Raw genomic sequence first — 55,830 nt, 5'->3', positions numbered from 1 at the left:
CGGGCCTACTCCACCGCGGACCGCTGGCACCGCGGGCAGCGCCGCAAGAGCGGCGACCCCTACATCACCCATCCGCTCGCGGTCGCCACGATCCTCGCCGAGCTGGGGATGGACCCGCCCACGCTGATGGCCGGGCTGCTGCACGACACCGTCGAGGACACCGAGTACAGCCTCGACACGCTGCGCCGCGACTTCGGCGACACCGTTGCCCTGCTCGTCGACGGCGTCACCAAGCTCGACAAGGTGAAGTTCGGCGAGGCCGCCCAGGCCGAGACCGTCCGCAAGATGGTCATCGCGATGGCCAAGGACCCGCGGGTCCTGGTCATCAAGCTCGCCGACCGGCTCCACAACATGCGCACCATGCGCTACCTCAAGCGGGAGAAGCAGGAGCAGAAGGCCCGCGAGACGCTGGAGATCTACGCCCCGCTCGCCCACCGGCTGGGCATGAACACCATCAAGTGGGAGCTGGAGGACCTCGCCTTCGCGATCCTCTACCCCAAGATGTACGACGAGATCGTCCGGCTGGTCGCCGAGCGGGCGCCCAAGCGGGACGAGTACCTCGCCGTCGTCATCGACCAGGTCCAGCAGGACCTGAGGGCGGCGCGCATCAAGGCCACAGTCACCGGGCGGCCCAAGCACTACTACTCCGTCTACCAGAAGATGATCGTGCGGGGCCGGGACTTCGCCGAGATCTACGACCTGGTCGGCATCCGCGTCCTCGTCGACTCCGTCCGCGACTGCTACGCGGCGCTGGGCACCATCCACGCGCGATGGAACCCCGTGCCCGGGCGGTTCAAGGACTACATCGCGATGCCGAAGTTCAACATGTACCAGTCGCTGCACACCACGGTGATAGGGCCTCAGGGCAAGCCCGTGGAGCTGCAGCTGCGCACCTTCGACCAGCACCGGCGGGCCGAGTACGGCATCGCCGCGCACTGGAAGTACAAGCAGCAGGCCGTCGCCGGGGCCACCCGCGGCGCCAAGGACATCGACAAGTCGGCCCGCGCCCGCGCGGGCACGGCCCGCACCAGCGACGGCATCAACGACATGGCGTGGCTGCGGCAGCTGCTGGAGTGGCAGAAGGAGACGGAGGACCCCAGCGAGTTCCTGGAGTCGCTGCGCTTCGACCTCTCGCAGAACGAGGTCTTCGTCTTCACCCCCAAGGGCGACGTCATCGCGCTGCCGGCCGGCGCCACCCCGGTCGACTTCGCCTACGCCGTGCACACCGAGGTCGGCCACCGCACCATCGGCGCCCGGGTCAACGGGCGGCTGGTGCCGCTGGAGTCGACACTCGACAACGGCGACACGGTGGAGGTCTTCACCTCCAAGGCCGCCAACGCCGGGCCGAGCCGCGACTGGCTGGGCTTCGTCAAGTCGCCGCGGGCCCGCAACAAGATCCGCGCGTGGTTCTCCAAGGAGCGCCGCGAGGAGGCGATCGAGCAGGGCAAGGACGCCATCGCGCGGGCGATGCGCAAGCAGAACCTGCCGATCCAGCGGATCCTGACGGGAGATGCGCTGGTGACGCTCGCCCACGAGATGCGCTACCCCGACATCTCCGCGCTCTACGCGGCGATCGGAGAGGGGCATGTCTCGGCGCAGTCGATCGTCGGCAAGCTGGTGCAGGCGCTCGGCGGCGAGGAGGGCGCCAGCGAGGACCTGGCGGAGGCGGCCACCCCGCTGCCGCCCGAGCGCGGCCGGCGGCGGCGCTCGCGCACCGGCGACCCGGGCGTGGTCGTCAAGGGCATCGACGATGTGTGGGTCAAGCTCTCCCGCTGCTGCACCCCGGTGCCGGGCGACCCGATCATCGGCTTCGTGACGCGCGGCAACGGCGTCTCGGTGCACCGCACGGACTGCCCGAACATAGACTCCCTGATGCGGCAGCCGGAGCGGATGCTGGAGGTGTCCTGGGCGCCGACGCAGTCGTCGGTGTTCCTGGTGGCCATCCAGGTGGAGGCGCTGGACCGCTCGCGGCTGCTGTCGGACGTCACGCGGGTGCTGTCGGACCAGCACGTCAACATCCTGTCGGCGGCGGTGCAGACCTCGCGGGACCGGGTGGCCACCTCCCGGTTCACCTTCGAGATGGGCGACCCCAAGCACCTGGGCCACGTCCTGAAGGCCGTCCGCGGCGTCGAGGGCGTCTACGACGTCTACCGCGTCAACTCGGCCCGCCGCTCCTCGCACTGACACACCGGCGCCCCGGCACCCGCGGACGGCGAAGCCGTCCGGGCGGGTCGCCGGGGCGCCGGGCGGCGGCGCTACTCGGAGACGCAGGCCAGCGCGTCGATCTCCACCAGCATCGGCGCCTGCGGGAGGGTGACGAACACGGTCGTCCGCCCCGGGAACACCCCGCTCGGGCAGTGCTCCCGCACGAACTCCCCGTACACCTCGTTCATCGCGGCGAAGTCGCCGCGCTCGGTCAGGTAGACGCGGAACATCAGCACGTCCTCCACGCCCGCGCCGCCCGCCTCCAGCACGGCCCGGACGTTCTCCAGCGTCCGCCGCGTCTGCGCCTTCACGTCGCCCTCGTGGAGGTACTCGCCGGTCTTCGGGTCCTGCGGGCCCTGGCCGGAGACCTGGAGCATCGGGCCCTTCCGCACCCCCTGGGAGAAGATCGGGGCCGGGGTCGGCGCGCCGTCCGTGCGGATCTCGGTCTTCTTCGACATGAGCAACCCTCTCCTATCGGTAGCCGGCCGCGCGGGAGATCTCCCCGGCCGTCTCCAGCAGCTGCGGCAGCAGCGCCAGCACATCCTCGCGCCCCAGCACCACGTCCGGAACCGAGAGCGACACCGCCGCGGCCACCGCGCCGGTGGCGTCCCGCACGGGGGCGCCGATGCAGGTCATGAACGTCTCGTGCTCGCCGTCGTCGAGCCCCCAGCCGCGCCGGGCAGTGCGCTCCAACTCGGCGAGGAAGGCGGCCGGCCCGGTGACGGTGTGCTCGGTGAACCGCCGGTAGTCCAGCGCCTCGGCGGCGGCCCGCCGCTCCTTCTCCGGCAGGTCCGCAAGCAGCACCTTGCCGATCGCCGTGCAGTGCTGCGGCATCGGCCGCCCGATCCGCGAGTACATCCGGATCGGGGTGCGGGCGTCGTACTTGTCGAGGTAGACCACCTCGCCGCCCTCCCGCACGCCCAGGTGGACGGTCTGCCCGGTGGCCTCGCCCAGCCGGGCCAGGAACGGCGCCGCGGTGGCCCGGATCTCGCGCTGCTCCAGCGCCGCCCCGGCCAACTCGAAGGAGCGCGAGCCCAGGTGGTAGCGGTGCTGCTGGTCGCGGTAGACGAAGCGCTGCTCCTCCAGGGTGCGCAGCAGCCGCAGCACGGTGGTCTTGTGGACGTCCAGCCCGGCGGCGAGGCCGTCCAGGGTGCCGGGGCCCTCGCCGAGCCGGATCAGCAGCTCCAGCGCCCGCCCGACGCTCTGGCTCACGTCGCCGTCCTCTGAGTGGTCGGAGCCGGCCCGGCGGTGGTGACGGTGGTGGCGCGCCACACCTCGGGCGGGGCGGCGAGCAGCTCGGCGGTGGCGTCCGCGGGGAAGGGCGTGCCGGCGTCCTCCGGGACGACCAGGGTGGCCGCGGCGGTGAGGTGGCCCAGGCGCAGCCGCTCGGCCTGCGGCAGCCCGCGCAGGGTGCCGGCGAGGTAGCCGGCGGCGAAGGCGTCGCCGGCGCCGACCGGCTCCACCACCTCGACGCGCAGCGCCGGTTCGGTGGTGGCGGTGCCGTCCCGGTCGAGGGCGTGGGCGGCGTTGGACTCGTCCTTGACGACCACCGTGCGGGGGCCGGGCAGCAGGCGGCGCAGCTCGGCCGCGTCGCCGGTGCCGAAGACCGTCTCGGCCTCGTCGGCGCCGAGCAGCACCACGTCGGCGGCGTCCAGCAGGGGGCGCAGCGCCTCGGCGGCCGCGGACGGGCCGCCGCGCGAGCGCCACAGCGCGGGGCGCCAGTTGAGGTCGAAGCTGACGATCTGCCCGGCGGGGCGCGGACGTTCCAGCAGGTGGCGGACGAGGGCGTGGGCGCTGTCGGAGAGCGCGGCGGTGATGCCCGAGACATGGACGAGCCCGGCGCCGGCGAGCAGCGCGGCGGCGGCCGGGGTGTCGAGGTCGGCGGGGGAGAGGGCGGAGGCGGCGGAGCTGCTGCGGTAGTAGTGCATCCGGCTGGCGCCGCCGGCCGCGGTCTCCTTGATGTAGAGGCCGGTGGGGCGGGCCTCGTCGATCGCGACCGCGGAGGTGTCGACGCCGGCGGCGGCGAGCTCGGCGGTGATGTGCCGGCCGAAGCCGTCGTCGCCGACCCGGCTCAGCCAGGCGGCGGGCACGCCCAGCGCGGCGAGCCCGCGGGCCACGTTGGACTCGGCGCCGCCGAACATCCGGCGGAAGGAGGCGGAGTGCTCCAGCGGGCCCGGGGTCTCGGGGACCAGGACGGCCATCGTCTCGCCGACGCAGACCGCGCGGGGCGCGGTGGGGGCGGAGGTGTCGCTGCTCATCGTCGGGACCGTCCGTTCGTGCGTTGACCGTGCTGCGGCGGCGATGCTACAACCGCTGTAGCAGTTGCTGCAATGGTGGTTGCGCAGAATGCAACGAGGCAGGTCGGAGAGGGGTGGCTGGGCGGATGGATTCCGGCGGCATCGACGGGACCGCGGTGGCGGCGCTCCGGGAGGAGTGGCTGGACTTCCGGTTCAAGGCGATCCCCGCGTCCGCGCACGGGCGCACGGTGGAGGAGTTCCTGGCCGAGCGCCCCCGGCTGTCGTCCTTCGGCACTCCGCTGCTCACCCTCGACGAGGGCGCGCTGGCCCACAACCTCGACCTGATGGCCCGCTGGACGGCGGAGCGCGGGCTGCTGCTCGCCCCGCACGGCAAGACTACGATGGCGCCGCGGCTGTGGCAGCGTCAGCTGGACGCCGGCGCCTGGGGCATCACCGTCGCCAACCTGCCGCAGCTGCGGGTGGCGCGGGCCTTCCGCACCTCGCGGGTGATGCTCGCCAACACGCTGCTGGACCCGGCGGGGCTCGCCTGGCTCGCCGAGCAGCTGGACGGGGACCCGGAGTTCGCGTTCGCCTCCTGGGTGGACTCGGTCCGCTCGGTGGAGCTGATGGACGCCGCGCTGCGCGCGGCGGGCGCCCGGCGGCCGGTGGACGTGATCGTGGAGCTGGGCGGCGCGGGCGGCCGCACCGGCGCGCGGGACGGGGCGACGGCGCTCGCCGTCGCCGAGGCGGTGCGCGCGGCGGGGACGCTGCGGCTGGCCGGCGTCGGCGGCTACGAGGGCGCGCTGGCGCACGACGCGGGCGCGGCCGGGCTCGCGGCCGTGGACGGGTACCTGCGGGCGATCGCCGCCCTGCACGGGCGGCTGGAGGCGCGGTACGAGGTGGACGCCCCGATCGTCACCGCGGGCGGCAGCGCCTACTTCGACCAGGTCGCCGAGGTGCTCGGCCCGCTGGCACGGGCGGGCGCGCGGGTGGTCCTGCGCTCGGGCGCGTACCTGGTCCACGACGACGGCTTCTACCGGGGCATCTCCCCGCTGGTGAGGGGCGGCGGCGCCGCGGGGGAGCGGTTCCGCGCCGCGATGCACGGCTGGGCGCGGGTGGTGTCGCGGCCGGAGGACGCGCTCGCGCTGCTGGACGGCGGCAAGCGGGACTTCCCGTACGACGAGGGCCTGCCCGAGCCGCAGCTGGTGCGCGGCGGGGGGCGGTTGGACGGCGCGTCCGTCTCGGCCGTCAACGACCAGCACGCGTTCCTGCGCGACGCGCCCGGCGTCCGGGAGGGCGACCTCGTCCGCCTCGGCCTCTCCCACCCCTGCACGGCCTTCGACAAGTGGACGCTCATCCCGGTGGTGGATGACGCCGACGCCGACGACCCGACCGTGGTCGACCTGATCCGCACAGTGTTCTAAGCGTGCCGAGCGCACCGAACGAGCAAGGAGCAGCACCCCCGATGAGCACCGTCCTCGACGACCTCGCCCGCGACCGCGTCCTGGTGGTCGTCCGCGCGCCCCGCATCCCCGACGCCGCCAAGCTCGCCGAGGCGCTCGCCGCGGGCGGGATCCGCACCGTCGAACTCACCTACACCACGCCGGACCTGACGGACCACCTGCGCCGCGCGTCCGCCGTGGCCGGCGTCCACCTGGGCGCCGGCACCGTCCTGAACGCGGCCGACGCCGAGGCGGCGATCGAGGCCGGGGCGGAGTTCCTCGTCACTCCGGGCCTGCGCCCGGACGTCGCCGCGGTGGCGCGGGAGCGCGGCGTGCCGGTGGTGATGGGCGCGTTCACCCCCAGCGAGGTGCTGACCGCCCTGGACCTGGGCGCCGCCGCGGTGAAGATCTTCCCCGCGCACTCGCTCGGCCCCCGCTACCTCAAGGACCTGCGCGGGCCGCTGCCCGAGGTGAAGCTCGTCCCGAGCGGCGGCGTCAACGCCTCCAACGCGGCGGAGTTCCTGGGCAACGGCGCGCTGGCGGTCTCCGCGGGCACCGACGTGGTGCCCCCGCAGGCCGTCGCGGACGGCGACTGGCCGGAGATCACCCGCCGGGCCCGGGAGTTCTGCGCGGCGCTGGGCGCGTAGGCGCAGCGGGGCGCGGGTGGGCGCCGCGGGACGCGGGGTCCGTTTCCGGCCTGCGCGCCGTGGTGCTCGTTCGCGCAGTTCCCCGCGCCCCTGGCGGGGCCGCGGCCTGGTCGGCCAGGGCCTCGCTTGACGCGACCGCGTCGCCCGGCTTCGGGCGACGGGTTCGCTTTCCGCCTGCGCGCCGTGGTGCTCGTTCGCGCAGTTCCCCGCGCCCCTGGCGGGGCCGCTGTCCCCGTCAGTCGAGCGCTGCGGCCAGGTCGGCCAGGGCCTCGCTCATCGCGACCGGGTCGATGTCGCCCAGCTTCAGCGGGTGGGCGTCGCTTCGCCAGTAGTCGTCGGGGGAGGGGCTCAGCCAGATCCGCTCGACGTGCTGGTCGGGGATCGCCTCGGGCATCCCGATCGGGATGCCGTCGTCCGGCTCCAGCACCAGGTAGCGGTGGTCGGCGAGCTTCTTGGACGTCCAGCGGGCGACGCCGTTGTCGGACGGGTCGCCGCGCACCCAGCCGCGCCGGTCCAGCCTGATCAGGCGGACGGTCTGCACCGCGACGCCGTCGTAGCGGGGCAGCAGATGGCCGCCGCGCTCCTGCTCCGTCAGCCGGTGCACCGCCCGCCCCAGCTGCGGGAAGGGCTGCAGCAGCTCGTAGTCGGCGAACAGCTCCGACCAGGCGGCCAGCGTGCCCGCCTCCTCCAGGCGCAGGGGGTGCGGCAGCCGGACGACCGCGTCCGGCGGGAGCGCGACCGGCGCGTCCTGGACGTCGGCGAGGGTGCGGTCCTCGGCGACCCGGACCTCCGCGCCGTCCACCTGCCAGACCAACCGCCGGGCCAGATGGGCCATCAGCGGATGCTCCATCAGATGGGCGCGGAACTCCTGCGCCGTCCACGTCCGCCCGGAGACCATCGCCGCCTCCAGCCGGCGGATGCCGTCCCCGGCCAGCGTGCGGACGTCGGCGCGGAGCGCCTTGAAGCGGGCCCGGGCCGCCTCCGCCAGCTCGGCGTCGTCCTTCTTGGCGACGGCCGGCAGCGACGCCCGTGCCTTCCCCGCCTCGTCGCGCACCACCGGGCGCAGCTGCTCGTCGAAGCCGACGGTGAAGCGGCGCGGCCCGTAGTCGAGGACGAGGCCGCCGGAGGCGTCCAGCCCGAGGTCGGGGACGAGCCGGTCGGCGAGCTGCTCGGGGGAGAGCCCGCGCGCCTCGGCGACCGCGGAGATCTTCTGCGCGGCCCGCTCCTTCAGCGCCCGGAACTTCACCCGCTCGGCGATCGACTGAAGCTGGGTCAGCGCCGCGTCGCTGCCGATCGCGGCGAGCACGTCCAGGCCCTGGACGGCCCGGTGGTGGGCGCTCTCGCCCGGCCAGGCGCGGATCAGCGGGGCGAGCCGGCGGGCGGTGTCGTCGTCGCCGAGGACGCCGAGCGCCGCGAGCGTCCAGGACTCCTTGGCGGGCATGCCGGCCGTCCGCCAGCTCTCCAGCAGCGCCCAGCCGAACGCGGCCAGCGAGGCCGGCTCGCACGCCTCGCGGACCTCGGCGATCGCCGGGTAGGGGCGGCCCGGCTCGGAGACGGCGAGCATGGTGGCCAGATGGCGCACGGCCTCGTCCGGCAGCGCACCGCCGGCCCGCACCCGGATCTGCGGCAGGGACACCGGATCGACCCAGGCGGGGAGCTTCGGCATCCGGTCGGGCAGCGCGGTGATCAGCGGATCGGCCGCCAGCAGCGGGGCGATCGCCGCCTCCGCCTGCGGGCCGTACGCGGCGGCGGCCGTGCGCACCGGCTCCGGGCCGTGCGCCTCGGCGAGGCTCCGCAGCATCCGCTCGGCGGCCTTCCGCGCGGGGCCCGGCCGGCCGGCCGCGTCCGGCAGCAGCAGCGGCGCGGCATGCGCGGCGTGCCGCTCCAGCCAGGCGGCGGCGATCCGCCCGGCGGCGGTGGACCGGCCCGCCCAGGAGGCGATCAGCCGGGCGGTGGCGGCGTCGGCGAAGGGCAGCAGCACCTCGCCGAACCGATTGGGGCGGCCGGCGGCGATCCGCAGCAGCGCGGGCAGCGCGGCGGTGCCGTAGCGGGCGGCGACCGGGCGGACCATGCCGGGCGCGAGGAAGTGCTCCTGCGGATCCCAGCCGCCGACCAGCGGGCGGAACAGCTCCTCCGGCCCCTGCAGGAACGAGGCGGCGGCGCCCGTCTCCCGGAGCTTCTCGGGGGTTGCGGCGAACAGCCGGGCGCGGGCCTCCCAGCTGCCCGGCACCCAGTGGGAGCGCATCACCCACGCGTCTGCCGCGGCCCACTCCTCGCGCTCGCCGGCCGCCCACACCTCGGTGACGCCCTCGGGCGCGGCGAGCCCCTCGGCGACCGGGGGAGCGGCGGACGCGGCGGCCCGGCCGCGCTTCTTCGCCCACGGCGGCGCGGTGAGCACCGCCGGCACGGCGTCCGCCGCGGCCTCGGGTATCCGGACGCCGAGCGCCAGCAGCGACTCGACCAGCGCGGCGGCCTCCGGCGGGAGTTGGGGCAGCGCGCTCGACGCCGCCTCGGAGTGCGCGCGGACGTGCTGGGCGAGCAGGCCCTCGGCGGGGCGCGAGCCCTTGGCGGCGGCCTCGGCCAGCATCCGGGTGGCGCGCACCGGGAAGCGGCCGGCCGCCTCGCCGGCCGCGGCGGTGAAGCGCTTGCTCAGCGAGCCCTCCAGCCCGGACATGACCAGCGCGAACGCCTCGTCGCCCGGGAGCCGGACCAGCACCTTCAGGGCCGTCTGGGCCTGGTCCGCGTCGAGGTACGGCTCGGTGAGGCGCTTGCCGACCAGCGGGGCCGCGGCGGCGCCGAGGCCTTCGGCGAGGGTGGTGTAGAGAGGCAGGCCGCGATAGGCGTACCCGATCGTGGTGCCGCCGCCGAGCGCGGCCAGCTGCTCACGGGTCGTCACCGAGCAGAGCAGCAGGGTGCGCAGCGGCCCCGCGCCGGCGGCGAGCGCGCCCGCGGCGGCGATCGCCTCGTCCACCCAGGCCTGCTCGGTGGGGAGCAGATAGGCGACGGCGACGGCGGCGCGCGGGGAGATCTCCCGCATCGGGGCCAGCGCCTCGACGACGGCCGCGTACTCGGCGTCGTCCGCGACCGCGGCGAGCAGCGCCCGCACCCGGACGGCGGCGCGCGTCCGCACGTCCAGCTGGACCTCCTCGCCGACCGGCACGGTGTGGCCGACGATCCGGCGGTCGGAGCGCTGGGCGGCCATGTTCCACACCTCGGTGACCGACAGCGCGACCATCTCCACCGCGGCGCGCGCGGCGAAGACCAGGCCGTTCCGGAACGCCCAGGCGTCCGCCACCCCGGCCATGTCCGAGTCGTAGGCGGAGGCGCCCGCGGCGAGCGTCGCCGCGCCGAGCGGATCGGGCGCGCCGCCGCGGTGGGCGCGGGCCGCCTCGAGGGCGCGCGGCTCGCTGTCGGGATCCTCCAGCGCCATCCGCAGCAGCTCGGGCCACCCCTCCAGCTGCTCCGCCGCCGTCTTCAGCGCGGCCTCGGCGGGCGCCGCCGTCGGGCACGGCGCGCCGCCGCGCCGCGGGTGCAGATACCGCCGCCACGCGGCGGGCAGCTCCCAGCTGTCCTCGTCGGCCATCTGTCCGTCCTCCCCAGGTCGTTCGCGATGGTCAGAACCTACCTTCCGCCGCCGACAGCCCGCCGTGCTGCACACTCGTCCCCATGGCAGCACCCGCACCCCGGCCGGCCCCGCGCGGCCGCCTCCAGGACGAGCTGGACCGAAAGATCGTCACCGCGCTGATCGCGGACGCCCGCAGCAGCTTCGCCGAGATCGGCGCCGCCATCGGGCTCTCCGCGCCCGCCGTGAAGCGGCGGGTGGACCGGCTGCGCGCGCAGGACGTGATCACCGGCTTCACCGCCACGGTCCGCCCCGCCGCGCTGGGTTGGCGCACCGAGGCGTACGTCGAGGTCTACTGCGACGGCGCCGCCCCGCCGCGGCGCCTCGCCGAGGTGGTGAGCCACTACCCGGAGGTGGTCGCCGCGATGACCGTCACCGGCGGCGCCGACGCCCTGCTGCACGTCCGCGCGGCGGACATCGACCACTTCGAGGAGGTGCTGGAGCGGATCCGCACCGAGCCGTTCGTCCGCAAGACGGTGAGCAGCGTGGTCCTCTCCCACCTGATCACCGACACCCCGGAGGCGGCGGCCGGCGGCGAGGCGCCCGGGCGGGGGTGACGGCCCCGGGCGGGGGTGGCGCGCCGTCGACCGACGAGGCTGTGCAAACGATTGCTACCGCGGTGCGCCCGTCCTACCCTGCGGGGCATGCCTCGCTTAGCGCACCCCCTGCGCACTCTGGTGGCGGCCGCGGCCGCCGCGTTCTCCCTCCTCGCCGGAGCCCTCGCCGCCGCCCCCGCGGCCACCGCCGGAGCCCGGCCGCGCAGCGCCGTCCCGCGCACCGTGGTGATGGACGGCAGCAGGCTCGCCGCCGCCCGCGCCGCGCTGCACGCCGGCGACCCCCGGCTCCGCCCCCAGCTGGACCTGCTGCTCGCCCGCGCCGACCAGGCGCTCACCGCCGGGCCCTGGACGGTGATGGACAAGGACCGCACCCCGCCCAGCGGCGACAAGCACGACTACATGTCCCAGGCGCCCTACTGGTGGGCCAGCCGGCCGAAGACCGCCGACAACCCGCAGGGCTGCCCCTACGTCCAGCGCGACGGGCAGCGCAACCCCGAGATCAACGGCATCACCGACCACGACGAGGACGGCTCGATGATGAGCGCCGTCGACGCGCTCACCCTCGCCTGGTACTACACCGGCCGCGCCGAGTACGCCCAGCGCGCCGCCCACGACCTCCAGGTGTGGTTCCTCGACCCGGCCACCCGGATGAACCCGAACATGAACTTCGCCCAGGGCATCCCCTGCCTGGTCGACGGGCGCGGCATCGGCATCATCGAGTTCTCCGAGCAGTACACCGACGTCCTCGACGACCTGGCGATCCTCGACACCGGCGCCCCCGGCTGGACGCCCGAGCTGCGCGACGGCCTGCGGCAGTGGAACACCGCCTTCCTCGACTGGCTGCTGACCAGCGCCAACGGCAAGGACGAGGCGGCCGCCGCCAACAACCACGGCTCCTTCTACGACATGCTCGTCGCCGGCCTCCAGCTCGCCACCGGCGACCGGGCCGCCGCCCGCGCCACCGCCGAGGCGGCGAAGGCCAAGCGCCTCGCGCCGCAGCTCGCCGCCGACGGCAGCGAGCCCCAGGAGATCACCCGCACCCGCAGCTTCCACTACTCCGTCTACAACCTGGAGGCGCTCACCCGGCTCGCCCAGATCGCCGGGCACGCCGGCGTCGACCTGTGGCACTGGACGACGCCCTCGGGCGGCTCGATCCTGCGCTCCGTCGACTTCCTGATCCCCGCCGCCACCGGCGCCGCCGCCTGGCCCTACCCCGAGCTCTCCTTCACCCCGGGCGAGGCCGGCGGGATCCTGCGCGCCGCCGCCGACCACGGCGACCGGGCCGCGGCCGCCGCGGTGCCCGCGCTGCCGGCCCCCACCGGCACCACCGCCTACTGGGAGCTGCGGCCCTCCGTGCTCTGACATGCGAAGACCGCCGATCCCGGCGGCGGGTGCGCAACGAACCGCCGCCGGGTCGGCACTTGACGCAACATCAGTGTGTGCGCTTGCAAGCGTGGCGGCTTGTGGCGGATCCCGGGCGCTTCCTACCTTGGTGATCACCACCCCCGGTCCGCCACGTCCCGAAGGACGGTGCCCGTGCCCGAGCCGCGCCTGCGCCGCTATCTGCTCTGCCCCCCGGAGCACTTCGCCGTCGACCACGGCCACAATCCGTGGATGCGCCCCGGCGATCCGGTGGACGTCCCCCGCGCCCTGGAGCAGTGGCGCGCCCTGGTGGACGCCTACGAGGCGCACGGCCACCGCGTCGACCTGATCACCGCCCAGCCCGGGCTGCCCGACATGGTCTTCGCCGCCAACTCCGCCTGCAGCCACGCCGGCGCCGTCCTCGGCTCGCGCTTCCACCACGAGGCGCGCCGGCCCGAGAGCCGCCAGTACGAGCTGTGGTTCAAGGCCGCCGGCTTCGACGTGCTGGAGCCGCAGGCCGTCTGCGAGGGCGAGGGCGACCTGGTGCCGATGGCCGGCCCCGGGCTGCTGCTGGCCGGCACCGGCTTCCGGACGGCGCCGGAGGCGCACGCCGAGGCCGCCGCCCACCTCGGCCTGGAGCCGCTGACGCTGCGCCTGGTCGACCCGCGGTTCTACCATCTGGACACCGCGCTCTTCGCGCTCGACGACGCCAACGTCGCCTACTGCCCCGAGGCGTTCGACGCCGCCGGGCGCGCCGAGCTCGCGGCCCGCTTCCCCGACGCGGTGCGCGCCACCCGCGAGGACGCGCTGGCCTTCGGGCTCAACTCGGTCTCCGACGGCCGCCATGTCTTCATCGCCCCGCAGGCCGCGCGCCTCGCGGCCGAGCTCGCCGGCCGCGGCTACGTCCCCGTCCCCGTCGACCTCGACGAGCTGCACAAGGCGGGCGGCGGCATCAAGTGCTGCACCCAGGAGATCCGAGGCTGAGGAGGCCACCGTGACCACGTCCACCACCCGCAGCTCCGCGCAGCTGATCGCCGCCGAGGACACCGTCCTGGCGCACAACTACCACCCGCTGCCGGTGGTGCTGGCGCGCGCCGAGGGCGCGGTCGTCGAGGACGTCGAGGGGCGCCGCTACCTCGACCTGCTCGCCGGCTACTCCGCACTCAACTTCGGCCACCGGCACCCCGCGCTGATCGAGGCCGCCCACCGGCAGCTGGACGCCCTCACCCTCACCTCCCGCGCCTTCCACAACGACCGGCTGGCCGGCTTCGCGGAGGGCCTCGCCGAGCTGCTCGGCATGGACGCGGTGCTGCCGATGAACACCGGCGCCGAGGCGGTGGAGAGCGGCATCAAGCTGGCCCGCAAGTGGGCCTACGACGTCAAGGGCGTGCCGGCCGACCACGCCAACATCGTGGTCGCCGAGAACAACTTCCACGGCCGCACCACCACCATCGTCGGCTTCTCCAGCGACCCCGAGGCGCGCAACGGGTTCGGGCCCTTCACCCCGGGCTTCCGGGTGGTCCCGTACAACGACCTGGACGCGCTGCGCGACGCGGTGGACGAGGCCACCGCGGCGGTGCTGATCGAGCCGATCCAGGGCGAGGCCGGGGTGCTCATCCCGGACGACGGCTACCTGGCGGGCGTGCGGGAGCTGACGCGGGCGCGCAACGCGCTGTTCGTCGCGGACGAGATCCAGTCCGGGCTGGGCCGCACGGGCGCCACGCTGGCGGTGGAGCACGAGGGGGTGCGGCCGGACGTGGTGCTGCTCGGCAAGGCGCTGGGCGGCGGCATCGTCCCGGTCTCGGCGGTGGTGGCGTCCCGGGACGTGATGGACGTGCTGCACCCCGGCGAGCACGGCTCCACCTTCGGCGGGAACCCGCTGGCGGCGGCAGTGGGCGGGGCGGTGGTGGAGCTGCTCGCCACCGGCGAGTTCCAGCGGCGCGCGGCTGAGCTGGGCAAGGAGCTGGCGGCGGGCCTGGACCGGCTGGTGGGGCGGGGCGTGGTGCGGTACCGCGCGCGCGGGCTGTGGGCGGGCGTGGACGTCGACCCGGAGCTCGGCACGGGACGCGAGGTGACGGAGCGTCTGATGGCGGAGGGCGTGCTGGCGAAGGACACGCACGGCTCGACGGTGCGGCTGGCTCCGCCGCTGACGATCACGCGGGAGCAGTTGGGGGAGGCGCTCGACGCGCTGGGGCGCGTGCTGGGGTGACGGGGTGACGGTGCGGGGCCGCTGCTGACGGTTGCGGTGGGCGGGGGCGCCCCGTGCACCGGTGACCGGCGGCGCCCCGCAGGGGGCCCGAGCGGTCACCCGCGGGACGCGAACGCCCGACGGTAGGCCTGGGGCGTCAGCCCCGTCGCTCGGCGGAAGTGGTGGCGCAGCAGCGCCGCGTCGCCGAGGCCGGCGGACGCCGCGACCGCGTCCAGCTCCAGCCCGGTGTCCTCCAGCAGCCGCCGCGCCAGCAGCACCCGCTGCTGCGTCAGCCAGCGGTGCGGCGTGGTCCCCGTCTCCGCCGTGAACCGCCGCGCGAACGTCCGCTCCGACATCCGCGCCCGGCGCGCCAGCGCCGCCACCGTGTGCGGCTCCGCCAGGTGTTCGGTGAGCCAGGCGAGCAGCTGCTGCAGCCCGCCGCCGTGCGCGTCCGCGGGGATCGGCAGGTCGACGAACTGCCGCTGCCCGCCGTCCCGCTGCGGCGGCACCACCATCCGCCGCGCCACCGCCGTCGCCACCGCGGAGCCCAGCTCGCGGCGGATCAGGTGCAGGCAGGCGTCGATGCCCGCGGCCGTCCCCGCGCTGGTGATCACCGTGCCCTCGTCGACGAAGAGCACGTCCGGGTCGACCTTCGCCAGCGGATAGCGCTCCGCCAGCCGGTCCGCGTGCATCCAGTGGGTGGTGCAGCGCCGCCCGTCCAGCAGCCCCGCCTCGCCGAGCAGGAACGCGCCGCTGCACACCGACAGCACCGTCGCCCCGGCCCGGTGCGCCTCCCGCACCGCCGCCACCACCGGATGGCCGACCGGCGGGTCGTAGCCGTGCGCGGGGACGGCCACCAGGTCGGCGCCGTCCAGCCCCTCCAGCCCGAACTCCGGGACGATCCGGCAGCCCACCGTGGTGGAGACCGCGGCGCCGGCGCGCGCCCCGCAGACCCGGAACTCGATGGGCGGCACGCCCTGCGCGGTGCGGTCGACGCCGAACGCCTCGCAGACCACGCCGAATTCGAAGGGCGCCACATCGTCCGGCAGCACCACGGCAACGGTACGGAGCATGCCCCCAGCCTAGATGGCGGGATCTTGCGGAACAAGGGCATTGCTGCCACTGTTCGGCGCCGCGCCCGCCGACGACCCTGGAAGGCATGACCTCACCGACGAGCACCGAAGGACGAGTGATCGTGGGCGTCAGCGGCTCGCCGAGCAGCGAGGCCGCCCTGCGCCGGGGCGCCTTCGAGGCGCGCCGCGGCGGACGCCCGCTGATCGCCCTCATCGCCTGGGGCCCGCCCGAGGGCGAGCGCCTCTACTACGCCGCCCCCTGCCCCCCGCTGCTGAAGGTGTGGGAGGCGAACGCCCGCGGCACCCTCCTCGACCAACTCCGCGACAACGCGCCCTACCTGGGCGACGTCGAGGTGCACCCGATGGTGGTGCGCGCCCCCGCCGAGGACGCCCTGACGCTGCTGCCCGAGCCGGAGGACCTGCTGGTCATCGGCGGTGGACGCGGCCCGCTGGGGCGCGCGCTGCACGGGCACGTCCGCCGCCGGGTGCTCTCCCGGGCCGGCTGCCCGGTGCTGACGGCCCGCCACCCCCCGTCCGAGCTCGCCCTCCAGCTGTCCGCGCGGCGGCTGCGCCGCACCGCGCTCGTCGGCTGAACCGCCGGAGCGCAGCAGCGGCCTACGCCAACCAGGCGGCCGCGGCGAGCAGGCAGAGCGCCGTGATCACCGCCAGGTGCGGCGTGCGGCGCATCGCCAGCACCGCGGCGAACTCGCGGATCATCGCGCTCGGCCAGTAGTAGAGCGCGGTGGGGGAGCCGGTGACCTGGCCGTCGACGCCCTCCGTGCGGGCCAGGATCGCCGCCCGGAAGGCGTGGAAGTTGTTGGTGACGACGACGCAGCGCGCGCCCGGCCGCACCGACTCCATCAGCGCCCCGCTGAACCGCAGGTTCTCCCGGGTGCTGCGCGAGCGGTCCTCGCGCAGCACCCGGTCCGCGGGGACCCCGTGCCCGACCAGCCAGTCGCCCATCGCGTCCGCCTCGGCGACCTCCTCGCCCGGCCCCTGCCCGCCCGAGGCGATCATCAGTGCCGGACGCCCCTGCGGCGGCGCCATCCCGCGCCACAGCGCGGCGCCCTTGCCGAGGCGGCCGGCGAGCAGCGGCGGCACCCGGTCGCCGCCGACCAGCCCGGAGCCCAGCACCACCACGAAGTCGCAGTCGTCCCGAGGCCGCAGCCGGCCGTAGAGGTAGGCGTACCCGGCGAAGCAGGCGAAGAGGAAGGAGAAGTAGCAGACCAGCAGCAGCGCCAGCGCCGCCGCGATGTGCAGCGCCCGGTCGCCGTGCAGCACCGCCGCCACCGCCAGCGCGATCACCGCCACCAGGGCCAGCCCGGCCAGCAGCGACAGCAGATTGCCCAGCCGCCGCCCCTCCTTGCGCACCATCACCACGCCGTTGGCGATCAGCAGCCCCGCCAGCAGCACCGCGCCCAGCGCCGGCGCGAGCAGCACCAGCACCTCGACGACCTCCGCCGCGGTGCTCTCCGGGTGGCGCAGCTGCGTGACGCCCAGGGCCATCGCCAGCGCGACGACGGTGAGGCCGAGCCAGACCGCGTTGGCGAACCGCCTGCGGTCCTTGCGCACCCCGAGCAGAAAGCCCGTCAGGAGGAAGGCGGCCGGAACGTAGGAGAACACCTCGCCGATCACGGACGCATTATGGCAAACCGGGCGCGGGTGACGGGAGTTCGGCCGGACGAGTGAAATGCGGCGAGGGGCGTGACCTGCGCCGCTCCCGGCGAGTTGACCGGACTGCAACATCCCCTCGTCTGCAAGGAGACTCCCATGCGGGTCCTCAAGTACGCGGCCGCCGCCGGCGCCGGCGCCGCCCTCGTCGCCGCCGGTGCCGGCGTCGCCTCCGCCTCCTCCGCGGCCGGCGGCATGGCTGCCGGCTCCCCGGGTGCGATCAGCGGGAACCTGGTCCAGGTTCCCGTCCACGTCCCGGTGAACGTCGTGGGCAACACCGTCACCGGCATCGGCGGGCTCAACCCGACGTTCGGCAACGGCGGGGCCAACGGCTGAACCCCCTCGCACGCGGTGCCGCCCGGAGCCTGCTCCGGGCGGCACCGCCGCGTGCGCACCCGACGGGCCGTCATCCGACGGGCCGTCACCCGAGAGGCCGTCACCCGTACTGCCCACGCCCGTCTCCCGCCGCGGCCCGGTCCGCACTTTGATGGACGGATATGGGCACCACCGACGCTCCGGCGCCCCCCTCGACGCCGGCCAAGCTCACCCTGCCGACCCTCACCGCGATGGTCGTCGGCTCCATGGTCGGGGCCGGCGTCTTCTCGCTGCCCCGCCGCTTCTCCGAGGTCACCGGCGTCGCCGGGGCCCTGATCGCCTGGGCGATCGCCGGCGTCGGCATGCTGATGCTCGCCTTCGTCTTCCAGAACCTCGCCGTGCGCCGCCCCGACCTGGATGCCGGCGTCTACGCCTACGCCAAGGCCGGCTTCGGCCAGTACCTCGGCTTCTTCTCCGCCATCGGCTACTGGGCCAGCGCCTGCGTCGGCAACGTCACCTACTGGGTGCTGATCATGTCGACGATCGGCGCGATCGCCCCCGCCCTCGGCGAGGGCGACACCGCGCTGGCGATCGTCTGCTCCACGGCCGGGCTGTGGGCGTTCTTCTTCCTGGTGCGACGCGGCATCAAGGAGGCGGCGGCGATCAACCGGATCGTCACCGTCGCCAAGGTCATCCCGATCCTCGTCTTCATCGTCCTGGCGCTGTTCTTCCTCAAGCCGCACGTCTTCGCCGAGAACTTCCACGGCGCCGACTACGCCGGCTCCCTCTTCCACCAGGTCCGCGGCACCATGCTGGCCACCGTCTTCGTCTTTCTGGGCGTGGAGGGCGCCAGCGTCTACTCCCGCCACGCCCGGCGCCGCAAGGACGTCGGCCGCGCCACCGTGCTCGGCTTCGTCAGCGTCTTCTGCGTCTTCGCCTCGGTCACCGTGGTCTCCTACGGCATCATGCCGATGAGCGAGATCGCGAAGCTGCGGCAGCCCTCGATGGCCGGGGTGCTGGAGGAGGCGGTCGGCACCTGGGGCCGGGTCTTCGTCAGCGTCGGCCTGATCGTCTCCGTCCTCGGCGCCTATCTGGCCTGGACGCTGATGGCCGCCGAGGTGCTCTTCGTGGCCGCCGAGGACGACGACATGCCGCGCTTCCTGCGCCGTGCCAACGCCGCCGATGTGCCGGTGCCCGCGCTGCTGATGACCACCCTGCTCTCCCAGGTCGTGCTGATCGTCACCGCGTTCTCCGAGGACGCCTTCGACTTCGCCCTCGACCTCACCGGCGCGCTCAGCCTCATCCCCTTCCTGCTGGCGGCTGGATATGCGGTGATGGTCGCACTGGGCAGGGGCGGCGCCGGACCGTCGCCCGGCGCCGGGCGGGAGCTCGTGGTGAGCATCCTGGCCACCGTCTACACCGCGTTCCTGATCTACGCCGCCGGGCTGAAGTACCTGCTGGTGTCGCTGATCATCTACGCCCCGTCCACCGTGCTGTTCGCGATGGCGCGCCGCGAGCAGGGCCGCCGCCTGTTCTCCCCGGGCGAGCTGGTGGTCCTGGCCGTCTCGGCGGCCGGCGCGGTCGTCGGCGTCGTCGCCCTCGCCCTCGGCTGGATCAGCATCTGAGCATCCGAGAAGGAGCAGTCATGACCACAGGCACCAACGGCCCCGCCGCCGGTCCCGCGTCCGGCTACGGCGTCCACTCCGAGGTGGGCCGGCTGCGCAAGGTCCTGGTCTGCCGGCCCGGCCTCGCCCACCGCCGGCTCACCCCCACCAACGCCGACGAGCTGCTCTTCGACGACGTGATGTGGGTGGAGAACGCCCAGCGCGACCACGCCGACTTCGTCAACAAGCTGCGCTCCCGCGGCGTGGACGTCGTTGACCTGCACGACCTGCTCGCCGAGACGGTGACGCAGCCCGAGGCCCGCGGCTGGCTGCTGGACCGGAAGGTGATCCCCAACGAGGTCGGCCTCGGCCTCGTCGACGGCACCCGCGCCTTCCTGGAGAACCTGGCGCCCGCCGAACTCGCCGAGTACCTCATCGGCGGCCTCGCCACCGGCGACCTCCCGGAGGAGTACCGCTCCGGGCATCTGGCGCTCGCCCGCTCCACCTCGGACGCCCGCGAGTACCTGATGCCGCCGCTGCCCAACACCCTCTACACCCGCGACACCACCTGCTGGCTCTACGGCGGCCTCACCCTCAACCCGCTCTACTGGCCGGCCCGGCACGACGAGACGCTGCTGATGAAGGCCGTCTACACCTTCCACCCCGACTTCCGCGGCGCCACCGTGTGGTGGGGCGACCCCGAACTCGACTGGGGCCAGGCCACCTTCGAGGGCGGCGACATCATGCCGGTCGGCAACGGCGTGGTGCTGATGGGCATGAGCGAGCGCACCTCCCGGCAGGCCATCACCCAGGTCGCCGCCGCCCTCTTCGCCGCCGGCGCGGCCCGCCACGTGGTGGTCGCCGGCATGCCGCGGCTGCGCTCGGCGATGCACCTGGACACCGTCTTCACCTTCTCCGACCGGGACGTCGTCACGCTCTACCCGGCCATCATGGACGCGGTGCACACCTTCTCCCTGCACCCGGCCGACAAGGCGCCGGGCGTGGAGGTCGTCGACGAGGGCCGCGGCACCTTCACGCAGGTGGTGGCGACCTCCCTCGGCCTGGACCGGCTGCGGGTGGTGGAGACCGGCGGGGACGTCTACGCCTCCGAGCGGCAGCAGTGGGACAGCGGCAACAACGCGGTCGCCGTCGAGCCCGGCGTGGTCTTCACCTACGACCGCAACACCCAGACCAACACCCTGCTGCGCAAGGCCGGCGTCGAAGTGGTCACCATCGTCGGCGCCGAGCTCGGCCGCGGCCGCGGCGGCGGCCACTGCATGACCTGCCCCCTCGTCCGCGACCCCGTCGACTACTGAGCCCGCTCGGCAACCGCCCCGTACGCTGGGGCGGATGAGCGAACAGCAGACGCCCGACCCGCACCTGACGGTCCTGACGCAGGAGCAGGCCGACTTCCTGCGCGGCATCGCCGTCGGCGTGGTCAAGTACCAGAGCGGAGGGCTGCGGCCGACCACCGACGGCACCGCCGTCATCGACCACCGGGGGCGGCGGTATCCGCTGGTCAACCTCGCCCAGCGGATCCGCGGGCTGCCCCTCGACCAGTGGCCGGAGGAGGTCGCCCAGCACTTCGGGCGGATGCGGGCCGGCTCGCAGGGCGACGAGGGCCGCGAGGAGCTGCTGCGCGGCACCCGGCTGCGGCTGCTCGCCGCCGACGCGCTCCCGGACGGCGGCTTCCACTACACCCGCCCGGTCGCCGACGGGCTGATCGCCGCGCTCGCCCTGGACACCCCCACCACCGTCCGCATCCTCGACGACCCGGACGTCGAGCAGGGCGGCGGCGAGCAGCTGTGGGCGGCGGCCCGCGCCAACCTGCTGGCGGACCCGGTGGAGCGCAGCTGGGTGGCCGGCCCCACCGGAGCCCCGGCGCTGCTCTTCGCCGGCGAGAGCCTCTTCGTGGCGAGCCTGGCGCTGGTGCTGCCCGAGGCGATGCGGGCGGCCGGTGTCGAACTGCCCGAGGCCGGCGCGCTGCTGGCGATGCCCACCCGGCACCGCCTCGGCGTCCACCCGATCACCGACCACCTGGTGGTGGACGCCGTCAACGACCTGGGCGGCTATGCGCTCCACGAGTGCAACACCGGCCCCGGCTCGCTGACGCCCCGGCTCTACTGGTGGCGCCGCGGCGGCCTGGAGGCGATCACCGTGATCGACGAGGAGCGGCGCGAGCTGACGCAGCGTCCGCCCGAGCCGCTGCTGGACGTGATGCGCGCGCTCGCCGCCCGCACGGGGTGACGCGGCGGTCCCTCGGCGGGGCCGCCGCGCCGAAGGGCCGTCAGCCGTGCAGGTAGACGATGCCGAGCTTGGTCAGCTGCCATTGCTGGGTGCTCGCCCCGGTGGCGGGCTGCAGGGTGGCGACGGGGTTGCCGGAGGAGTCGGTGGCCGCGGAGGTGCCGAGGGTGGCGACCATGGACGGCGCGGCCGAGTCGGCGAGGGTGTAGCTGCCGCCGCCGGCCGGCTTCAGCAGCCAGTGCTGGTTGGCGCCGCCGTTGCAGCCCCACTGCTCCAGCTGCGTCCCCGCGGCGGTCGCCGCGCCGGAGGCGTCCAGGCACATGTTCCGGTTGCCGCTGAAGTCCAGCTCGTAGGTGCCGCCGGACTTCGCCTCGAGGACGAAGGACTGGTTGAGGCCGCCGTCCGCGCCGTAGGTGATCGCCTTGCGGCCGTCGGTGCTGTCGCCGTAGGAGCCGCCGCCGGAGATGTCCAGCACCTGGCCGTCGGCCTTGTTGGTCAGCTGGTACCAGGCGCCGTCCTCGGGGACGTCGCCGAAGGAGGCCGTCCCCGGTGTGAGCGGTTCGATCGTGGTGCCGTCCGCCTGGTCGAGGGTGCAGTACGCCTCCTGCTGCGCCGGCCGGCCGTAGAACGCGCCGAGGCAGGCGCCCTCCGCCCGGTAGCCGGCGACGCGCGGGTGGTAGCTCTGCCGCACCTCGTCCATGCACAGCCCCGGAAGGCTGCTCACCGCCTGGTCGCAGCCGTTGCGGGTGAGCTCACTGGTGTCGATGACGTCGCCGTTGATGTACTCGTACGGCGAGGTCGTCATCTCGGCGCAGACCTCGTGCCCGTAGGAGACCCGCCGCTGGTCGAGGAAGCGCACCCCGGGCACCGCCTCGGCGGCCGCCCGCTCGGTGTCGTCCAGCTGGGGCACCACCCAGTTGTGCGCCCAGGCGGCGTCCTCGGGGTAGCCGGGGCAGCCCTGCGCCACCTTGTCCGCGTAGGTGTTGCTGCGGATGTCGGGGGTGATCGGGGTGAAGTAGGAGTTGAGCACCAGCTGGTAGTCGGAGTCGGCGTAGCCGGCCGTCCGCATGGTCTGCCGGATGTCGGTGAGCGCCGCCTCCACCTTGGGCAGCACCGCCTTGGCGCGGGCGGTGATCGCCGCGCTGCCGATGGTGTCCCGGCAGCCCTGCGCCTGCGGGACGGGGAAGTAGGCGGCGAGGCAGGCCTCGACGATGCCGGTGAAGTCGAAGTCGTCGTTGGCGCCGATGGTGACCACGACCATCTTCACGTCGTACTGGGCGGCCTTCTGGGCGAGTTGGACGTCCTGCTTGGGCTCGCCGAAGTCGCCGCCGCCGGGTCCGGTGGTCTTCGCCAGCGTCGGATCGGACGTCAGGTCGCCGGTCTGGGCGCCCGAGCAGGCGAGGTCGATCGGGGTGACGCCGCTGATGCCGGTGTCGAAGACGACCGATTCGCTGTGCCGGTGGCAGAAGTTCTCGGGGCCGTCGGTCCCGGTCAGGTAGGCGTCGTCGGTGTCCGTGCCGGCGCCCTCACCGGAGATGGCGCTGTCCCCGAGCGCGACGATCGCGGCCGGCCGGCTGTCGAGCGGCCGCGCCGCGGAGGCGGCCGCCGGCGCGGCGGGCGTCCACGCCCCCAGCAGTGCCGCCCCGGCGAGGGCGGCGAGGGCCGAGCGGGCCCATAAGTGTCTGATCACCTGGGACTCCTGTGTCCGGGCGGGAGGGTCGGCACCGAGGTTAGCTACCGTTCGGTAACCCAACAAGCGTCCGGACCGGCCATTCTGACGGGGACACAACATTCCCGGCCCCGAAGCGTCTCGGGACCGGGACCGGGAACGAGAACGGCGGACGCGGCGAACGCGTCCGATCGGGGCGCTAGTTGTGCCCGAACTTCTTGCCCTTGTGGTGCTTGCGCTGCGCGTGCATCGCGCTCTGCTCCGCCTTGTCCTGCGCGGAGGACGCGGCCATCGCGCGCTCCTTGTCGGACCCGGACTCGGCCGCGCTGCGCGCGCGGTCGCCCGGCTTGTCGGCGTCGGGCTTCGAACCGCCCATCGTGACTCCTCCTCGGGAATCGGCGTGGGCCCCGCTGCTTGTCGCCCCCCTCGGGGCCGAAGCCAGGCTCACACGCCCCGCGGAGCGCCGCATTCCGGATGGGTCACAACGGGTGGGCCGCCCCCGTCGAACCGCGCACCACCAGCTCCGGCTGGAAGACGAACTCCGCGCGCTGCGCCGGGTTTCCGCCGATCTCCTCCAGCAACGCCGCCACCGCGGCCCGGCTCATCGCCTCCACCGGCTGACGCATCGTCGTCAGCGGCGGATCCGCGAACGCGATCAGCGGCGAGTCGTCGAACCCCACCACCGACACCTGGCGCGGCACCTCCAGGCCCCGCCCCCGCGCCTCCCGCACCGCCCCGAACGCCATCAGGTCGCTGCCGCACACCAGCGCCGTGCACCCCTTGTCCAGCAGCACCGCGGCCGCCGCCCGGCCGCCCTCCACCGAGAACAGCGAGTGCGCGACGAGCGCCCGCGCCTCCGTCTCGTCCAGACCCCGGTACTCGCCCAGCGCCGCCACAAAGCCCTCGATCTTGCGCGCCGCCGGGACGAACCGCGCCGGCCCCACCGCCAGCCCGATCCGCTCGTGCCCCAGCTCCGCCAGATGCTGCACCGCCATGACCGCCGACGCCCGGTCGTCCGCCGACACAAAGGGCGCCGCGATCCGCTCCGAATAGCCGTTGACCAGCACGAACGGCACGCCCAGCCCGGTCAGCCGGGCATAGCGCTCCGGATCCGCTGTCAGATCCGCGTGCAGCCCGGAGACGAAGACGATCCCCGTCACCCCGCGCTCCACCAGCAGCTCCACCAGCTCGTCCTCGGTGTTGCCGCCCGGCGACTGGGTGCACAGCACCGGCGTGTAGCCGCGCCCCACCAGCACCTGCTCGATGGCCTGCGCGAACGCCGGGAAGATCGGATTGCCCAACTCGGGGACGATCAGGCCGATCAGGCCCGCGCTGCGGCGCCGCAGCTTCACCGGACGCTCGTAGCCGAGCACGTCCAGGGCGGCGAGCACCGCCTGGCGGGTGGTGGCCGAGACCCCCGACTTGCCGTTGAGCACCCGGCTGACGGTGGCCTCGCTCACCCCCGCCTGCGCGGCGATGTCGGAGAGTCGAGGGGTGGTCACACGCGAACTCTAGCGGCGGCCCGGCCCCCGCCGGAGCCCGTCAGCCCCCGAACTCCTGCGCCGACTTCTGCGCCTGCTCCAGCAGCATCCGCCGGCCGGCCAGGTCCTTCTCCAGCTTTCCGGCCTTCGCCTCGTTGCCCGCCGCGCGGGCCTTGGCGATCTCGCCCTCCAGCTTCTCCACCGCGTCCTGCAGCTGCCCCGCCAGCCCCGTGGCACGCGCCCGCGCCTCCGGGTTGGTGCGCCGCCACTCGGCCTCCTCGGCGTCCCGGATCGCCCGGTCCACCGCGGCCAGCCGGCCCTCCAGGCGCGGCCGGGCGTCCCGCGGCACATGGCCCAGGTCCTCCCAGCGCTCGCCGAGCGCCAGGAACGCCGCCCGCGCCGCCTTGACGTCCGAGATCGGCAGCAGCGCCTCCGCCTCGTCGGCGAGCGCCTCCTTCGCCGTCTGGTTGTCCTTCAGCGCCGCGTCGCGCTCCGCGAAGACCCCCGACCGGGCAGCAAAGAAGACGTCCTGCGCGGCCCGGAAGCGCGCCCACAGGTCGTCCTCGGCGTCCCGCTGGGCGCGGCCCGCCGCCTTCCACTCCGCCATCAGGTCCCGGTAGCGCTGCGCCGTCGGACCCCAGTCCGACGACTCCTGCAGCGCCTCCGCCTCGGCGATCAGCTTCTCCTTCGTCACCCGCGCCTGCTCCCGCTGCGCGTCCAGGCTCGCGAAGTGCGCCTTGCGGCGCTTGGAGAACGCCGAGCGGGCGTGCGAGAAGCGGTGCCAAAGCTCGTCGTCGGTCCTGCGGTCCAGCCGGGGCAGCGCCTTCCAGGCGTCCACCAGCTCCCGCAGCCGCTCCCCGGCCTGCCGCCAGGACTGCGACTCGGCCAGCTCCTCGGCCTCCGCGACGATCGACTCCTTGCCGACCCGCGCCTCGTCGTGCGCCCGCACCCGCGCCTGCTTGCGCTCCTCGCGGCGCACCGCCACCTGCTCGGTCAGCGCGTCCAGCCGCTTCACCAGCGCGTCGAGATCGCCGACCGCATGGGCGTCGACGACCTGCTCGCGCAGATGGCCGACCGCCGTCTCCGCGTCCTTCGGGGCCAGATCCGTGGTGCGCACGCGCCGCTCGAGCAGGTCGATCTCCACGACCAGCCCGTCGTACTTGCGGCGGAAGTACGACAACGCCTCGTCGGGCGACCCGGCCTGCCAGGAACCGACGACGCGCTCGCCCTCCGCGGTCCGCACATAGACGGTGCCGTCCTCGTCCACGCGTCCCCAGGGGTCGCTGCTCACGCCGCTCACGCTGCCTCCACTGAGATGTGCCGAGCGCGGCGCCCCCGCCGGCCGCTCGGACATCCTCCACGGTCTCGATGTCCGGTGCTTTCCCCGCCCGGACACTACACAACAGAACATAGGCGACCCGCGGTGCGCCTGTCCGCCGTCGGAGGGTCGTACCACCGCGTCCGAGGCGCAACCGTTACCGGCCCGACACGGCCAGCGCCGACAGCACGCCGGCCACCAGGACCACCACCACACCGGCCGCCACCGCAGACGCCCGCACGCGGGCGCGCCGCGCCCGCGCGCGGCGCCGTCCCGCCTGCCGCTCGCGCTTCTCGCGCGCCAACTGCCGCCGCCGCTGCTGCTTCGTCACCATCACGGGGGACCTCCCGAGAAACTCGACACCCGCTCTTACGGGGAACAGGTTCGCGCAAGGCGGGCCGCCGCCGGTACCCTCGGCAGGTCAGCCGCCGGACTTCTGAAGGACGAACGTGTTCATCGCCGGGTTCCCCGCCGGGGCCTGGGGCACCAACACCTACGTGGTAGCCCCTGCCCAGGGCGAAGAATGCGTCATCGTCGACCCCGGCCAGGACGCCGCCGACGGCATCGAGGAACTGCTGCGCGAGCACCGGCTCAAGCCCGTCGCCGTCCTGCTCACCCACGGCCACGTCGACCACACCTGGTCCGTGCTGCCGGTCTGCGGTGCGCACGACGTCCCCGCGCTCATCCACCCCGACGACCGCGAGATGCTCGCCGACCCCGCGAAGGGCCTCGGCGAGATGGTGGGGAAGCAGCTGCTGGGCGGCCTCACCTTCGGCGAGCCGGACGACGTCCGCGAGCTCACCGACGGCGCCCGCCTCACCCTCGCCGGCCTCGACCTCACCGTCGACCACGCCCCCGGCCATACCAGGGGGTCGGTGACTTTCCGGACGCCCGCCGCCGGCGACATCCCGCCGGTCATGTTCTCGGGCGACCTGCTGTTCGCCGGCTCCATCGGACGCACGGACCTGCCCGGCGGCGACCACGCCGAGATCCTCCGCTCCCTCGGCCGGGTGTGCCTGGCCCGCGAGGACGAGACGGTCGTCCTGCCCGGACACGGTTCGCAGACCACCATCGGCCGTGAACGCGCCACCAATCCGTTCCTGCAGCAGGTTGCGGACGGCGCTCGACGAGGAATGTGACTGACACTCAAGTGAGCACCTTTTCCGCCCCCAAGGGCATCCCGGAGTACTACCCGCCCGCGTCCTCCGCGTTCCTGCACGTGCGCGAGGGCCTGGCGGCGCCGGCCCGGCGAGCCGGCTACGGCTACATCGACCTGCCGATGTTCGAGGAGACCGAGCTCTTCGCCCGCGGCGTCGGCGAGTCCACCGACGTCGTCAGCAAGGAGATGTACACCTTCGCCGACCGCGGCGGACGGTCGGTCACCCTGCGCCCCGAAGGCACCGCCGGGGTCGTCCGCTCCGTGCTGGAGCACAACATGCACCGGGGCCAACTGCCCGTCAAACTCTGGTACGCGGGCCCGTTCTTCCGCTACGAGCGGCCCCAGGCCGGCCGCTACCGGCAGCTCCAGCAGGTCGGCGTCGAGGCCCTGGGCAGCGAGGACCCCGCCCTCGACGCCGAGGTCATCACCATCGCCTGGGACGGCTACACCTCCCTCGGGCTCACCGGGATGCGCCTGGACCTCAACTCCCTGGGCTGCCGCGAGTGCCGCCCGGCCTACCGCGCCGCCCTCCAGGAGTTCCTGCGCGCCCTCGACCTCGACGAGCCCACCCGCAAGCGCATCGAGATCAACCCGCTGCGCGTGCTCGACGACAAGCGCCCCGAGGTGCAGGCCAAGGTCGCCGACGCGCCGCTGATCACCGATCACCTCTGCGGCGCCTGCAAGGACCACTTCGACACGGTCCGCGCCCTGCTGGACGACACGGGCGTCGCCTACACCGTCAACCCGCGGCTGGTGCGCGGCCTCGACTACTACTCCCGCACCACCTTCGAGTTCGTCCACGAGGGGCTCGGCGCGCAGTCCGGCATCGGCGGCGGCGGACGCTATGACGGCCTCAGCGAGATGATCGGCGGCCCGAACCTGCCCGGCATCGGTTTCGGCCTCGGCGTCGACCGCACCCTGCTGGCCCTGGAGGCCGAGGGCGTCCCCCTCGACCTGCCCAGCGCCTGCCAGGTGTACGCCGTGCCGCTCGGGGACGACGCCCACGGCCGCGTCTACGCCCTCGTCACCGAGCTGCGCCGGTCCGGGGTCGCCACCGACATGGCGTTCGGCGGCCGCGGCGTCAAGGGCGCGATGAAGGCCGCCGACCGCTCCGGCGCGCGGTTCGCCGTCGTCCTCGGCGACCGGGACCTCGCCGAAGGCGTCGCCCAGCTCAAGGACCTGACGACGGGCGACCAGACGCCCGTCGCGCTCGATGCCCTCGTCACCACCATCAAGGAGAAGCTGCAGTGATCCGCACCCATGAGGCCGGCACCCTCCGCAAGGAGCACGCCGGCGAGACCGTGACACTGGCCGGCTGGGTCGCCCGGCGCCGGGACCACGGCGGGGTGGCGTTCATCGATCTGCGGGACGGCTCCGGCACCGTCCAGGTCGTCTTCCGCGACCTGGAGGACGCGGGGCGGCTGCGCAGCGAGTTCTGCGTCAAGATCGTCGGCGATGTGCGGGTGCGCCCCGAGGGCAACGAGAACCTCGAGATCCCCACCGGGGAGGTCGAGGTCGTCGTCAGCGACCTGACGGTGCTCTCCGAGTCCGCCCCGCTGCCGTTCCCGATCGCCGAGTACGAGCCGGGCAGCGTCAACGAGGAGGTCCGCCTCAAGTACCGCTACCTCGACCTGCGCCGCGAGGGACCGGCGAAGGCGCTGCGGCTGCGCTCGCGGGTCAACCACCTGATCCGCGAGGTGATGGAGGAGAACGACTTCCTCGACATCGAGACGCCCGACCTCACCCGCTCCACCCCCGAGGGCGCCCGCGACTTCCTCGTCCCGGTCCGGCTGCAGCCCGGCACCTGGTACGCACTGCCGCAGTCCCCGCAGCTGTTCAAGCAGCTGCTGATGGTCGCCGGCATGGAGCGCTACTACCAGATCGCCCGCTGCTTCCGCGACGAGGACTTCCGCGCCGACCGGCAGCCGGAGTTCACCCAGCTGGACGTCGAGATGTCCTTCGCCGACGCGGCGGACATCCAGGCGCTCACCGAGAAGGTGCTCGCCCGGGTCTGGAAGGACGTCCACGGCGTCGACCTCCCGCTGCCGCTGCCCCGGATGACCTGGGCCGACGCGATGTCCCGCTACGGCTCCGACAAGCCGGACCTGCGCTTCGGGCAGGAACTGGTCGACCTGACCGGCTACTTCGAGGGCACCTCCTTCCGCGTCTTCCAGGCCGAGCACGTGGGCGCGGTCGTCATGCCGGGCGGCGCGAAGCAGACCCGCAAGGAGCTGGACGGCTGGCAGGACTGGGCGCGCCAGCGCGGCGCCAAGGGCCTCGCCTACGTCCTGGTGGACGCCGAGACGGGCGAGCTGCGCGGCCCCGTCGCCAAGAACCTCTCCCAGGAGCACCTGGACGGGCTCGTCGCCGCGACCGGCGCCGCCAAGGGCGACGCGATCTTCTTCGCGGCCGGCAAGCGGACGGCGTCGCTGGAGCTGCTGGGCGCGGCCCGGCTGGAGATCGGCGCGCGCTGCGGGCTGATCGACGAGGCCGCTTGGAAGTTCCTGTGGGTGGTGGACTTCCCGATGTTCGAGCCGCTGGAGGACGAGAAGGGCAACTTCGCGGGCTGGCACGCGATGCACCACCCCTTCACCTCGCCGACGGCCGAGTGGCTGGACCGCTTCGAGAAGGACCCGGGCAACGCGATCTCCGACGCCTACGACATCGTCCTCAACGGCAGCGAGATCGGCGGCGGTTCGATCCGTATCCACACCCGGGACGTGCAGCAGCGCGCCTTCGAGGCGATCGGGCTCTCCGAGGAGGAGGCGCAGTCGAAGTTCGGCTTCCTGCTGGAGGCCTTCAACTTCGGCCCGCCCCCGCACGGCGGCATCGCCCTCGGCGTCGACCGCCTGGTGACGCTGCTGGGCGGTCTGGACACGATCCGGGACGTCATCGCCTTCCCGAAGACCAGCACCGGCGGCGACCCGCTGACCGGGGCGCCGACGCCCATCACCCCGCAGCAGCGCCGCGAGGCGGGCATCGACGCCAAGCCCAAGTCGGAGGAGAAGGCGGAGGGCTGACGGCGCGGCGCAGGCGGGGGCGGAGACGCCCCCGCCTGCGTGCTAGCGGCTCACGGGGGCGGCCCGGGCTCGAAGCGGTAGAGCGACTGCTCCCACGCCGGGTCGTCCGGCCAGAGGTAGCTGACCCCGCCCGCCGCCGGGCGGTAGTGGGCGGCATAGAGCGTGCCGCCCCAGTCGCCCAGCGGGACGTGCACCGGCGGGGCGAGCAGTGCCGCGCGCACCGCCTCCGGCTCGGACTTCGCCGCGCGGATCGCGGCGATCCGCGCGCCCGTGCGCGTCCCCTCCTCCTGCGCCGGCGGCACCGGCAGGTGCTGGTGGTTGGCCGCGCAGGCGTCCTCCGCGAGGACCGGCGCGTCCAGGTCGGGGCCGACGAAGACCGTCGCCGCCCGCTCCCCGTCCACCAGCGTGATGTTCTGCGCGGAGGCGATCGGCATCCCCCGCAGCGCGGCCAGCGCCTCCCCGACCGTCCCGCAGGTCTCCAGCAGATACCGCTGCACCAGCAGGATCGACAGCCCCTCGCCGAGCACCTGCCGGCCGCCGAAGGTCAGCGAGAGCGCCAGCCCGTCGCCGTTCATGCCGTCCAGCAGCCCCCACACCACCTCGCTCATGCCGAGCACCGGCCGCAGGAAGCCGCTGCGCAGCACCGCGCCCGAGCACTCGTCCGGCGGGAAGTCGTAGTTGCGCAGCAGCTCGCCGCCGACCGCCCGCTGGGTGCAGGCGAAGAGCGACGCCGGGGGGCGCACCGCGTCGGCGAGCAGCTCCGCCGCGTGCGGGCGGTCCATCGCCGCGGCGAGCCGCTCCAGCTCCGGGACCAGCTCCGGCAGGTGACGGTCCACCAGCCGGCGGACCGCCGGGGCCTTCTCCAGGTCCAGCGACCCCTCCAGGGCGTCGTACTGGGCGCGGGCCCAGCGCGTCCAGCGCTCGTCGCGGCCGTCGCCCAGGTCGTGGGCGCGGAAGTCGACGGGCGGCCTCATGCCGCCCCGCCCTCGGCGTCGGCGAGCGGCTGCTGGATCTCCGTCACCCACTCGTCCATGTCCTCGGGGATGTCCAGGTTGACCTCGCGGGGAAAGCCCACGCCCTTGCCGCCGCCGGCGTCCAGCCAGTGGGCGAGCGTCTGGAAGGCGGGCATCATCTGCTGGACGTGGCCGTGGTGGACGACGGTCGCGGCGCGCGCCACCGCCGGGAGCACGACGACCTCGAACCCGGCGTCCGCGGGCACCTGCTGGTCGCCGATGGGCATGCAGGCGTGGACGACGAAGGGGTGGTCCCCGCCGGGCGTCTCCTCGTAGGTGGCGATCGCCGGGCCGCGGAAGCCGGCCCCGGCGGCCGCGATCCGGTCGCACAGCTGCTGGAAGAGCGGGCCGAGGACGGGGCCGATGAACTGGCTCTCCATGTCCTGGATCCCCGCGGTGAGCCGGGCCACCCGCTCCGCGGGCAGGCTCTTGACGACGACGTCGTTGACGGGCATGAGCCCCTCGCTCTCGATGATGCGGAGACGTCCCTCGACCTCCTGCAGCCGCGCCGTGGTCGCGGCCGCCTCGGCGGCCAGCTGGGCGCGGCGCAGCCGGAGCATGCCGCGCAGCTCCTCGGCGCCCACCTTGGCGTCCACGATCTCCCGCACCTGCTCCAGCGTGAAGCCGAGCGCCTTGAGGGCGACGATCCGGTTCAGGCGGGCGAGCTGGGCGGCCTCGTAGAAGCGGTAGCCGGTGCGGTCGTCCACGAGGGCGGGCCGCAGCAGGCCGAGGGCGTCGTAGTGGCGCAGCATGCGGACGCTGACGCGTCCGTGCCGGGCGAACTCTCCGATGGCGAACATGATGCCTCCACGAAACGGCCTCACACAGTGTGAGAGTCAAGCCTGGGCCGACGACGGCGCCCCGCGGGGCCGGGCCCCGGTCCGTCAGTCTCCCAGCAGCCCCAGCGTGAACGCCTTGGCCACCGCCGACGCGCGGTCGGCCACGTCCAGCTTCCCGAAGACGCGCAGCAGGTGCGTCTTCACCGTCGACTCCCCGATGTACAGCCGCCGGCCGATCTCCCCGTTGGTGCAGCCCGCGGCGACCAGCCGGAGCACCTCCAGCTCCCGCGCGCTCAGCCGCGGCCGCTCCGCCGAGCCGCCGCGCAGCCGGGTCACCAGCGCCCCCGCCACCGAGGGCGCCAGCACCGTCTCGCCGCGGGCGGCGGCCCGCACCGCGTCGGCGAGCTCCGCGCGGGAGGCATCCTTCAGCAGGTAGCCGGCCGCGCCGGCCTCCACCGCCCGCAGGATGTCGCGGTCGGTCTCGTAGGTCGTCAGCACCACCACGCGCAGCCCCGGGTGGGCCGCCAGCAGCGCCTCCGTCGCCTGCACCCCGTCGCCGCCGGGCATCCGCAGGTCCATCAGCACGATCTGCGGCAGCTCGCCGGCCGCCGCGCACACCTCCAGGGCCTCGGCGCCGGACGACGCCTCCGCGACCACCCGCAGGTCCGGTTCGGCGGCGAGCATGCCGCGCAGGCCCTCGCGCACCACCGGGTGATCGTCCACCAGCATGATCCGAATCGTCATCGGGACGCCGCCTCCAGGAGCACCTCGACCGTGGTGCCCTCGCCCGGCACGCTCCGCACCTCCGCACGTCCCCCCGTCTCCGCGGCCCGTGCCCGCATCCCGGGCAGGCCGTAGCCCGGCCGGTAGGCGGACGGGTCGAAGCCGCAGCCGTCGTCCGCGACGACCAGCCGGAGCCCCCCGTGCTCCGGATAGCCGAGCCGCACCCGCACCGAGCGGGCCCCCGCGGCGTGCTTGCGGACATTGGCCAGCGCCTCCTGGCAGGCCCGCAGCGCCACCACCGCGGTGACCGGGGGGAGGGGCCGCGTCGCCCCCTCCACCGCCACGGACACCTCCGCCCCGGTCTCGTCGGCGAGCCGCGCCCCCAGGCGACGCACCGCCTCCTCGAGGGAGTCCTCCTCGAGCCGGGCCGGGGTCATCGCGGCCACCAGGTCGCGCGCCTCGGCCAGGTTCTCCCGGGCGGTGGCGTCCATGAGCTTCGCATGGCGCCGCGCCCCGGCCGTGTTGCCCGACTCCAGTTCCACGTCCACCGCCTGAGCGAGCATCAGCAGGCTGGTGAACCCCTGGGCCAGGGTGTCGTGGATCTCGCGGGCCAGCCGCTCCCGCTCCTTGAGCGCCCCCTGCGCGGCGGAGAGCCGGGCCACCTCGGCGCGGCTGCTGCGCAGTTCGTCCAGGAGGCGGCGCTGGGCCTCGCTCTGCTCGATGATCTTCTCGATCCAGGTGCCGAAGACGATCGAGAAGGCGCAGTCCAGCACCACCATCGCGGAGAGCCCGACCGCGGTCGGCGCGTCCACCTGGAGCAGCACCAGCCAGCCGATCAGCGGCAGGCCGTTGGCGGCGAAGACGGCCACCAGCGACCACGGCTTCTGCAGCAGGATGAAGCACTGCGGGATGATCGCGAAGAGCGCCACCGAGGACGTCGGCGTCGCCACCGCGGCCGGGATGAACAGCACGATCACCGCGGTGAGGTAGAGCCGTGCGGCGGTGCTGTCGTGCCCGGCCTCGCCGCGGGCCATCGCCGGGCGGCCGACGAGCAGGTAGAGGGGGACGAGCGGCACCAGCAGCGCGGCGGAGACGACCCGGGTGGTGGTCGGCGGGCACAGCAGATAGGCGATCGTGGCCGCCAGGGCGAGCCCGTAGTACCAGTCCCAGCGCCGCAGGGTGGGCACCAGGCCGGTGCCGTCCCTGCCCGTCCTCACGGAATCCACCGCCGTCCCCCTCATCGCTCAGCCGTCCCGCCGGGTCTTCCACCGGAAGGTGGTGAGGCAGAGCAGCAGCCCGACGACGCACCACGCGCCGAGCACCATCGCGATTCTGCCGTACTCCCAGGCGTGCGCGGCCTCCAGCGACTTGGCGGCGTCCGGCAGGAAGACCCCGCGGAAGCCCTGCGCCATCCACTTCAGCGGGAACCACGCCCCGACCGCCAGCAGGCCCTTGGGGATGGTGTTGACGGCGATGTAGATGCCGGAGATGAACTGCAGCACCAGGAACGGCAGCTGGATCACCGGGGCGGCGCTCTTGGCGTTCCGCGGCACGCTGCTGGCCGCGATCCCGGTGAGCGTGCAGGCCGTCAGCCCCAGCAGGAACACCCAGGCGAAGTCGAACCACTTCAACGCCGAGCCGGGCAGGTGCAGATGGTAGAAGGAGACGCCGACGATCAGCAGCACCACCGTCTCGGAGACGCCGGTGACGAGCACCAGCAGCACCTTGCCGATGAAGTAGGAGGCGCGCGGCATCGGCATCCCGCGCAGCCGGCGCAGCGTCCCCTCGTCGCGCTCCTGGGCGATGCCGATGGCCAGCGAGCTGAAGCTGGTGGTCATCAGCCCGGCGGCGATCATCGCCGCCACGTACAGCTGGGAGACGGTGACGCCGCCGGCGTCCGGGATGCGGTCCTTGAAGATGGTCGCGAAGAGCACCATCAGCACCGCGGGCAGCGCGAAGTTGAAGACCACCGCGTCGCGGGCGCGGAAGAACTGCTTGATCTCGATGCCGCCGCGGGCCAGGCCCAGGCGGAGCGTGCCGGGCGCGCGCACCGGACGGGCCAGCGCGGCGGGGGCGGACTCGGTGATGGTCATGACGGCCGCTCCTCGCTGCCTTCGGTGCCGCGGATCAGGTCCAGGTAGACGTCCTCCAGCGAGGGCCGGGTGACGGTGAGTTCGGGCACCTCGCCGGAGAACCGCCGGCCGAGCGCGGCGACCGTGCCGGTGGGGGAGTCGGTGCGCAGCTCGTGGCGCCCCTCGTCGTCCGTCCAGGCGACGGTGGCGGTCTTGCCGGCCCGGCCGGCGAGCGAGGACGGCGCGCCCTCGGCGATCACCCGGCCGCGGGCGATCACCGCGAGCCGCCCGGCGAGCGCCTCCACCTCGTCGAGGTAGTGGGAGGTGAGCAGGATGGTGGTGCCGTCCCGGGCGAGCAGCCGGATCAGGTCCCAGAACTGCCGGCGGGCCGCCGGGTCGAAGCCGGTGGTGGGCTCGTCCAGGAAGAGCAGCTCGGGGCGGCCGACGACGCCCAGCGCCACGTCGACGCGGCGGCGCTGCCCGCCGGAGAGCGCGGTGATCCGCGCGTCGGCCTTCTCGGAGAGCCCGACCAGCTCGATGACCTCGTCGGGGTCGCGGGGCGCGGGGTAGTAGCGGGCGAAGTGGCGGACGGTCTCACGGACCGTCAGCTCGCCGGGGGCGACGTCGTTCTGCCAGACGATGCCGATCCGCGAGCGCCAGGGGCGGTCCGGGCGGCCGGGGTCGCGGCCGAGGACCGCGACCTCGCCGGCGTCGCGGGTGCGGTGGCCCTCCAGGATCTCCACGGTGGTCGACTTCCCGGCGCCGTTCGGGCCGAGCAGCCCGAACACCTCCCCGGTGCTGATGGTCAGGTCGAGGCCGTCGACGGCGGGATTCCCCCCGTACGCCTTGCGCAGGCCCCGTACGTGCACGGCGTTGTCGTTCATGGCTACGACGATGCCCGCACCGGGCGGCTTTGCGGGACGACCGGGTGGGCACATCTGCTGTCCGTCGATCGGTGGACACGCGGGGCCGGACGGCGGTGTCCGGGGCACGTCGTAGCCTGGCCCCGTGGATGCCGATCTCTTCACCGCCGCCGAGACCCGCGCCGAGAAGGAGCCGGGCGCCGCGCCGCTCGCCGTCCGGATGCGGCCGCGGACGCTCGACGAGGTGGTGGGGCAGCAGCACCTGCTGCGGGACGGCTCGCCGCTGCGCCGGCTGGTCGGCGGCGGGCACGGGCCGGCGGCGCTCTCCTCGGTGCTGCTGTGGGGCCCGCCCGGCACCGGCAAGACGACGCTGGCCTATGTGGTGAGCCAGGCGACGGACCGGCGGTTCGTGGAGCTGTCGGCGATCACCGCCGGGGTGAAGGAGGTGCGGGAGGTGATCCGCGCCGCCCGGCAGTACTCCGGCGCGCACAGCAAGGACACGGTGCTCTTCCTCGACGAGATCCACCGCTTCTCCAAGGCCCAGCAGGACTCGCTGCTGCCGGCGGTGGAGAACCGCTGGGTGACGCTGATCGCGGCGACGACGGAGAACCCGCACTTCTCGGTGATCAGCCCGCTGCTGTCGCGGTCGCTGCTGCTGACGCTGGAGTCGCTGACCGAGGACGACATCCGCGGCCTGCTGCACCGGGCGGTGGAGGAGGAGCGCGGGCTGGACGGTGCGGTGTCGCTCTCGCCGGAGGCGGAGGAGCACCTGCTGCGGGTCGCCGGCGGGGACGCCCGGCGGGCGCTGACCGCGCTGGAGGCGGCGGCGGGCGCGGCGATCGAGATGGGCGAGGAGGTCGTCTCGGTCGAGACGGTGGAGTCGGCGGTCGACAAGGCCGCGGTCCGCTACGACCGGGACGGTGACCAGCACTACGACGTGGCGAGCGCGCTGATCAAGTCGATCCGGGGCAGCGATGTGGACGCGGCGCTGCACTACCTGGCGCGGATGATCGAGGCGGGGGAGGACCCGCGGTTCATCGCCCGCCGGCTGATGATCTCGGCGAGCGAGGACATCGGGATGGCCGACCCCACGGCGCTGCCGCTGGCGGTCGCCGCGGCGCAGGCGGTGGCGATGATCGGCTTCCCGGAGGCGTCGCTGACGCTCTCCCAGGCGACGATCGCGCTGGCGCTGGCGCCCAAGTCGAACGCGGCGACGACAGCGATCGGCGAGGCCCTCGCCGACGTCCGCAAGGGCCTCGCCGGGCCGGTGCCGTCCCATCTGCGGGACGCCCACTACAAGGGCGCCCAGTCCATCGGCCACGGCAAGGGCTACGTCTACCCCCACGACCTCCCCGAGGGCATCGCCCCCCAGCAGTACGCCCCGGACGCCGTCAAGGACCGCACCTACTACCGCCCCACCCGCCACGGCGCCGAGTCCCGGTACGCCGACATCGCCGAGTGGACGCGCGGCAAGCTCAAGGGCCGCGGAGAACCGCGCGAGTGACCGAACGGGGCCGCCGGACCGCCGGGCCCGCTCAGAGCCGGGCCGTCCGCAGCAGCCGGGACATCGCGGCCCGGAGTTCCGCGGGCCCCCGCACCGCCCCGTCGAACTCGAACCAGGCGTCGAACACCCGCCCCCCGTCCGACACATAGCGCACCCGCAGCCCCGAGGTGTCCAGCGCGACCGGGACCGGACGCGCCCCCGAGCCCCGCTCCTCCTGCGGCAGCAGCGCGTCCAGCGCCCGCAGCTGCTCGGCGTGCGAGGCCGCGAGGTGCTGCAGGATCCCCGCCTCCTGCGCGGCCAGCGGATCCGGCGACGCCGCGGCCAGCTCCTCCGGCTCGGCGTGGCCGGTGCCCCACAGGTCGTCCACCGTGGCGCCGGCCGTCTCCAGCCGGAGCACGCCGTCCTCGTCGGCGGGCGTCAGCCACCCGGTGATCCAGGCCCGTCCCCGCACCCGGTGCGGCACCGCGACGGGGGCGACGTCTGTGATCTCCAGCACGGCGGTGACCTCCTCGGTGACCCGCAGGCCCGCCTCCAGCAGCAGCTCACCGCCGGGTCCGACGCCCTGTATCCGGGCTGCTCGGGCCAGGGGATCGGGGTCGATGCCGGGAATGTCCAGCACCGCGGAGGCGTTCGCCTCGATCAGGGTGCGGACCCGCTGCGCCGCCGACGGCCGGTTTCCGTCCATGCGCCCTCCTCGGCTAAAGTTAGCCTTACCTTACTTGCTCTCGACCGCGGCTTCCACCATCACTCCCATGCAAGGAGCAGTACCCCGTCGTGAACAGTGCACGACCCAAGGTCCGCATCGCGCGGGCCCTCGGAATCCCCCTGACCCCGAAGTCCGTCAAGTACTTCGAGAAGCGCCCCTACCCCCCGGGCGAGCACGGCCGCGGCCGCAAGCAGACCAGCGACTACAAGGTCCGGCTGCTGGAGAAGCAGCGGCTGCGCGCCCAGTACAACGTCAACGAGAAGCAGATGCGGCGCGCCTTCGACGCGGCCCGCAAGGACTCCGGCAAGACCGGTGACGCGCTCGTCTCCCGCCTGGAGCGGCGCCTCGACGCGCTCGTGCTGCGTGCCGGCTTCGCCCGCACCATCTACCAGGCCCGGCAGATGGTCGCGCACGGCCACATCGAGGTGAACGGCCGCAAGACCGACATCCCGTCCGCCGTCCTCAAGGCCGGCGACGTGATCTCCGTGCGCGAGCGCAGCCGCGCCAAGGGCCCGTTCCTCGTCGCCCGCGAGGGCGGCTACGCGGTGGAGACCGGCGCCCCGAAGTACCTGGAGGTCAACCTCCCGGCCCTCGCCGCCCGCCTCGACCGCGAGCCCAACCGCAGCGAGGTCCCCATCGTCTGCGACGAGCAGCTGGTGGTGGAGCACTACTCCCGCTGATCGGCCGTCAGGGCCACGCGGGGGCAACGGCGTTGGAATAATCCCGCCATGCCGACAGCCATCCCGCGGTTGCAGTCCTTATCCGCCGATCTCCACGTATGGAGCCCGCCGCAGCGCGGCTGGGGCCTCGCGAACTGCGGCCTCATCGCCTCGGCGGGCTCCGCCGTGTGGATCGACGCCCCCTACGACGCGGTCCTCGCCCGCGCCTTCCGCGAGCAGTCGCTCGCCCTCCTGGCCGAGCGGGGCGCGCCCGAGCGCATCGACCGGGTCCTGGTCACCCATCCCAACGGGGACCACTACTGGGGCACCTCGGCCGTCCCCGACGCCGAGGTGATCGCGACCCGCAGCGCCCGCGACCACCTCCGGCTGGAGCCCGATCCGCAGGCCCTGCACGCACTGCAGGCCACCGCCGATCCGGAGACCGCCACCGGCGCCTATCTGCTGGCCCACTTCGGCGACTTCGACTGGGACGGCATCCGTCCCACCGCCCCCGCGCTGCTGATCGACGGCGAGCTGGAGCTGCGCGTCGGCGCGGTCACCGTGCTGGCGACCGCCATGCCGCCCGCCCACACGGTCGGCGACCTGATCGTCCATCTGCCGGAGCTGAGCACCGTCTTCGCCGGGGACCTGATCTTCGGCTCCACCGCGGAGCGGCCCGGCGACCATCCCGTGCACTGGGCCGGCCCCCTTGCCAACGTCATCGCGGGCGGCGAGCGGATCCTCGCCACCGGGGCCGAGACGGTCGTCCCCGGGCACGGGCCGGTACTCGGACGCGAGGACGTCCGCGCCCACCTCCGCTACCTGGAGCACCTGCGGGGGAGCGCCGCCCGGCTGCACGCCGCGGGTGTGCCCGTCGCCGAGGCCGCGCGGCGCGTCCTGGACGAGGGCCGGAACCCCGAGCTGGGTCTGCCCGAGCGGCTGGTGGTCACCCTCGGCGCGGAGTACCGGCACCTGGACGGCAGCCCGCACCCCGTCCTGCTGGAGGAGTTCGCGCGGATGACCGCGTTCGCCGCCGCGCTGCGTCCCGCCGAGCACCGCTGATCCGCGCTGCCGGCGGCGCCCGACGGGTTGTCAGACCCCGGGCCTACAGTGAGCCGCATGCCCGTGGAGCTGCCGTCGGAACTCGGGCCCGTGCTGGCGCGGGCCGATGCGCCGTGGCCCGCGGTGGACGAGGACGCGGTCCTCGCCGCCGCGGGCGTCGCGCGCGCCAGCGGGCACCCGGTGCCCGCGCAGCGCCTCGCCGCAGCGGCCGACGACCTGGCCCAGGGCAAGCGGGCGCTGCGCGACCTCGCGGCCGAGGGGGCGCCCGACGAGGAGCTCCAGGAGCTCTCCGACGCGCTGGCGCTGCTCGTCGACGCGGTGCGCGAGCTCACCGGCAATGCCCGCAATCCGCGCGGCGTCCTCGGTTATCCGTCGATTCCGATAGGGTCGGGCCCGGACATCCGACCCCGCCGCGCCGAAGGAGACTGACGCCTTGTCCGCTGCAGAGGCCGCCGGGGTGGCCGCAGCCGCCCTGTGGGTGGTCCTCGTCGCCGCCACCGCGGTGGTGCTGGTCCGGCTCACCCGGCTGCTCAAGGACGCCCGCCGTCAGCTCACCGGCATCGCCGAGCGCGCCGTGCCGCTGCTCGACCAGGCCGCCGACGACCTCGAGGACGCCCGCCGCCAGCTCGGCCGCGTCGACGCCGTCACCTCCGACATGCACCGGATCGCGGCCGAGGTGCAGCAGGTCACCAGCAGCGCCTCGGCCCTCTCGGCGACCGTCAACTCCACCGTCGCCGGGCCGCTGGTGAAGGCCGCCGCCCTCGGCCACGGCGTGCGCAAGGCCTTCGGCGGAGGGCGGAAGCCGCAGCAGCAGCCCCCCAACCCCCGCCGCTCCCGCGGCTGATGGCGAAAAGAGAACCGCAGATCCCATGCGCAGGCTCTTCTGGCTGACCGTCGGCGCCGGCCTCGGCGGCTGGGCGGTCCACAAGACCCACGAGAAGATCAACGAGGCTCGGCAGGCGCTCACCCCCGAGTCGATCGCCGGCCGGGTCGCCGACCGCGCCCGCGGCTTCGCCGACGATGTGCGCGAGGGCGCCGCCGAGCGCGAGGCGGAGCTCAACCGCCGCCTGGGCCGCGAGCCCGAGCCGATCGCGCTCCCCGAACAGCAGCCCCAACCGCGGCCCGGTTTCGGATCCGGCCGCCCCATGGACGAAGATGGAGCGTCCCCCCTGCGCCGCCTGGCCCGGGGACGCCGCAGCACGAACCAGCACCGGAAGGACGACCACTGATGGAGTCGGCAGAGATCCGCCGCCGCTTTCTGCGCTTCTTCGAGGAGCGCGGGCACACCGTCGTCCCCTCCGCCTCCCTCGTCGCGGAGGACCCGACGCTGCTGCTCGTGCCGGCCGGCATGGTGCCGTTCAAGCCCTACTTCCTCGGCGAGGCCACCCCGCCGCACAACCGGCTGACGTCGGTCCAGAAGTGCGTGCGCACCCTCGACATCGAGGAGGTCGGCAAGACCACCCGGCACGGCTCCTTCTTCCAGATGTGCGGCAACTTCTCCTTCGGCGACTACTTCAAGGAGACCGCGATCCCGCTCGCCTGGGAGCTGCTCACCTCCCCGGTGGAGGAGGGCGGCTTCGGGCTGGAGCCGGAGAAGCTCTGGATCACCGTCTACCAGGACGACGACGAGGCCGAGCAGATCTGGCGCGAGAAGGTCGGCGTCCCCGCGGAGCGCATCCAGCGCCTCGGCATGGAGGACAACTACTGGTCGATGGGCGTCCCCGGCCCCTGCGGCCCCTGCTCCGAGATCAACTACGACCGGGGCCCGGCGTACGGCGAGGAGGGCGGCCCCGCCGTCAACGGCGAGCGCTACCTCGAGGTCTGGAACCTCGTCTTCATGCAGTTCGAGCGCGGCGCCGGCGACAAGAAGGGCGACTTCCCGATCCTCGGCGAGCTGCCCAGCAAGAACATCGACACCGGCCTCGGCCTGGAGCGCCTCGCCGCGCTGCTGCAGGGCGTCGACAACATCTACGAGATCGACACCACCCGGATGATCCTCGGCCGCGCCGCCGAGCTCACCGGCCACCGCTACGGCGAGCACCACGAGTCGGACGTCTCGCTGCGCGTGGTCGCCGACCACATCCGCACCGCCGTCATGCTCATCTCCGACGGCGTCACCCCCGGCAACGAGGGCCGCGGCTATGTGCTGCGCCGGATGCTGCGGCGTGCCATCCGCAACATGCGGCTGCTGGGCGCCGCCGGCGCCACCGTCCACGAGCTGGTGAAGACCACCGTCGAGGCGATGGGCCCGCAGTACCCCGAGCTGCACCGGGACGCCGAGCGGATCGACAAGGTCGCCACCGCCGAGGAGGCCTCCTTCCTCCAGACGCTGCGCACCGGCACCACCATCCTCGACAGTGCGGTCTCCGAGGCCCTGTCCGCGGCGGCCCCCGGCAGCGCGACCCTCGCCGGCGACAAGGCCTTCCAGCTGCACGACACCTACGGCTTCCCCATCGACCTCACCCTGGAGATGGCCGCCGAGCAGGGCGTCTCCGTCGACGAGGACGGCTTCCGCCGCCTGATGAAGGAGCAGCGCGACCGCGCCAAGGCCGACGCCAGGGCCAAGAAGCTCGGCCACGCCGACCTCTCCGCCTACCGCGAGGTCGCCGACAAGGCCGGCACCACCGAGTTCACCGGCTACAGCCACCGCACCGGCGAGGCCACCATCCTCGGCCTGCTGGTGGACGGCACCCCGGCGCCCGCCGCCCGCGAGGGCGACGACGTCGAGGTCGTCCTCGACCGCACCCCCTTCTACGCCGAGGGCGGCGGCCAGCTGCCCGACCACGGCCGCATCAAGGTCGACGGCGGCGCCGTCGTCCAGGTCGACGACGTGCAGACGCCCGTCCCCGGCGTCATCGTCCACAAGGGCCGGATGCTGGTCGGCGAGGCCGTCGTCGGCGCGAGCGTGTGGGCCGAGATCGACGAGGACCGGCGCCGCGGCATCGCCCGCGCGCACTCCGCCACCCACCTCACCCACCAGGCGCTGCGCGACGCGCTCGGCCCGACGGCCGCCCAGGCCGGCTCCGAGAACGCGCCGGGCCGCTACCGCTTCGACTTCGGCTCCCCGACGGCGGTGCCCGGCACCGTCCTCACCGACGTCGAGCAGAAGATCAACGAGGTGCTCGCCCGCGAACTCGACGTCCAGGTCGAGGTGATGGGCATCGACGAGGCCCGGGCCACCGGCGCCATCGCCAACTTCGGCGACAAGTACGGCGACCGGGTGCGGGTCGTCACCATCGGCGACTACTCCAAGGAGCTGTGCGGCGGCACCCACGTCCACAACACCGCCCAGCTGGGCCTGGTGAAGATCCTCGGCGAGTCCTCGATCGGCGCCGGGGTGCGCCGCGTCGAGGCGCTGGTGGGCGTCGACGCCTACCGCTTCCTGGCCCGCGAGCACACCCTGGTCTCGCAGCTCACCGCGATGCTCAAGGGCACCCCGGACGAGCTGCCGGAGAAGGTCTCCGGGATGGTCGCCCGGCTGCGCGAGGCCGAGAAGGACATCGAGCGGTTCCGCGGCGAGCAGGTGCTGCGCGCCGCCGCCGGCCTCGCCGAGGAGGCCCGGGACATCGGCGGCACCGCCCTGGTCGCCGCCCGCGTCCCGGACGGCACCACCGCCGACGACCTGCGCAAGCTGGTCCTCGACGTGCGCGAGCGGCTCTCCGGCCGCCCCGCGGTCGTGGTCTGCGCCACCGTCACCAACGACCGCCCGCTGGTGGTCGCCGCCACCAACGAGCAGGCCCGGGAGCGCGGCCTGAAGGCCGGCGACCTGGTGCGCACCGCCGCCAAGGCGCTCGGCGGAGGTGGCGGCGGCAAGCCGGACGTCGCCCAGGGCGGCGGCTCCAACCCCGGCGCGGTCGACGAGGCGCTGGCCGCCGTCGCCCGCGAGGTCGGCACCGCGGGCTGACATCATGTCGGAAACCCCTGACGAGGGCGGGTTCCGCCGCGGCGTGCGGATCGGCGTCGACGTGGGCGAGGTCCGCGTCGGCGTCGCCGCCAGCGACCCGCACGGGATCCTCGCCACCCCCGTCGAGACGCTGCCGGCCGGCAAGCGCGACAAGGAGCGGCTGGCGGCCCTGGTGGCCGAGCGGGAGGCCGTGGAGGTCGTCGTCGGCCTGCCCCGCGGCCTCAACGGCCGCGAGGGCGCCGCGGCCGCCAAGGCCCGCGCCTACGCCCGCCGCCTCGCCGCCATGGTCGCGCCCGTCCCGGTGCGGCTGGTGGACGAGCGGATGTCCACGGTGACCGCCACCCGGGGGCTGCAGGCCTCCGGCGTGCGCGCCAAGCAGGGCCGCAAGGTGGTCGACCAGGCCGCCGCCACCGTCATCCTGCAGACCGCGCTGGAAATCGAACGGAGCTCGGGGAGGCCGCCTGGCCTGCCGGTCGATCCCGAACGGTGACTCAGGACCGAACTCCTGGGTACGGTAACCTCCACGTCCGAATGCCCGTCTGTGCGGCCGCTGTGGCCGCCGGGCCGGATTCCTGACGTGCAGACGGCGAACGGGATACGAATGACTGAGCTCGGCCTGATGGACCATGAGCCACGGGGCAGGCGCGCCGAGCGCAACAGCCACCGGCGGCGCAAGAAGCGCCGCAGGCGGTCCGGATGCGCCCTGTTCGTCGCGCTGCTGGTGCTGGTGGCGGTGGTCGCCGTGGGCGGTTGGTACGGGTACCGCTTCTACCAGGAGAAGTTCGGCGCCGCCCCGGACTACGTCGGCGACGGCAGCGGCAGCGTCACCGTGGAGATCCCGGACGGCGCGGGCACCGCCCAGATCGCCGACATCCTCTACAAGGACGCGGTCGTCAAGAGCGCGGGCGCCTTCCTGGACGCGGCGAAGAAGCAGCCGTCGAAGGCCGCCACCATCCAGCCGGGCACCTACCCGCTGCACCGGCACATGTCGGGCGTCTCCGCCTTCTCGGTGCTCACCGACCCCAAGAACATCAACGCGCTCACCATCCCCGAGGGCACGCGGGCGTCGAAGGTCTACCAGCTGATCGACGAGAAGCTGAAGGCGAAGCCGGGCACCACCGAGAAGGCCGCCACGACGCAGGACATCGGGCTGCCGGCGTACGCCAAGCACAACCCCGAGGGCTTCCTGTGGCCCACCCGCTACACCGTCGGGCAGAACACCACGCCCGCCGCGCTGCTGAAGCAGATGGTGCAGCAGGCCGAGTCGGAGTACCAGCAGGACGGCATCGACCAGGCCGCCGCCAGGCTCAACCTGTCGCCCTATCAGATGATCATCATCGGCAGCCTGGTGCAGGCCGAGGCGCAGCAGGACGCGGACTACGGCAAGGTGGCCCGGGTGATCGACAACCGGATCGGCAAGGGCATGAAGCTGGAGTTCGACTCCACCATCAACTACGCCCTGAACCGCTCGACGCTCACCACCACCTCGGCCGACCAGCGCACCCAGTCGCCGTACAACACCTATCTGCACACCGGCCTGCCGCCGGGCCCGATCGGCAACCCGGGCCACCAGGCGATGGAGGCGGCGGTCAACCCGACCCCGGGGGACTGGCTGTACTTCGTCACCGTCAAGCCCGGCGACACCCGCTTCACCGCCAGCTTCGCCCAGCACCAGAAGAACGTGGCGGAGTTCAACCAGTACCAGAAGACGCACGGAGGACAGTGACCGTGAGCGCGCCGCAGGGACCGCACCGGGCGGCGGTGCTCGGTTCGCCGATCGCCCACTCCCTCTCCCCGCAGCTGCACCTGGCCGCGTACGCCGCACTCGGGCTGCCGGGCTGGCGCTACGACCGCTTCGAGGTGGACGAGGCGGCGCTGCCCGGCTTCGTCGAGAAGCTGGACGCCGCCGAGTGGGCCGGGCTGTCGCTGACCATGCCGCTGAAGCGGGCCGTCATCCCGCTGCTGGACGAGGTGTCGGAGACGGCCCGCTCGGTGGAGGCCGTCAACACCCTGGTGCTGGCGGCGGATGGGCGCCGGCTCGGCGACAACACCGACATCCCGGGGATGGTCGCGGCGCTGCGGGAGCGCGGCGTCGCCGCCCCGGCCACCGCGGCGGTGCTCGGCGCGGGTGCCACCGCCTCCTCCGCGGTTGCGGCGCTGGCGCGGGTCTGCGCGCCGGGTGCCGAGGTGACGGCGTATGTGCGCAGCGACGCCCGGGCCGCGGAGATGCGCGGCTGGGGCGAGCGGCTGGGCCTGGCGGTGCGCACCGCGCCGTGGGCGGAGGCGGTGCGGGGGCTGCGCGCCGAGCTGGTGGTGGCCACCACGCCGGCCGGCACCACGGACGCACTGGCGCGCGAGGTGCCCCGGGCCCCCGGCGTGTTGTTCGACGTGCTCTACGACCCGTGGCCGACGGCGCTCGCCGCCTCCTGGTCGGCGGCCGGCGGCGCGGTCGTCTCCGGCCTGGACCTCCTGGTCCACCAGGCGGTCCTCCAGGTCGAGGCCTTCACCGGCCGCGCCCCCGCGCCGCTCGCCGCGATGCGCGCCGCCGGCGAGGCGGCGCTTTCGGACGCGTAGCGTCCGGGCGGGGTGCCGGGGCGTAGAGGGACGCCCTGCGAACGAGGGGCGGCAACGGCGACCCACGGGACCGTGGGATGATCGGGGCCAGCACCAGAGCCCGACCCCATAGTCAAGGAGCCCCACTTGAGCAGGCTGCGCTGGCTCACCGCAGGCGAATCCCACGGCCAAGCCCTCGTCGCCACCCTGGAGGGCCTCCCCGCGGGAGTACCCGTCACCACCGACCTGGTCGCCGACGCCCTCGCCCGCCGCCGCCTCGGCTACGGCCGCGGCGCCCGGATGAAGTTCGAGCGCGACGAGGTCACCTTCCTCGGCGGCGTCCGCCACGGCCGCACCCTCGGCTCCCCGGTCGCGATCATGGTGGGCAACACCGAGTGGCCCAAGTGGGAGCAGGTGATGTCGGCCGACCCGGTCGACCCCGAGATCCTCGCCGGCCTGGCCCGCAACGCCCCGCTGACCCGGCCCCGCCCCGGCCACGCCGACCTCGCCGGGATGCAGAAGTACGGCTTCGACGAGGCCCGCCCCATCCTGGAGCGCGCCTCCGCCCGGGAGACCGCGGCCCGCGTCGCGCTCGGCGCCGTCGCCCGCTCCTACCTCGCCGAGACCGCCGGGATCGAGATCGTCTCCCATGTGGTGGAGCTGGGCGCCGCCAAGGCCCCGGCCGGGGTGCTGCCCAAGCCGGCGGACGTCGAGCGGCTCGACGCCGACCCGGTGCGCTGCCTCGACGAGGCGGCGAGCGCCGCGATGGTCGCCGAGATCGACCAGGCCCACAAGGACGGCGACACCCTCGGCGGCGTCGTCGAGGTGCTCGCCTACGGCGTCCCCGTCGGCCTCGGCTCGCACGTCCACTGGGACCGCAAGCTGGACGCCCGCCTCGCCGCCGCCCTGATGGGCATTCAGGCGATCAAGGGCGTGGAGCTGGGCGACGGCTTCGACCTGGCCCGCGTCCCCGGCTCGCAGGCGCACGACGAGATCGAGCCGACCGCGGACGGCATCCGCCGCCGCTCGGGCCGCTCCGGCGGCACCGAGGGCGGGCTGTCCACCGGCGAACTGCTGCGGGTGCGGGCCGCGATGAAGCCGATCGCCACCGTGCCGCGGGCGCTGGCCACGGTGGACGTCTCCACCGGCGAGGCCGCCGCCGCGCACCACCAGCGCTCGGACGTCTGCGCGGTGCCGGCCGCCGGGATCGTCGCCGAGGCGATGGTGGCGCTGGTGCTGGCCGACGCGGTAGCGGAGAAGTTCGCCGGCGACAATGTGCTGGAGACCCGCCGCAACGTCGAGGGCTACCTGGACAACATGGAGATCAAGGGGGCCTTCTGATGGGGACTTCGGGGCCGCTGGTGGTGCTGGTCGGCCCGCCGGGGGCGGGCAAGACCACGGTCGGGGAGGCGCTCGCCGCCCGGCTGGGCGTCTCCCATCGCGACACCGACGCCGACATCGTGGCGGCGGCGGGCCGCGAGATCTCCGACATCTTCGTGGAGGACGGTGAGCCGGCCTTCCGCGAGCTGGAGCACGCCGCCGTGGTGCGCGCGCTGGAGGAGCACGACGGGGTGCTGGCGCTGGGCGGCGGTTCGCTCACCCACCCCGGCACGGTCGAGCGGCTCGCCGGCCGTCCGGTGGTCTTCCTGGACGTGGGCGTCCAGGCGGCCGTCAAGCGGGTGGGCCTGGACGCGCCGCGCCCGCTGCTGCTGGGCAATCCGCGGCAGCGCTGGCGGCAGCTGATGGAGGAGCGCCGCCCCGTCTACACCGCGGTGGCGCGCGTGGTGGTGCTCACCGACGACCGCGCGCCCGAGGACATCGCCGACGAGATCGCCAACGAGCTGGAGCTGGAAGAGGCATGACGAACGACCGGACCGCGGCCGAGCCCGTGCGCATCACCGTCGGGGCGACGGACGGCACCGAGGCCTACGACGTGCTGGTGGGCCGCGGGCTGCTGGGCGAGCTGCCGGGGATGATCGGCACGGCCGCCCGCCGGGTGGCCGTGCTGGTGCCCGAGGCGCTGGCGGCCAGCGGCGACCAGGTGCGCGACGACCTCGCCGAGCAGGGCTACGAGGCCATCCTCGTGCAGTTGCCCAACGCGGAGGAGGCCAAGACCGCGGCCGTCGCGCAGTACTGCTGGCGGGCGCTGGGGCAGTCCGGCTTCACCCGCTCCGACGTGATCGTCGGCCTGGGCGGCGGCACGGCCACCGACGTGGCCGGCTTCGTCGCCGCCACCTGGCTGCGCGGGGTGCGCTGGGTGGCCGTCTCCACCACGCTGCTGGGCATGGTGGACGCCGCGGTGGGCGGCAAGACCGGCATCAACACCGAGGAGGGCAAGAACCTGGTCGGCGCCTTCCACCCGCCGGCCGGGGTGCTGTGCGACCTGGACGCGCTGGCGGCGCTGCCCCGCCACGACTACGTCGCCGGCCTCGCCGAGATCATCAAGGCCGGGTTCATCGCCGACCCGCGGATCCTGGAGCTGATCGAGGAGGACCCGGAGGCCGCCCGCACGCCGGACGGGCCGCACACCGCGGAGCTGGTGGAGCGCGCGATCCGGGTGAAGGCCGACGTGGTGTCGGGCGACCTCAAGGAGGCCGGCCGCCGGGAGATCCTCAACTACGGGCACACGCTGGGCCATGCGATCGAGAAGAACGAGCGCTTCCAGTGGCGGCACGGCGCGGCGGTCAGCGTCGGCATGGTCTTCGCCGCCGAACTGGGGCGCCTCGCCGGCCGCCTGGACGACGCGACGGCCGACCGGCACCGCGCGGTGCTCGCCTCGGTGGGCCTGCCGCTGACGTACCGCGGCGACCAGTGGCCGCGACTGCTGGAGACGATGAAGGTCGACAAGAAGACCCGCGGCGACCTGCTGCGCTTCATCGTCCTGGACGGCCTGGCGAAGCCCACCGTGCTGGAGGGGCCGGACCAGGCGATGCTCTTCGCCGCCTACGGCGAGGTCGCGGAGTAGCACCCGCCGCCTCGACATCAGTGGTCTGGACCAATCATGGGTCGCATGGGTGATTGACATGCGCCTGTGGTGAGGGCGAACGTCTGTGGTGCCACCGTCACGCCGGTCAACTCCCCTCCCGAGGGGGGCGGCTGACGACTCGACAACTCAACACAACCACAGAGGCGCCCATGCCGAGCTTCCCCACGTCTCGCCGCAGCACAGCACGCCGCACCGCCGCCGCAGCCGTCCTGGCCTGCGGCGGTCTCGCGGCGGCGCTCCTCGCCCCCGGCACCGCGTCCGCGTCGGGCAGCGCACCGGCCGCCGCCGGCGCGTCCGCCCGCGCGTCCGGCGGGACCCAGGCCGCCTACGCCGCGGCGGCCGCCCGCCACCACGTGCCCGAGAGCGTGCTGCTGGCCGTCGGCTACCTGGAGTCCCGCTGGGTCGACCACGGCGGCAAGCCGAGCACATCCGGCGCCTACGGCCCGCTGGGCCTCACCCAGGTGCCGGGCGCCAAGGCCGACGCCCCGGGCACCCACACCCTGGCCGCGGCCGCCCGCCTCACCGGAGCCTCCGCCACCCGGCTGCGCACCGACCCGGACAGCAACATCGACGGCGGCGCGGCCCTGCTCGCCTCCTACGCCCGCGCCCTCGGCCACGGCAGCCTGCCGACGACGCTCGCCGCCTGGTACCCGGCCGTCGCCAAGTACTCCGGCTCCGCCACCACCGCCGGCGCCAAGGCCTTCGCCGACGACGCCTGGAACGTGCTGCGCAGCGGCGCCGCCAACACCCTCCCGAACGGCGGCAGCGTCGCCCTCGGCGCCCAGCCCGCCGCGAAGGCGGACACCGCCGGCCTGAGCGCCCTGGGCCTCGCCGGCCCGGCCACCAGCACCCTCAAGCCCGAGTGCCCGGCCAACCTGGACTGCAACTACGTCCCGGCCGCCTACGCCCTCAACGACCCCACCGACCCGACCTCCTACGGCGACTACGACATCGCCGACCGGCCGCACGGCATGAAGGTCACCCAGATCGTCCTGCACGACACCGAGGAGAGCTACGACAACACCCTCGGCACCTTCACCAACCCGGCCTCCTACGTCTCCGCGCACTACGTCGTCCGCTCCGGCGACGGCCTGGTGACGCAGATGGTGCCCACCAAGGACGTCGCCTGGCAGGCCGGCAACTGGTACACCAACATGCACTCCGTCGGCATCGAGCAGGAGGGCTACGCCGTCCAGGGCGCCTCCTGGTTCACCGAGGAGATGTACCGCTCCACCTCCCGGCTGGTGCACTACCTGGCCGCCAAGTACCGCGTGCCGCTGGACCGCCAGCACATCATCGGCCACGACAACGTCCCCGGGCCCACCTCCTCCTCCGTGGCCGGCATGCACTGGGACCCGGGACCGTACTGGGACTGGGCGCACTTCATGAAGCTCGCCGGCGCGCCGCTGCCCTCGCACGGCCCCGCCAACGGCCCGCTCGTCACCATCAACCCGGACTTCGCCCGCAACCTCCAGGTGACGCTGGACTGCGAGAACGGCAACGCCCCGCAGCCGGCCCAGGCCTCCAGCTTCGTCCCGCTGTACACCGCCCCCAGCGACACCGCGCCGCTCTTCGCCGACCCCGGGCTGCACAGCTCCGGCACCGGCACCCAGTGCGCCAACGACTGGGGCGACAAGGCCAGCAGCGGCCAGGTCTTCGCCGTCGCGGCACGGCAGGGCGACTGGACGGCCATCTGGTGGGACGGCTCCGAGGTGTGGTTCAAGAACCCGGCCGGCGCCCCGGTGATCCGCCCGGCGCGCGGCGCCTACATCACCCCGAAGGCGGGCCTCGCCTCCATCCCCGTCTACGGCCGGGCCTACCCCGAGGCGTCGGCGTACCCGTCTGACATCCCGGTGCAGGCGGTCTCCGCGTACTCGCAGTACACCGTCAAGGCGGGCCAGCGCTATGCGCTGGGCGGGGCGGTGCCGACGGACTACTACCGCTCCGTCACCATCGACGGCACCGCGCCCGGCGACCGCACCGACGTCGTCGGCACGACGAAGTACCTGCAGATCCAGCTCGGCCACCGGGTCGCCTACGTGCTGGCGTCGGACGTCGACGTCCGCTTCGCGCCCTGATCCGAGCGGGCCGGCCTCTCGGCGGACGCGCCCCTAGCGGGGCGTGTCCGCCTCGCAGCGGGCCTTGAGGCCGGCCGCCTCCGCGGTTATGTAGCGCTGGATCATCGGCCCGTAGAACAACCGCGCGGCCCCGGCGAGCGGCCCGGACTGGCGGATCGTCAGCCGGACCACCACGGGGCCCGCCGGCTCCTTCGCGGAGATCTCGTGGCCCGCCACCGTCACCACCCCGCCGGCGCGGCTCTCCCAGGTGAACGCGTGGCCCTCGTCGAGCTCCGTCACCCGCCACACCGCCGCCGGCAGCCGCGGCTGCTTGACCCGCGCCGAACTGCCCACCGCCAGCGGCGCGTCGGCGTCCTCGCGGCGGACGCTGCGCATCGACGGCGTCCACTCCGGGGCGTGCTCCACCTGCGTCAGCACCCGCCAGACCGTCGCCGCCGGGGCGTCGATCTCCACCGACGCCTCGCAGTCGGCCCGCTGCCCGCCCTGCTGCCCGTCCTGCTTGCGGTCGTGCTCCCCGGCCATGCCCAACCCCCTTCGGGCCCGCACTCTGCGGGCACTTCAGAGAGTAGGCCGGTTCCGGCCAGATGCCAGAGGGCCGCCGCGCAACCTGTGGATAACTTGCGTCGCCCCAGCTCAGAGCGGTAGCTCGCCGGCGGCCAGCCCGGCCAGCACGCGTCGTGAGGCGGGCGCGCACTCCGGCGGGTCCGCCGGATCGACCCAGCACAGCTCCTCGATCTCGCGCTGCGGCCGCGGCTCGTCCGAGCCGGCCGCCGGCTCGCCGGCGAAGAGCGTCATGTGCACCTCGGTCCCCGGACGGCCGTGCGCGGGCGCGGTGAGCACCAGCAGCCGCCGCAGCGAGCCCGGGTCCAGCTCCAGCCCCAGCTCCTCGCGGATCTCCCGGCGCACCGCCAGCTCCGCGCTCTCGCCCGGGTCGATCTTGCCGCCGGGCAGATAGAACGCGTCCCGCCCGCGGGTGCGCACATGGAGCAGCCGGCCGTCCCTGACGCACAGCCAGTTCGCGGTCCTGACCTGCCCGTTCGCCCTGCCGACGGGCTCGGTCGGGCCGTTCGCCGCCGTCACCACTTGCCGCCCGGCGCCCGCCAGTCCTTCAGCAGCCCCAGCAGCTCCGCGACGGAGCCGGCCGTCGGCAGGGTGTCGCGGAACTCCGCCCGGATGAAACCGCTCTCGACCATCCCGGAGACCATCGCCCGCAGCGGCTGCCAGAACCCGTCGACGTCGTAGAGCACCACCGGCTTGGCGTGGTAGCCCAGGTGCTGCCAGGTCCACGCCTCGAAGAGCTCCTCCAGGGTGCCGGCGCCGCCCGGCAGCGCCACGAAGGCGTCCGCCTCGGCGGCCATCGCGGCCTTCCGCTCGTGCATCGTCTCCACGATCCGCAGCCTCGTCAGGCCCTCGTGCTGCAGCTCCCGCTCGGCGAGCGCGCGCGGGATGACGCCGCTCACCTCGCCGCCCGCCGCCAGCGCGGCATCCGCGACCGCGCCCATCAGGCCGACGTGCCCGCCGCCGTAGACGATCCCCATTCCGGCCTCGGCCAGACCCCGGCCCAGCTCCTCGGCGGCCCGGGCGAACGCCGGGGACGAACCGAACGACGAGCCCGTGAACACGGCGACACGCACCGCTGCACCTCCACATTCGTGCGACGCGCCGGCCGGCGGTCCGCCGGTCGGCCCCGTCCATTGTGCCGACACCCGATGCCGCCGCAGGGGCCCGGTACCGGGTACGGTTCACTTCGATCGAACGGGTGGCGAAGGGGAGTACCGCGAGATGGACCGTGCGGACGAGGAGTTCGTCCTGCAGCCACCGCGTCCGGCGGCGCCCCCGGCCCCGGCCCCGGCCCCGCCGCCGTCCGGGCCGGGCGCCCCCGCGCCGTACGTGCCCGCGCCGCGGCCGGCCCGCCGCAGCGTGCCGCCCTCCACCGCGCCCATCGCGGTGCTGCTGATCGGCCCGGCCGGGGCCGGCAAGACCACGGTGGCGCGCTTCTGGGCAGACCGGCAGGCCACCCAGACCGCGCACATCAGCCTCGACGACGTCCGCGAGTGGGTGCGGGCCGGATTCGCCGACCCGCAGTCGGGCTGGAACGAGCACTCCGAGGCGCAGTACCGGCTGGCCCGCCGCACCTGCGGGTTCTCCGCGCGGCACTTCCTGGCCAACGGCATCTCCTGCATCATCGACGACGCGGTCTTCCCCGATCAGCCCGCGGTCGGGCTCGGCGGCTGGAAGCGGCACGTCGGCCCGGCGCTGGTGCCGGTGGTGCTGCTGCCGGGGCTGGACGTGGTGCTGGCCCGCAACGCGCGGCGCAGCGGGAACCGGCGGCTGCCGGACGAGCAGGTGGCGCAGATCCACGCCCGGATGGCGGGCTGGTACGGCTCCGGCCTGCCCATCATCGACAACTCCGGCCTGGATGTGCCGACCACCGCGCACCTGCTCGACCAGGTCATCGCCCAGGCGCTGACGCCCGGCGGCTGAAGCGGGCCGGCTGAAGGCGGACGGCCGAAGCGGGGCGGCGGCCCGGCGCGGCGTGTCCGGCTCGGCCCGGCGGCGCGGCCTACCCTCGCAGCATGTCCGTCGTGTCTGATATGTCCGAAAAGGCGGGGGTGCGCAGCGCCGCCCCCGAGCGCTGCGACCGCCTCCGCGCCCGCCTCGCCGCCCTCGGCGCGGACGCCGCGCTGGTCACCGACCCCACCGCCGTCCGCTACCTCTCCGGCGCCCCGGCCGCCCCCGGCGCCGCCCTGCTGCTCACCGGCGACGACTCCGCCGCCACCGTGCTGGACTCGCTGCCCCGCGCCGCCGGCCAACTCCCCGACGGCGCCGCCGTGGTGGCCGTCGAGGAGCACGTCCTCACCGTGGAGCGGCACCGCGCCCTCGCCGCCGCGCTGCCCGGCCGCCGCCTGGTCGACCTGGACCGCGCCGTCGAGCAGCTGCGCCTGGTCAAGGACGACGGCGAGCTCGCCGCCCTGCGCACCGCCGCCGAGATCGCCGACAGCGCCCTCGGCGAGCTCCTGGAGTCGATCATCGTCGGCCGCACCGAGCGCCATCTCGCCCTGGAGCTGGAGCGCCGCATGATCGACCACGGCGCGGAGGCCACCGCCTTCCCCGTCTCGGTCGGCACCGGCCCCAACTCCGGCCTGCCCCGGCACCGTCCCGGCGAACGCCGCGTCGCCGAGGGCGACTTCCTCACGGTCGCGCTCGGCGCCGTGCACGCCGGCTACCGCTCCAGCACGGCCCGCACCTTCGCCGTCGGCGCGGTCCCCGCGCCCTGGCAGATCGAGCTGCACGGCAGGGTCTTCGCCGCCCAGCGGGCGGTCCGCGAGGCGCTCCGCCCCGGCGCCGCGGTCACCGAGGTGGCGGCCGCGGCCGGGGCCTTCCCGGAGGGCCCCGAGGGGTACGAGCGGGACGGCGCGGAGACGCTGGGCGGGGGGATCGGGCTGCAGATGGGGGAGGAGCCGCGGATCGACCCCGCGAGCATGGGTAAACTGGACGCTCGTGTGCCGGTGACCGTCGGCCTGGGAGCCCGCCTCCCTGGGCGCGGCGGAGTCCGGCTCGAGGACACGCTCGTGGTCCGCCCCGAGGCGGACGGCGGGCCGGAGCTACTGACCATCACGACCAAGGAGCTGCTCGCGCTCTGAACGCGCGCACTCCGCGGTCCCCATAACCGCGCATTCCGGGAGACTCAGCGACCGTGGCGACCACGAACGACCTCAAGAACGGCCTCGTGCTCAAGCTCGACGGCAACCAGCTCTGGACCGTCGTCGAGTTCCAGCACGTCAAGCCCGGCAAGGGCGGCGCCTTCGTGCGGACCAAGCTGAAGAACGTGCTCTCGGGGAAGGTCGTCGACAAGACCTTCAACGCCGGCGTCAAGGTGGAGACCGCGACCGTCGACAAGCGCGGGATGCAGTTCTCGTACAAGGACGGCGCCGACTTCGTCTTCATGGACACCGAGACGTACGAGCAGCTGCCGATCAACCCCACCACCGTCGGCGACTCCGCGAACTACCTGCTCGAGGGGCAGGAGGCCGTGGTGGCCATCCACGAGAACAACCCGCTCTACGTCGAGCTGCCGGCCTCCGTCGAGCTGGTGATCGAGTACACCGAGCCCGGCGTCCAGGGCGACCGCTCCACCGGCGGCAGCAAGCCGGCCAAGCTGGAGACCGGCTACGAGATCCAGGTCCCGCTCTTCATCACCTCCGGCGAGAAGATCAAGGTCGACACCCGCAGCGGTGAGTACCTCGGCCGAGTGAACGGCTGATCGTGGCCGCTCGGAACAAGGCCCGCAAGCGCGCCTTCCAGATCCTCTTCGAGGCCGACCAGCGCGGTGAGAACGCGCAGGTCGTCCTCGCGGACTGGGTGCGCCGCGGCGATCCGCCGGTGGGCGAGTACACCATGCAGCTGGTGGAGGGCGCGGCCAAGCACGCGCCCCGCATCGACGAGCTGCTGGCCACCTACTCCACCGGCTGGACCCTCGACCGGATGCCCGGCGTCGACCGCAATGTGCTGCGGCTGGGCACCTACGAGCTGCTCTGGGAGGACGACGTCCCGGACGCGGTGGTGCTGGACGAGGCCGTGGAGCTCGTCAAGGAGTTCTCCACGGACGAGTCGCCGCGGTTCGTCAACGGCCTGCTCGGCAAGCTGCAGTCGCTCAAGCCGACGCTGCTGAGGTAGCCGCTCCGCACCTGACCTGTACGCCCCGCCGGGTTGCCCGGCGGGGCGTTCGGCGTGTCCGCCACCCGTTCATCGGATCATCCCCTCACACTGGCGTCAGATATGTTGCATTATGTCCAGTTTGAGGAGGCGTCATGACGTCCAGCGACCTCGCGCGCGCCGCGGTGGATCTCGTTGCCGAGATCGACCGCAGGCTCGACTCCGACGGGTCCGCCGATCTCGACGCCGCGGCCCCGCTGCTGGACCGCCTCCGCTCCTACGATCCACTGGTGCTGCCCCGGGCCGCCCAGGGCGAGGTGCTGCGCTGCTGGGCGCGCACCGTCGACGAGCGGATCGGGCGCGCGGACGTCCCCGCCGCGGTCGTCGACGAGGACCTCGCCATGCTCCACGCGCTGCGCTCGGCGGCCGGTCGCGGCCCCGGGCCCGTCCCGCTGCTC

55 protein-coding genes (1 of these 55 only partly in view) are annotated in these 55,830 nt (G+C 74.1%); 34 read left to right on the top strand and 21 right to left on the bottom strand.

The window, feature by feature from the left end:
• Window positions 1-2,184 carry the 3' portion of a RelA/SpoT family protein gene (locus BIV57_RS02530; RefSeq protein WP_079169946.1) on the top strand. 264 nt of this gene lie to the left of the window's left edge, so only the last 2,184 of its 2,448 coding nucleotides appear in the window; its start codon lies beyond the left edge, outside the window; it ends in the stop codon at window positions 2,182-2,184.
• Between the two features lie 71 nt (window positions 2,185-2,255).
• On the opposite strand, the gene BIV57_RS02525 is transcribed toward BIV57_RS02530, so the two are convergent.
• The 3 genes from BIV57_RS02525 to BIV57_RS02515 are packed head-to-tail and all read right to left on the bottom strand — an operon-like array spanning window position 2,256 to window position 4,463.
• Window positions 2,256-2,663, bottom strand: a complete 408-nt coding sequence (locus BIV57_RS02525; protein WP_071654944.1) for a RidA family protein — start codon at window positions 2,661-2,663, stop codon at window positions 2,256-2,258.
• Between the two features lie 13 nt (window positions 2,664-2,676).
• The gene (locus tag BIV57_RS02520) at window positions 2,677-3,417 is read right to left on the bottom strand and encodes an IclR family transcriptional regulator (RefSeq protein ID WP_071654964.1); all 741 of its coding nucleotides are present in this window, start codon (window positions 3,415-3,417) and stop codon (window positions 2,677-2,679) included.
• Window positions 3,414-4,463, bottom strand: coding sequence for a sugar kinase (locus BIV57_RS02515; RefSeq protein ID WP_071654943.1), 1,050 nt, complete (start codon window positions 4,461-4,463; stop codon window positions 3,414-3,416). The genes BIV57_RS02520 and BIV57_RS02515 overlap by 4 nt, the downstream gene beginning before the upstream one ends.
• Before the next feature lie 125 nt (window positions 4,464-4,588).
• On the opposite strand from BIV57_RS02515, the gene BIV57_RS02510 reads away from it, so the two are divergent.
• Window positions 4,589-5,866, top strand: coding sequence for a type III PLP-dependent enzyme domain-containing protein (locus BIV57_RS02510; RefSeq protein ID WP_071654942.1), 1,278 nt, complete (start codon window positions 4,589-4,591; stop codon window positions 5,864-5,866).
• Between the two features lie 41 nt (window positions 5,867-5,907).
• The gene (locus BIV57_RS02505; RefSeq protein ID WP_071654941.1) at window positions 5,908-6,531 is read left to right on the top strand and encodes a bifunctional 4-hydroxy-2-oxoglutarate aldolase/2-dehydro-3-deoxy-phosphogluconate aldolase; all 624 of its coding nucleotides are present in this window, start codon (window positions 5,908-5,910) and stop codon (window positions 6,529-6,531) included.
• Between the two features lie 235 nt (window positions 6,532-6,766).
• Here BIV57_RS02505 and BIV57_RS02500 read toward each other — a convergent pair whose 3' ends face one another.
• Window positions 6,767-10,114: a DUF4132 domain-containing protein gene (locus tag BIV57_RS02500; protein WP_071654940.1), complete on the bottom strand. Its 3,348-nt coding sequence runs from the start codon at window positions 10,112-10,114 to the stop codon at window positions 6,767-6,769.
• A gap of 83 nt (window positions 10,115-10,197) precedes the next feature.
• On the opposite strand from BIV57_RS02500, the gene BIV57_RS02495 reads away from it, so the two are divergent.
• The 4 genes from BIV57_RS02495 (at window position 10,198) to rocD (ending at window position 14,281) form a co-directional block, all read left to right on the top strand.
• Window positions 10,198-10,710 (top strand): Lrp/AsnC family transcriptional regulator, encoded by a 513-nt coding sequence (locus tag BIV57_RS02495; RefSeq protein WP_071654939.1) that lies wholly within the window; start codon window positions 10,198-10,200, stop codon window positions 10,708-10,710.
• A gap of 87 nt (window positions 10,711-10,797) precedes the next feature.
• The gene (locus tag BIV57_RS02490; RefSeq protein ID WP_071654938.1) at window positions 10,798-12,072 is read left to right on the top strand and encodes an alginate lyase family protein; all 1,275 of its coding nucleotides are present in this window, start codon (window positions 10,798-10,800) and stop codon (window positions 12,070-12,072) included.
• Between the two features lie 174 nt (window positions 12,073-12,246).
• A complete protein-coding gene (gene ddaH / locus BIV57_RS02485; protein ID WP_071654937.1) occupies window positions 12,247-13,056 on the top strand; it encodes a dimethylargininase in 810 nt (269 codons plus the stop codon).
• 10 nt (window positions 13,057-13,066) lie between these two features.
• Window positions 13,067-14,281 (top strand): ornithine--oxo-acid transaminase, encoded by a 1,215-nt coding sequence (rocD, locus tag BIV57_RS02480; RefSeq protein WP_071654936.1) that lies wholly within the window; start codon window positions 13,067-13,069, stop codon window positions 14,279-14,281.
• A gap of 95 nt (window positions 14,282-14,376) precedes the next feature.
• On the opposite strand, the gene BIV57_RS02475 is transcribed toward rocD, so the two are convergent.
• Window positions 14,377-15,333, bottom strand: a complete 957-nt coding sequence (locus BIV57_RS02475) for a GlxA family transcriptional regulator (protein WP_071654935.1) — start codon at window positions 15,331-15,333, stop codon at window positions 14,377-14,379.
• A gap of 86 nt (window positions 15,334-15,419) precedes the next feature.
• On the opposite strand from BIV57_RS02475, the gene BIV57_RS02470 reads away from it, so the two are divergent.
• A complete protein-coding gene (locus BIV57_RS02470) occupies window positions 15,420-15,926 on the top strand; it encodes a universal stress protein (protein WP_071654934.1) in 507 nt (168 codons plus the stop codon).
• 22 nt (window positions 15,927-15,948) lie between these two features.
• Here the strand turns inward: BIV57_RS02470 and BIV57_RS02465 are convergent, their stop codons facing one another.
• Window positions 15,949-16,968 carry a YdcF family protein gene (locus tag BIV57_RS02465; protein ID WP_245797390.1) on the bottom strand — a complete coding sequence of 340 codons (1,020 nt, stop codon included), beginning with the start codon at window positions 16,966-16,968 and terminating at the stop codon, window positions 15,949-15,951.
• Window positions 16,969-17,103: 135 nt separating this feature from the next.
• On the opposite strand from BIV57_RS02465, the gene BIV57_RS02460 reads away from it, so the two are divergent.
• The 4 genes from BIV57_RS02460 to BIV57_RS02445 all read left to right on the top strand — a co-directional run bounded on the left by BIV57_RS02460 (window position 17,104) and on the right by BIV57_RS02445 (window position 21,170).
• The gene (locus BIV57_RS02460; protein WP_071654933.1) at window positions 17,104-17,340 is read left to right on the top strand and encodes a chaplin family protein; all 237 of its coding nucleotides are present in this window, start codon (window positions 17,104-17,106) and stop codon (window positions 17,338-17,340) included.
• Window positions 17,341-17,501: 161 nt separating this feature from the next.
• On the top strand, window positions 17,502-18,944 hold the full coding sequence (locus BIV57_RS02455) for a basic amino acid/polyamine antiporter (protein WP_071654932.1): 1,443 nt from the start codon (window positions 17,502-17,504) through the stop codon (window positions 18,942-18,944).
• A gap of 20 nt (window positions 18,945-18,964) precedes the next feature.
• Window positions 18,965-20,239 carry an arginine deiminase gene (locus tag BIV57_RS02450; protein ID WP_071654931.1) on the top strand — a complete coding sequence of 425 codons (1,275 nt, stop codon included), beginning with the start codon at window positions 18,965-18,967 and terminating at the stop codon, window positions 20,237-20,239.
• 34 nt (window positions 20,240-20,273) lie between these two features.
• Entirely contained in the window at window positions 20,274-21,170 is an 897-nt protein-coding gene (locus BIV57_RS02445; RefSeq protein ID WP_071654930.1) for a hypothetical protein, read from the top strand.
• A 40-nt stretch (window positions 21,171-21,210) separates the two neighbouring features.
• Here BIV57_RS02445 and BIV57_RS02440 read toward each other — a convergent pair whose 3' ends face one another.
• From BIV57_RS02440 to BIV57_RS24455, 5 genes are all read right to left on the bottom strand, one after another.
• Complete coding sequence (locus BIV57_RS02440) at window positions 21,211-22,857, bottom strand: RICIN domain-containing protein (RefSeq protein WP_245797389.1); 1,647 nt, start codon at window positions 22,855-22,857, stop codon at window positions 21,211-21,213.
• Window positions 22,858-23,035: 178 nt separating this feature from the next.
• Window positions 23,036-23,212 carry a hypothetical protein gene (locus BIV57_RS24845; RefSeq protein ID WP_175548636.1) on the bottom strand — a complete coding sequence of 59 codons (177 nt, stop codon included), beginning with the start codon at window positions 23,210-23,212 and terminating at the stop codon, window positions 23,036-23,038.
• A gap of 103 nt (window positions 23,213-23,315) precedes the next feature.
• Window positions 23,316-24,338 carry a LacI family DNA-binding transcriptional regulator gene (locus BIV57_RS02435; RefSeq protein ID WP_071654929.1) on the bottom strand — a complete coding sequence of 341 codons (1,023 nt, stop codon included), beginning with the start codon at window positions 24,336-24,338 and terminating at the stop codon, window positions 23,316-23,318.
• A 40-nt stretch (window positions 24,339-24,378) separates the two neighbouring features.
• Window positions 24,379-25,608, bottom strand: coding sequence for a DUF349 domain-containing protein (locus BIV57_RS02430; protein ID WP_071654961.1), 1,230 nt, complete (start codon window positions 25,606-25,608; stop codon window positions 24,379-24,381).
• Between the two features lie 184 nt (window positions 25,609-25,792).
• Complete coding sequence (locus BIV57_RS24455; protein WP_139275406.1) at window positions 25,793-25,972, bottom strand: hypothetical protein; 180 nt, start codon at window positions 25,970-25,972, stop codon at window positions 25,793-25,795.
• Window positions 25,973-26,084: 112 nt separating this feature from the next.
• Between BIV57_RS24455 and BIV57_RS02425 the strand changes: the two genes are divergently transcribed.
• The 3 genes from BIV57_RS02425 to aspS are packed head-to-tail and all read left to right on the top strand — an operon-like array spanning window position 26,085 to window position 29,814.
• On the top strand, window positions 26,085-26,774 hold the full coding sequence (locus BIV57_RS02425; protein WP_071654928.1) for an MBL fold metallo-hydrolase: 690 nt from the start codon (window positions 26,085-26,087) through the stop codon (window positions 26,772-26,774).
• Between the two features lie 11 nt (window positions 26,775-26,785).
• Complete coding sequence (hisS, locus tag BIV57_RS02420) at window positions 26,786-28,045, top strand: histidine--tRNA ligase (protein ID WP_071654927.1); 1,260 nt, start codon at window positions 26,786-26,788, stop codon at window positions 28,043-28,045.
• The gene (gene aspS / locus BIV57_RS02415; protein WP_071654926.1) at window positions 28,042-29,814 is read left to right on the top strand and encodes an aspartate--tRNA ligase; all 1,773 of its coding nucleotides are present in this window, start codon (window positions 28,042-28,044) and stop codon (window positions 29,812-29,814) included. The genes hisS and aspS overlap by 4 nt, the downstream gene beginning before the upstream one ends.
• A gap of 50 nt (window positions 29,815-29,864) precedes the next feature.
• Here the strand turns inward: aspS and BIV57_RS02410 are convergent, their stop codons facing one another.
• From BIV57_RS02410 to BIV57_RS02385, 6 genes are all read right to left on the bottom strand, one after another.
• Window positions 29,865-30,788 carry a C45 family autoproteolytic acyltransferase/hydrolase gene (locus tag BIV57_RS02410; protein WP_071654925.1) on the bottom strand — a complete coding sequence of 308 codons (924 nt, stop codon included), beginning with the start codon at window positions 30,786-30,788 and terminating at the stop codon, window positions 29,865-29,867.
• On the bottom strand, window positions 30,785-31,627 hold the full coding sequence (locus BIV57_RS02405) for a MerR family transcriptional regulator (RefSeq protein WP_071654924.1): 843 nt from the start codon (window positions 31,625-31,627) through the stop codon (window positions 30,785-30,787). Before BIV57_RS02405 ends, BIV57_RS02410 begins: the two co-directional genes overlap by 4 nt.
• A gap of 84 nt (window positions 31,628-31,711) precedes the next feature.
• Window positions 31,712-32,350, bottom strand: coding sequence for a response regulator (locus BIV57_RS02400; RefSeq protein ID WP_071654923.1), 639 nt, complete (start codon window positions 32,348-32,350; stop codon window positions 31,712-31,714).
• A complete protein-coding gene (locus BIV57_RS02395) occupies window positions 32,347-33,546 on the bottom strand; it encodes a sensor histidine kinase (protein ID WP_245797388.1) in 1,200 nt (399 codons plus the stop codon). Before BIV57_RS02395 ends, BIV57_RS02400 begins: the two co-directional genes overlap by 4 nt.
• Before the next feature lie 27 nt (window positions 33,547-33,573).
• Window positions 33,574-34,422, bottom strand: coding sequence for an ABC transporter permease (locus tag BIV57_RS02390; protein ID WP_071654921.1), 849 nt, complete (start codon window positions 34,420-34,422; stop codon window positions 33,574-33,576).
• Entirely contained in the window at window positions 34,419-35,285 is an 867-nt protein-coding gene (locus tag BIV57_RS02385; RefSeq protein ID WP_071654920.1) for an ABC transporter ATP-binding protein, read from the bottom strand. Before BIV57_RS02385 ends, BIV57_RS02390 begins: the two co-directional genes overlap by 4 nt.
• Before the next feature lie 124 nt (window positions 35,286-35,409).
• Between BIV57_RS02385 and BIV57_RS02380 the strand changes: the two genes are divergently transcribed.
• A complete protein-coding gene (locus BIV57_RS02380) occupies window positions 35,410-36,768 on the top strand; it encodes a replication-associated recombination protein A (protein WP_071654919.1) in 1,359 nt (452 codons plus the stop codon).
• A gap of 31 nt (window positions 36,769-36,799) precedes the next feature.
• Here the strand turns inward: BIV57_RS02380 and BIV57_RS02375 are convergent, their stop codons facing one another.
• On the bottom strand, window positions 36,800-37,453 hold the full coding sequence (locus BIV57_RS02375) for a DUF2470 domain-containing protein (protein WP_071654918.1): 654 nt from the start codon (window positions 37,451-37,453) through the stop codon (window positions 36,800-36,802).
• An 89-nt stretch (window positions 37,454-37,542) separates the two neighbouring features.
• On the opposite strand from BIV57_RS02375, the gene rpsD reads away from it, so the two are divergent.
• From rpsD to BIV57_RS26315, 13 genes are all read left to right on the top strand, one after another.
• Window positions 37,543-38,154 carry a 30S ribosomal protein S4 gene (gene rpsD / locus BIV57_RS02370; RefSeq protein ID WP_071654917.1) on the top strand — a complete coding sequence of 204 codons (612 nt, stop codon included), beginning with the start codon at window positions 37,543-37,545 and terminating at the stop codon, window positions 38,152-38,154.
• A gap of 48 nt (window positions 38,155-38,202) precedes the next feature.
• Complete coding sequence (locus BIV57_RS02365; RefSeq protein ID WP_071654916.1) at window positions 38,203-39,195, top strand: MBL fold metallo-hydrolase; 993 nt, start codon at window positions 38,203-38,205, stop codon at window positions 39,193-39,195.
• A gap of 57 nt (window positions 39,196-39,252) precedes the next feature.
• Window positions 39,253-39,624, top strand: a complete 372-nt coding sequence (locus BIV57_RS23825) for a hypothetical protein (protein WP_071654915.1) — start codon at window positions 39,253-39,255, stop codon at window positions 39,622-39,624.
• Window positions 39,625-39,628: 4 nt separating this feature from the next.
• Window positions 39,629-40,039, top strand: coding sequence for a DUF948 domain-containing protein (locus BIV57_RS02355; protein ID WP_071654914.1), 411 nt, complete (start codon window positions 39,629-39,631; stop codon window positions 40,037-40,039).
• 25 nt (window positions 40,040-40,064) lie between these two features.
• The gene (locus BIV57_RS02350; RefSeq protein WP_071654913.1) at window positions 40,065-40,424 is read left to right on the top strand and encodes a DUF6167 family protein; all 360 of its coding nucleotides are present in this window, start codon (window positions 40,065-40,067) and stop codon (window positions 40,422-40,424) included.
• A complete protein-coding gene (gene alaS, locus BIV57_RS02345) occupies window positions 40,424-43,099 on the top strand; it encodes an alanine--tRNA ligase (protein ID WP_071654912.1) in 2,676 nt (891 codons plus the stop codon). Before BIV57_RS02350 ends, alaS begins: the two co-directional genes overlap by 1 nt.
• 4 nt (window positions 43,100-43,103) lie before the next feature.
• The gene (gene ruvX / locus BIV57_RS02340) at window positions 43,104-43,589 is read left to right on the top strand and encodes a Holliday junction resolvase RuvX (RefSeq protein WP_071654911.1); all 486 of its coding nucleotides are present in this window, start codon (window positions 43,104-43,106) and stop codon (window positions 43,587-43,589) included.
• 129 nt (window positions 43,590-43,718) lie between these two features.
• Window positions 43,719-44,825: an endolytic transglycosylase MltG gene (gene mltG, locus BIV57_RS02335; protein WP_139275404.1), complete on the top strand. Its 1,107-nt coding sequence runs from the start codon at window positions 43,719-43,721 to the stop codon at window positions 44,823-44,825.
• Window positions 44,826-44,827: 2 nt separating this feature from the next.
• Window positions 44,828-45,673, top strand: a complete 846-nt coding sequence (locus tag BIV57_RS02330) for a shikimate dehydrogenase (protein WP_071654960.1) — start codon at window positions 44,828-44,830, stop codon at window positions 45,671-45,673.
• Window positions 45,674-45,799: 126 nt separating this feature from the next.
• Entirely contained in the window at window positions 45,800-46,993 is a 1,194-nt protein-coding gene (aroC, locus tag BIV57_RS02325; protein ID WP_071654909.1) for a chorismate synthase, read from the top strand.
• Window positions 46,993-47,514 (top strand): shikimate kinase, encoded by a 522-nt coding sequence (locus tag BIV57_RS02320; protein WP_071654908.1) that lies wholly within the window; start codon window positions 46,993-46,995, stop codon window positions 47,512-47,514. The genes aroC and BIV57_RS02320 overlap by 1 nt, the downstream gene beginning before the upstream one ends.
• On the top strand, window positions 47,511-48,617 hold the full coding sequence (aroB, locus tag BIV57_RS02315) for a 3-dehydroquinate synthase (RefSeq protein ID WP_071654907.1): 1,107 nt from the start codon (window positions 47,511-47,513) through the stop codon (window positions 48,615-48,617). The genes BIV57_RS02320 and aroB overlap by 4 nt, the downstream gene beginning before the upstream one ends.
• 170 nt (window positions 48,618-48,787) lie before the next feature.
• Window positions 48,788-50,716, top strand: coding sequence for an N-acetylmuramoyl-L-alanine amidase (locus BIV57_RS26315; protein WP_071654906.1), 1,929 nt, complete (start codon window positions 48,788-48,790; stop codon window positions 50,714-50,716).
• Window positions 50,717-50,749: 33 nt separating this feature from the next.
• On the opposite strand, the gene BIV57_RS02305 is transcribed toward BIV57_RS26315, so the two are convergent.
• The 3 genes from BIV57_RS02305 to BIV57_RS02295 all read right to left on the bottom strand — a co-directional run bounded on the left by BIV57_RS02305 (window position 50,750) and on the right by BIV57_RS02295 (window position 52,350).
• Window positions 50,750-51,238 (bottom strand): SRPBCC family protein, encoded by a 489-nt coding sequence (locus BIV57_RS02305; RefSeq protein ID WP_071654905.1) that lies wholly within the window; start codon window positions 51,236-51,238, stop codon window positions 50,750-50,752.
• Between the two features lie 111 nt (window positions 51,239-51,349).
• On the bottom strand, window positions 51,350-51,796 hold the full coding sequence (locus BIV57_RS02300) for an NUDIX hydrolase (RefSeq protein WP_079169944.1): 447 nt from the start codon (window positions 51,794-51,796) through the stop codon (window positions 51,350-51,352).
• A complete protein-coding gene (locus tag BIV57_RS02295) occupies window positions 51,793-52,350 on the bottom strand; it encodes an LOG family protein (RefSeq protein WP_071654904.1) in 558 nt (185 codons plus the stop codon). Before BIV57_RS02295 ends, BIV57_RS02300 begins: the two co-directional genes overlap by 4 nt.
• A 148-nt stretch (window positions 52,351-52,498) precedes the next feature.
• Between BIV57_RS02295 and BIV57_RS02290 the strand changes: the two genes are divergently transcribed.
• From BIV57_RS02290 to BIV57_RS02270, 5 genes are all read left to right on the top strand, one after another.
• Window positions 52,499-53,200: an AAA family ATPase gene (locus BIV57_RS02290; RefSeq protein ID WP_071654903.1), complete on the top strand. Its 702-nt coding sequence runs from the start codon at window positions 52,499-52,501 to the stop codon at window positions 53,198-53,200.
• A 110-nt stretch (window positions 53,201-53,310) separates the two neighbouring features.
• Window positions 53,311-54,360 (top strand): M24 family metallopeptidase, encoded by a 1,050-nt coding sequence (locus BIV57_RS02285; protein WP_071654902.1) that lies wholly within the window; start codon window positions 53,311-53,313, stop codon window positions 54,358-54,360.
• Window positions 54,361-54,413: 53 nt separating this feature from the next.
• A complete protein-coding gene (gene efp, locus BIV57_RS02280) occupies window positions 54,414-54,980 on the top strand; it encodes an elongation factor P (RefSeq protein ID WP_071654901.1) in 567 nt (188 codons plus the stop codon).
• Between the two features lie 2 nt (window positions 54,981-54,982).
• Window positions 54,983-55,393: a transcription antitermination factor NusB gene (nusB, locus tag BIV57_RS02275; protein ID WP_071654900.1), complete on the top strand. Its 411-nt coding sequence runs from the start codon at window positions 54,983-54,985 to the stop codon at window positions 55,391-55,393.
• 134 nt (window positions 55,394-55,527) lie between these two features.
• Window positions 55,528-55,830, top strand: a 303-nt coding sequence (locus BIV57_RS02270) for a hypothetical protein (RefSeq protein WP_139275402.1), incomplete at its 3' end; no start/stop codon positions are given.

Source organism: Mangrovactinospora gilvigrisea (assembly GCF_001879105.1).
GTDB lineage: Bacteria > Actinomycetota > Actinomycetes > Streptomycetales > Streptomycetaceae > Mangrovactinospora > Mangrovactinospora gilvigrisea.
This window is presented reverse-complemented; position numbering and strand designations above follow the sequence as displayed.

Excerpts from the sequence above, each read along its gene's own strand:
- BIV57_RS02375 (WP_071654918.1), bottom strand. The coding sequence starts at position 37,453 with ATGGACGGAAACCGGCCGTCGGCGGCGCAGCGGGTCCGCACCCTGATC.
- BIV57_RS02510 (WP_071654942.1), top strand. The coding sequence starts at position 4,589 with ATGGATTCCGGCGGCATCGACGGGACCGCGGTGGCGGCGCTCCGGGAG.
- BIV57_RS02320 (WP_071654908.1), top strand. The coding sequence starts at position 46,993 with ATGGGGACTTCGGGGCCGCTGGTGGTGCTGGTCGGCCCGCCGGGGGCG.
- BIV57_RS02455 (WP_071654932.1), top strand. The coding sequence starts at position 17,502 with ATGGGCACCACCGACGCTCCGGCGCCCCCCTCGACGCCGGCCAAGCTC.
- BIV57_RS02290 (WP_071654903.1), top strand. The coding sequence starts at position 52,499 with ATGGACCGTGCGGACGAGGAGTTCGTCCTGCAGCCACCGCGTCCGGCG.
- BIV57_RS23825 (WP_071654915.1), top strand. The coding sequence starts at position 39,253 with ATGCCCGTGGAGCTGCCGTCGGAACTCGGGCCCGTGCTGGCGCGGGCC.
- BIV57_RS02390 (WP_071654921.1), bottom strand. The coding sequence starts at position 34,422 with ATGACCATCACCGAGTCCGCCCCCGCCGCGCTGGCCCGTCCGGTGCGC.
- BIV57_RS02400 (WP_071654923.1), bottom strand. The coding sequence starts at position 32,350 with ATGACGATTCGGATCATGCTGGTGGACGATCACCCGGTGGTGCGCGAG.
- BIV57_RS02305 (WP_071654905.1), bottom strand. The coding sequence starts at position 51,238 with ATGGCCGGGGAGCACGACCGCAAGCAGGACGGGCAGCAGGGCGGGCAG.
- BIV57_RS02385 (WP_071654920.1), bottom strand. The coding sequence starts at position 35,285 with ATGAACGACAACGCCGTGCACGTACGGGGCCTGCGCAAGGCGTACGGG.
- BIV57_RS02525 (WP_071654944.1), bottom strand. The coding sequence starts at position 2,663 with ATGTCGAAGAAGACCGAGATCCGCACGGACGGCGCGCCGACCCCGGCC.
- BIV57_RS26315 (WP_071654906.1), top strand. The coding sequence starts at position 48,788 with ATGCCGAGCTTCCCCACGTCTCGCCGCAGCACAGCACGCCGCACCGCC.
- BIV57_RS02500 (WP_071654940.1), bottom strand. The coding sequence starts at position 10,114 with ATGGCCGACGAGGACAGCTGGGAGCTGCCCGCCGCGTGGCGGCGGTAT.
- BIV57_RS02410 (WP_071654925.1), bottom strand. The coding sequence starts at position 30,788 with ATGAGGCCGCCCGTCGACTTCCGCGCCCACGACCTGGGCGACGGCCGC.
- BIV57_RS02505 (WP_071654941.1), top strand. The coding sequence starts at position 5,908 with ATGAGCACCGTCCTCGACGACCTCGCCCGCGACCGCGTCCTGGTGGTC.
- BIV57_RS02475 (WP_071654935.1), bottom strand. The coding sequence starts at position 15,333 with ATGCTCCGTACCGTTGCCGTGGTGCTGCCGGACGATGTGGCGCCCTTC.
- alaS (WP_071654912.1), top strand. The coding sequence starts at position 40,424 with ATGGAGTCGGCAGAGATCCGCCGCCGCTTTCTGCGCTTCTTCGAGGAG.
- BIV57_RS02365 (WP_071654916.1), top strand. The coding sequence starts at position 38,203 with ATGCCGACAGCCATCCCGCGGTTGCAGTCCTTATCCGCCGATCTCCAC.
- BIV57_RS02445 (WP_071654930.1), top strand. The coding sequence starts at position 20,274 with ATGAGCGAACAGCAGACGCCCGACCCGCACCTGACGGTCCTGACGCAG.
- BIV57_RS02470 (WP_071654934.1), top strand. The coding sequence starts at position 15,420 with ATGACCTCACCGACGAGCACCGAAGGACGAGTGATCGTGGGCGTCAGC.
- BIV57_RS02495 (WP_071654939.1), top strand. The coding sequence starts at position 10,198 with ATGGCAGCACCCGCACCCCGGCCGGCCCCGCGCGGCCGCCTCCAGGAC.
- BIV57_RS02350 (WP_071654913.1), top strand. The coding sequence starts at position 40,065 with ATGCGCAGGCTCTTCTGGCTGACCGTCGGCGCCGGCCTCGGCGGCTGG.
- BIV57_RS02285 (WP_071654902.1), top strand. The coding sequence starts at position 53,311 with ATGTCCGAAAAGGCGGGGGTGCGCAGCGCCGCCCCCGAGCGCTGCGAC.
- ruvX (WP_071654911.1), top strand. The coding sequence starts at position 43,104 with ATGTCGGAAACCCCTGACGAGGGCGGGTTCCGCCGCGGCGTGCGGATC.
- mltG (WP_139275404.1), top strand. The coding sequence starts at position 43,719 with ATGGACCATGAGCCACGGGGCAGGCGCGCCGAGCGCAACAGCCACCGG.
- BIV57_RS02460 (WP_071654933.1), top strand. The coding sequence starts at position 17,104 with ATGCGGGTCCTCAAGTACGCGGCCGCCGCCGGCGCCGGCGCCGCCCTC.
- BIV57_RS02450 (WP_071654931.1), top strand. The coding sequence starts at position 18,965 with ATGACCACAGGCACCAACGGCCCCGCCGCCGGTCCCGCGTCCGGCTAC.
- BIV57_RS24845 (WP_175548636.1), bottom strand. The coding sequence starts at position 23,212 with ATGGGCGGTTCGAAGCCCGACGCCGACAAGCCGGGCGACCGCGCGCGC.
- BIV57_RS02490 (WP_071654938.1), top strand. The coding sequence starts at position 10,798 with ATGCCTCGCTTAGCGCACCCCCTGCGCACTCTGGTGGCGGCCGCGGCC.
- BIV57_RS02405 (WP_071654924.1), bottom strand. The coding sequence starts at position 31,627 with ATGTTCGCCATCGGAGAGTTCGCCCGGCACGGACGCGTCAGCGTCCGC.
- aroB (WP_071654907.1), top strand. The coding sequence starts at position 47,511 with ATGACGAACGACCGGACCGCGGCCGAGCCCGTGCGCATCACCGTCGGG.
- BIV57_RS02515 (WP_071654943.1), bottom strand. The coding sequence starts at position 4,463 with ATGAGCAGCGACACCTCCGCCCCCACCGCGCCCCGCGCGGTCTGCGTC.